General features: G+C 64.4%; 53 protein-coding genes (1 of these 53 cut by a window edge). 27 read left to right on the plus strand and 26 right to left on the minus strand.

From position 1 onward, the window contains the following. The 4 genes from AC1DYC_RS30225 to AC1DYC_RS30240 all read right to left on the minus strand — a co-directional run. A protein-coding gene (locus AC1DYC_RS30225) for a class I SAM-dependent methyltransferase (RefSeq protein WP_477411335.1) crosses the window boundary here: on the minus strand, positions 1–422 show its 5' portion. It extends 385 nt beyond the left edge of the window; the window shows 422 of its 807 coding nt (coding positions 1–422); the start codon lies at positions 420–422; the stop codon falls past the left edge of the window. Positions 423–501: 79 nt separating this feature from the next. Continuing rightward, positions 502–906, minus strand: a complete 405-nt coding sequence (locus AC1DYC_RS30230; RefSeq protein WP_477411336.1) for a GFA family protein — start codon at positions 904–906, stop codon at positions 502–504. Positions 907–1,108: 202 nt separating this feature from the next. Further along, on the minus strand, positions 1,109–2,062 hold the full coding sequence (locus AC1DYC_RS30235; protein WP_477411337.1) for a cation diffusion facilitator family transporter: 954 nt from the start codon (positions 2,060–2,062) through the stop codon (positions 1,109–1,111). A gap of 118 nt (positions 2,063–2,180) precedes the next feature. Next, the gene (locus AC1DYC_RS30240) at positions 2,181–2,990 is read right to left on the minus strand and encodes a transglutaminase-like domain-containing protein (protein WP_477411338.1); all 810 of its coding nucleotides are present in this window, start codon (positions 2,988–2,990) and stop codon (positions 2,181–2,183) included. Between the two features lie 215 nt (positions 2,991–3,205). Between AC1DYC_RS30240 and AC1DYC_RS30245 the strand changes: the two genes are divergently transcribed. Next, a complete protein-coding gene (locus tag AC1DYC_RS30245) occupies positions 3,206–3,331 on the plus strand; it encodes a hypothetical protein (protein ID WP_112559036.1) in 126 nt (41 codons plus the stop codon). A gap of 197 nt (positions 3,332–3,528) precedes the next feature. Then, entirely contained in the window at positions 3,529–3,843 is a 315-nt protein-coding gene (gene sugE / locus AC1DYC_RS30250) for a quaternary ammonium compound efflux SMR transporter SugE (protein ID WP_181059856.1), read from the plus strand. Positions 3,844–3,923: 80 nt separating this feature from the next. On the opposite strand, the gene AC1DYC_RS30255 is transcribed toward sugE, so the two are convergent. Then, complete coding sequence (locus tag AC1DYC_RS30255; RefSeq protein ID WP_112559037.1) at positions 3,924–4,352, minus strand: DUF6481 family protein; 429 nt, start codon at positions 4,350–4,352, stop codon at positions 3,924–3,926. A 243-nt stretch (positions 4,353–4,595) separates the two neighbouring features. Between AC1DYC_RS30255 and AC1DYC_RS30260 the strand changes: the two genes are divergently transcribed. From AC1DYC_RS30260 to AC1DYC_RS30290, 7 genes are all read left to right on the plus strand, one after another. Continuing rightward, entirely contained in the window at positions 4,596–5,657 is a 1,062-nt protein-coding gene (locus AC1DYC_RS30260; RefSeq protein ID WP_477411339.1) for an LLM class flavin-dependent oxidoreductase, read from the plus strand. Between the two features lie 113 nt (positions 5,658–5,770). Continuing rightward, positions 5,771–6,943 carry an AI-2E family transporter gene (locus AC1DYC_RS30265; protein WP_477411393.1) on the plus strand — a complete coding sequence of 391 codons (1,173 nt, stop codon included), beginning with the start codon at positions 5,771–5,773 and terminating at the stop codon, positions 6,941–6,943. Between the two features lie 69 nt (positions 6,944–7,012). After that, positions 7,013–7,840, plus strand: a complete 828-nt coding sequence (locus AC1DYC_RS30270; protein WP_477411340.1) for an arylamine N-acetyltransferase family protein — start codon at positions 7,013–7,015, stop codon at positions 7,838–7,840. Between the two features lie 5 nt (positions 7,841–7,845). Then, positions 7,846–8,844, plus strand: coding sequence for an LLM class flavin-dependent oxidoreductase (locus AC1DYC_RS30275; protein WP_477411341.1), 999 nt, complete (start codon positions 7,846–7,848; stop codon positions 8,842–8,844). 73 nt (positions 8,845–8,917) lie between these two features. Next, positions 8,918–9,730, plus strand: a complete 813-nt coding sequence (locus tag AC1DYC_RS30280) for an inositol monophosphatase family protein (protein WP_477411342.1) — start codon at positions 8,918–8,920, stop codon at positions 9,728–9,730. A 107-nt stretch (positions 9,731–9,837) separates the two neighbouring features. Continuing rightward, positions 9,838–10,890: a thioesterase domain-containing protein gene (locus AC1DYC_RS30285; protein WP_477411343.1), complete on the plus strand. Its 1,053-nt coding sequence runs from the start codon at positions 9,838–9,840 to the stop codon at positions 10,888–10,890. Then, a complete protein-coding gene (locus AC1DYC_RS30290) occupies positions 10,891–12,363 on the plus strand; it encodes a class I adenylate-forming enzyme family protein (RefSeq protein ID WP_477411344.1) in 1,473 nt (490 codons plus the stop codon). A 16-nt stretch (positions 12,364–12,379) separates the two neighbouring features. On the opposite strand, the gene AC1DYC_RS30295 is transcribed toward AC1DYC_RS30290, so the two are convergent. The 3 genes from AC1DYC_RS30295 to AC1DYC_RS30305 form a co-directional block, all read right to left on the minus strand. Continuing rightward, positions 12,380–13,327, minus strand: coding sequence for a Bug family tripartite tricarboxylate transporter substrate binding protein (locus tag AC1DYC_RS30295; RefSeq protein ID WP_477411345.1), 948 nt, complete (start codon positions 13,325–13,327; stop codon positions 12,380–12,382). A 168-nt stretch (positions 13,328–13,495) separates the two neighbouring features. Beyond that, entirely contained in the window at positions 13,496–15,466 is a 1,971-nt protein-coding gene (locus AC1DYC_RS30300; RefSeq protein ID WP_477411346.1) for a tripartite tricarboxylate transporter permease, read from the minus strand. A 7-nt stretch (positions 15,467–15,473) separates the two neighbouring features. Beyond that, the gene (locus AC1DYC_RS30305) at positions 15,474–16,460 is read right to left on the minus strand and encodes a Bug family tripartite tricarboxylate transporter substrate binding protein (protein ID WP_477411347.1); all 987 of its coding nucleotides are present in this window, start codon (positions 16,458–16,460) and stop codon (positions 15,474–15,476) included. Positions 16,461–16,757: 297 nt separating this feature from the next. Here AC1DYC_RS30305 and dnaK point away from each other — a divergent pair, with 297 nt between their 5' ends. The 6 genes from dnaK to AC1DYC_RS30335 all read left to right on the plus strand — a co-directional run bounded on the left by dnaK (position 16,758) and on the right by AC1DYC_RS30335 (position 22,430). Beyond that, positions 16,758–18,674, plus strand: coding sequence for a molecular chaperone DnaK (gene dnaK / locus AC1DYC_RS30310; protein WP_477411348.1), 1,917 nt, complete (start codon positions 16,758–16,760; stop codon positions 18,672–18,674). A gap of 221 nt (positions 18,675–18,895) precedes the next feature. Next, complete coding sequence (gene dnaJ, locus AC1DYC_RS30315) at positions 18,896–20,026, plus strand: molecular chaperone DnaJ (protein ID WP_477305035.1); 1,131 nt, start codon at positions 18,896–18,898, stop codon at positions 20,024–20,026. A 139-nt stretch (positions 20,027–20,165) separates the two neighbouring features. Continuing rightward, positions 20,166–20,771, plus strand: a complete 606-nt coding sequence (pmtA, locus tag AC1DYC_RS30320; protein ID WP_477411349.1) for a phospholipid N-methyltransferase PmtA — start codon at positions 20,166–20,168, stop codon at positions 20,769–20,771. A 55-nt stretch (positions 20,772–20,826) separates the two neighbouring features. Beyond that, positions 20,827–21,417 (plus strand): NADPH-dependent FMN reductase, encoded by a 591-nt coding sequence (locus AC1DYC_RS30325; protein WP_477411350.1) that lies wholly within the window; start codon positions 20,827–20,829, stop codon positions 21,415–21,417. Continuing rightward, positions 21,414–22,115: an orotidine-5'-phosphate decarboxylase gene (gene pyrF, locus AC1DYC_RS30330; RefSeq protein ID WP_477411351.1), complete on the plus strand. Its 702-nt coding sequence runs from the start codon at positions 21,414–21,416 to the stop codon at positions 22,113–22,115. Before AC1DYC_RS30325 ends, pyrF begins: the two co-directional genes overlap by 4 nt. 27 nt (positions 22,116–22,142) lie before the next feature. Next, positions 22,143–22,430, plus strand: a complete 288-nt coding sequence (locus AC1DYC_RS30335; protein ID WP_203277446.1) for a DUF1330 domain-containing protein — start codon at positions 22,143–22,145, stop codon at positions 22,428–22,430. Here AC1DYC_RS30335 and AC1DYC_RS30340 read toward each other — a convergent pair. From AC1DYC_RS30340 to AC1DYC_RS30370, 7 genes are all read right to left on the minus strand, one after another. Then, positions 22,427–23,485, minus strand: coding sequence for a D-alanine--D-alanine ligase family protein (locus AC1DYC_RS30340; protein WP_477411352.1), 1,059 nt, complete (start codon positions 23,483–23,485; stop codon positions 22,427–22,429). The two genes, AC1DYC_RS30335 and AC1DYC_RS30340, sit on opposite strands and share 4 nt — an antisense overlap. Positions 23,486–23,598: 113 nt before the next feature. After that, entirely contained in the window at positions 23,599–24,474 is an 876-nt protein-coding gene (locus AC1DYC_RS30345; protein ID WP_477411394.1) for an SMP-30/gluconolactonase/LRE family protein, read from the minus strand. Continuing rightward, positions 24,474–25,115, minus strand: a complete 642-nt coding sequence (locus AC1DYC_RS30350; RefSeq protein ID WP_477411353.1) for a 2-dehydro-3-deoxy-6-phosphogalactonate aldolase — start codon at positions 25,113–25,115, stop codon at positions 24,474–24,476. Before AC1DYC_RS30350 ends, AC1DYC_RS30345 begins: the two co-directional genes overlap by 1 nt. After that, entirely contained in the window at positions 25,112–26,080 is a 969-nt protein-coding gene (locus AC1DYC_RS30355) for a 2-dehydro-3-deoxygalactonokinase (protein WP_477411354.1), read from the minus strand. The genes AC1DYC_RS30350 and AC1DYC_RS30355 overlap by 4 nt, the downstream gene beginning before the upstream one ends. Then, on the minus strand, positions 26,077–26,844 hold the full coding sequence (locus AC1DYC_RS30360; protein WP_477411355.1) for an SDR family NAD(P)-dependent oxidoreductase: 768 nt from the start codon (positions 26,842–26,844) through the stop codon (positions 26,077–26,079). The genes AC1DYC_RS30355 and AC1DYC_RS30360 overlap by 4 nt, the downstream gene beginning before the upstream one ends. A 168-nt stretch (positions 26,845–27,012) precedes the next feature. Beyond that, entirely contained in the window at positions 27,013–28,362 is a 1,350-nt protein-coding gene (locus AC1DYC_RS30365; protein WP_477411356.1) for a putative bifunctional diguanylate cyclase/phosphodiesterase, read from the minus strand. 100 nt (positions 28,363–28,462) lie between these two features. Further along, positions 28,463–30,256, minus strand: coding sequence for a GtrA family protein (locus tag AC1DYC_RS30370; protein WP_477411357.1), 1,794 nt, complete (start codon positions 30,254–30,256; stop codon positions 28,463–28,465). Positions 30,257–30,380: 124 nt separating this feature from the next. Between AC1DYC_RS30370 and AC1DYC_RS30375 the strand changes: the two genes are divergently transcribed. The 3 genes from AC1DYC_RS30375 to gshB all read left to right on the plus strand — a co-directional run bounded on the left by AC1DYC_RS30375 (position 30,381) and on the right by gshB (position 32,942). Then, positions 30,381–31,385 carry a glycosyltransferase gene (locus AC1DYC_RS30375; RefSeq protein WP_477411358.1) on the plus strand — a complete coding sequence of 335 codons (1,005 nt, stop codon included), beginning with the start codon at positions 30,381–30,383 and terminating at the stop codon, positions 31,383–31,385. A gap of 4 nt (positions 31,386–31,389) precedes the next feature. Continuing rightward, a complete protein-coding gene (locus tag AC1DYC_RS30380) occupies positions 31,390–31,764 on the plus strand; it encodes a GtrA family protein (RefSeq protein WP_477411359.1) in 375 nt (124 codons plus the stop codon). A gap of 236 nt (positions 31,765–32,000) precedes the next feature. After that, positions 32,001–32,942: a glutathione synthase gene (gshB, locus tag AC1DYC_RS30385; protein WP_477411360.1), complete on the plus strand. Its 942-nt coding sequence runs from the start codon at positions 32,001–32,003 to the stop codon at positions 32,940–32,942. A 4-nt stretch (positions 32,943–32,946) separates the two neighbouring features. Here gshB and AC1DYC_RS30390 read toward each other — a convergent pair whose 3' ends face one another. Beyond that, entirely contained in the window at positions 32,947–34,287 is a 1,341-nt protein-coding gene (locus AC1DYC_RS30390) for an aspartate aminotransferase family protein (protein WP_477411361.1), read from the minus strand. A gap of 1 nt (position 34,288) precedes the next feature. Further along, on the minus strand, positions 34,289–35,341 hold the full coding sequence (locus AC1DYC_RS30395) for a phosphotransferase (protein WP_477411362.1): 1,053 nt from the start codon (positions 35,339–35,341) through the stop codon (positions 34,289–34,291). A 318-nt stretch (positions 35,342–35,659) separates the two neighbouring features. Between AC1DYC_RS30395 and AC1DYC_RS30400 the strand changes: the two genes are divergently transcribed. After that, on the plus strand, positions 35,660–37,192 hold the full coding sequence (locus tag AC1DYC_RS30400; protein ID WP_477411395.1) for a YifB family Mg chelatase-like AAA ATPase: 1,533 nt from the start codon (positions 35,660–35,662) through the stop codon (positions 37,190–37,192). 91 nt (positions 37,193–37,283) lie between these two features. Next, positions 37,284–37,799, plus strand: coding sequence for a GNAT family N-acetyltransferase (locus AC1DYC_RS30405; protein WP_477411363.1), 516 nt, complete (start codon positions 37,284–37,286; stop codon positions 37,797–37,799). Between the two features lie 71 nt (positions 37,800–37,870). Here the strand turns inward: AC1DYC_RS30405 and AC1DYC_RS30410 are convergent, their stop codons facing one another. Next, positions 37,871–40,042, minus strand: coding sequence for a malate synthase G (locus tag AC1DYC_RS30410; RefSeq protein ID WP_477411364.1), 2,172 nt, complete (start codon positions 40,040–40,042; stop codon positions 37,871–37,873). Positions 40,043–40,286: 244 nt separating this feature from the next. Next, positions 40,287–42,308 carry a hydantoinase/oxoprolinase N-terminal domain-containing protein gene (locus AC1DYC_RS30415; protein ID WP_477411365.1) on the minus strand — a complete coding sequence of 674 codons (2,022 nt, stop codon included), beginning with the start codon at positions 42,306–42,308 and terminating at the stop codon, positions 40,287–40,289. A gap of 200 nt (positions 42,309–42,508) precedes the next feature. Here AC1DYC_RS30415 and AC1DYC_RS30420 point away from each other — a divergent pair, with 200 nt between their 5' ends. Genes AC1DYC_RS30420 through AC1DYC_RS30430 form a run of 3 tightly spaced genes read left to right on the plus strand, consistent with a single transcriptional unit; the run spans position 42,509 to position 44,492 of the window. Next, complete coding sequence (locus AC1DYC_RS30420; protein WP_477411366.1) at positions 42,509–43,486, plus strand: threonine ammonia-lyase; 978 nt, start codon at positions 42,509–42,511, stop codon at positions 43,484–43,486. Positions 43,487–43,494: 8 nt separating this feature from the next. After that, positions 43,495–43,875 (plus strand): nuclear transport factor 2 family protein, encoded by a 381-nt coding sequence (locus AC1DYC_RS30425; protein ID WP_477411367.1) that lies wholly within the window; start codon positions 43,495–43,497, stop codon positions 43,873–43,875. A gap of 17 nt (positions 43,876–43,892) precedes the next feature. Further along, the gene (locus AC1DYC_RS30430; protein WP_477411368.1) at positions 43,893–44,492 is read left to right on the plus strand and encodes a DNA-3-methyladenine glycosylase; all 600 of its coding nucleotides are present in this window, start codon (positions 43,893–43,895) and stop codon (positions 44,490–44,492) included. Between the two features lie 3 nt (positions 44,493–44,495). On the opposite strand, the gene AC1DYC_RS30435 is transcribed toward AC1DYC_RS30430, so the two are convergent. The 4 genes from AC1DYC_RS30435 to AC1DYC_RS30450 are packed head-to-tail and all read right to left on the minus strand — an operon-like array spanning position 44,496 to position 48,200. After that, positions 44,496–45,632, minus strand: a complete 1,137-nt coding sequence (locus AC1DYC_RS30435; protein WP_477411369.1) for an ABC transporter permease — start codon at positions 45,630–45,632, stop codon at positions 44,496–44,498. Then, entirely contained in the window at positions 45,629–46,549 is a 921-nt protein-coding gene (locus AC1DYC_RS30440; RefSeq protein ID WP_477411370.1) for an ABC transporter ATP-binding protein, read from the minus strand. Before AC1DYC_RS30440 ends, AC1DYC_RS30435 begins: the two co-directional genes overlap by 4 nt. After that, positions 46,546–47,499, minus strand: a complete 954-nt coding sequence (locus tag AC1DYC_RS30445; RefSeq protein WP_477411371.1) for an HlyD family secretion protein — start codon at positions 47,497–47,499, stop codon at positions 46,546–46,548. Before AC1DYC_RS30445 ends, AC1DYC_RS30440 begins: the two co-directional genes overlap by 4 nt. After that, complete coding sequence (locus AC1DYC_RS30450) at positions 47,496–48,200, minus strand: CerR family C-terminal domain-containing protein (protein ID WP_477411372.1); 705 nt, start codon at positions 48,198–48,200, stop codon at positions 47,496–47,498. Before AC1DYC_RS30450 ends, AC1DYC_RS30445 begins: the two co-directional genes overlap by 4 nt. 91 nt (positions 48,201–48,291) lie before the next feature. Between AC1DYC_RS30450 and AC1DYC_RS30455 the strand changes: the two genes are divergently transcribed. Genes AC1DYC_RS30455 through AC1DYC_RS30465 form a run of 3 tightly spaced genes read left to right on the plus strand, consistent with a single transcriptional unit; the run spans position 48,292 to position 50,581 of the window. Then, the gene (locus AC1DYC_RS30455) at positions 48,292–48,765 is read left to right on the plus strand and encodes a CYTH domain-containing protein (protein ID WP_477411373.1); all 474 of its coding nucleotides are present in this window, start codon (positions 48,292–48,294) and stop codon (positions 48,763–48,765) included. After that, positions 48,762–49,706 (plus strand): CHAD domain-containing protein, encoded by a 945-nt coding sequence (locus tag AC1DYC_RS30460; RefSeq protein ID WP_477411374.1) that lies wholly within the window; start codon positions 48,762–48,764, stop codon positions 49,704–49,706. The genes AC1DYC_RS30455 and AC1DYC_RS30460 overlap by 4 nt, the downstream gene beginning before the upstream one ends. Positions 49,707–49,753: 47 nt before the next feature. After that, positions 49,754–50,581, plus strand: coding sequence for a C40 family peptidase (locus AC1DYC_RS30465; RefSeq protein WP_477411375.1), 828 nt, complete (start codon positions 49,754–49,756; stop codon positions 50,579–50,581). 63 nt (positions 50,582–50,644) lie between these two features. Here the strand turns inward: AC1DYC_RS30465 and AC1DYC_RS30470 are convergent, their stop codons facing one another. Next, positions 50,645–51,940: an adenylate/guanylate cyclase domain-containing protein gene (locus AC1DYC_RS30470; protein WP_477411376.1), complete on the minus strand. Its 1,296-nt coding sequence runs from the start codon at positions 51,938–51,940 to the stop codon at positions 50,645–50,647. 252 nt (positions 51,941–52,192) lie between these two features. Then, entirely contained in the window at positions 52,193–52,993 is an 801-nt protein-coding gene (locus tag AC1DYC_RS30475; RefSeq protein ID WP_477411377.1) for a helix-turn-helix domain-containing protein, read from the minus strand. A 115-nt stretch (positions 52,994–53,108) separates the two neighbouring features. Between AC1DYC_RS30475 and AC1DYC_RS30480 the strand changes: the two genes are divergently transcribed. Beyond that, a complete protein-coding gene (locus tag AC1DYC_RS30480) occupies positions 53,109–53,978 on the plus strand; it encodes an NHL repeat-containing protein (RefSeq protein WP_477411378.1) in 870 nt (289 codons plus the stop codon). A 29-nt stretch (positions 53,979–54,007) separates the two neighbouring features. Here the strand turns inward: AC1DYC_RS30480 and AC1DYC_RS30485 are convergent, their stop codons facing one another. Next, positions 54,008–55,735 carry a SulP family inorganic anion transporter gene (locus tag AC1DYC_RS30485; RefSeq protein ID WP_477411379.1) on the minus strand — a complete coding sequence of 576 codons (1,728 nt, stop codon included), beginning with the start codon at positions 55,733–55,735 and terminating at the stop codon, positions 54,008–54,010. Positions 55,736–55,763: the final 28 nt, after the last annotated feature.

Raw genomic sequence — 55,763 nt, forward strand, 5'->3', positions numbered from 1 at the left:
AGGAAATGGCCTCCGGGTTTCAGGACCCGCCTTGCTTCACGATAGCCGGCGGCGCGGTCGGGAAAGAACATCGCGCCGAACTGACAGCAAACGAGATCGAAGGTCGCGTCCTCAAACGGCAGCGCCAGGGCATCCGCCTGGCGCCACTGGATGCGGCTGTCGGGAGCTTGCTGCGAAGCCGCAAAGTCGATCATCGGCTGGTTGAGATCGGTCACGACATAGCTTGCGCCAGGCGACAGTTTTGGCGCCAATGCGCGGGTGACGACCCCGGTGCCTGCGGCGACTTCCAGGACGGCGCCGGGCGACAAGGACGCTGCCCGTCGTGCCATATCCGCGGCGAACGGCTCGAAAATCAACGGCACCATGTAGCGGTCGTAGTTTTCCGGAATCGAGCCGGCAAACACCTTGTCCGTTTCCGACATTGCTATCCCCGCCATTCGTTTGATGGTGAGCCTAGCACATCATCGTCGGGTTTGGGCCCGTTAAACCGGCAGGCAGGAGCTACTGCGCCTCCACGATGCTTACGCCCTCGAATTCCGGAAGCCAGTGGAGGGCCGAGCGGTGCCATTTCTGCTGGGTCGGAACCAGATCCTCGCGTTGCCGCGCGGTCCCCGCCCTGATCCCATAGACCTTCGGGCCGTCGCCAACCGACGTCGCGTAAAGATGCGAACCGCAGTCGCCGCAAAAGGCCTGGGCGCGCTTGGCGCCGCTCGATCCTGTCTTGATATAGACCTTCGGCATGCCCTTGGTGATCCGGTAGTGATCCTCAGGCGCGGGAACGGTGACCCGAAAGGCCGTGCCGGTCAGTTGCTGGCAGTCGGTGCAATGACAGATCGAGGTCTTTTCCGGGTCGACCTCTGCTTCATAAGTGATGGCGCCGCAATGGCACCCGCCGTCGATTTTCATGGTTGCTCCTCCGAAATCCGTCGCCTGATCTTAGCGGGACAAGGTGACCGGGCCAACGGCGGACTTCTGGTCCAGCGCTAGAGCGTTTCACCGTTTCACGGAAACGGCAAACCGCTCTATCCATTTGTTTTGACGCAATTCCCAAGGGAAAGCGCTACGCGCTTTTCCCGGGAAAACCGCTCACACTTTTCCTGGAATTGCTCTAATCCGACGCCGCTTCGACCGCCTTGCGCCGCCGTTCCCAGGTTCCCGTCGTCTGCGGTTTGACGAACAGCCTGGTGATCTCCGGCATTTCTATCTTGAAGAGCGTCTCCAGGCGTTCGACGCAGGCTTCGATCTCGGGCGCCGTCAGATGGTCCTCGAACTCGATGCTGAGGCCGGCGACGATCTCTTCTGGTCCCATGTGTACGGTGAGGACGCCGTTGGCCCGCTGCACCGCTGGGTCCTGCTGGGCAATGGCCAGCACCTTGGTTTGGACCTCCGGCGAGGCCGGCTCGCCGATGAGCAGGCCTTTGCTTTCGCGGGCGAGGAAAATGGCGGTGGCGCCGAGGATGATGGCGATACCGATGGAGGCGGCGCCATCGAGCTCGGGCATGTCGAGGACCTCGGCCGCCAGTATGCCGGCGAAGGCGACGACGAGGCCGAGAAGGGCGGCGCTGTCCTCGAACAGCACGGTGTAGACGCTCGGATCCTTGCTCGATTGCACGGCTTGCAGCCAGCCTTGCTTGCCCTTCTCACGGCGGAACTCCTTCAGCGCCACATACCAGGAGCTGCCCTCGAACAGCATCGAGAGGCCGAGAACGATGTAGTTGATCTTGGGATTGGCGACCGGCTCGGGCGCCATGATGTGGACGACGCCTTCATAGAACGACACGCCGGCGCCGAGCGCGAAGACCAGCAGCGCGACGATGAAACTCCAGAAATACAGCTCGCGGCCATGGCCCAGCGGATGCGTGCGGTCCGGCGGGCGGGCGGCGCGGTGCATGCCGTAGAGCAGCAGGCCGCCATTGCCGGTGTCGACCAGCGAGTGCACGCCTTCCGACAGCATGGCCGAACTGCCGGTGAAGAAGGCGGCGACGAATTTGGTCAGCGCAATGGCGAGATTGCCGGCGAGCGCCGCGTAGATGACCGTCTTCGACCCGCCATGCGCTGCCATGCTGTCCCTCCAAGGCACCCAATGTAACGGCCCTGCGACCGAAGCTCCACGGGCATCACAACGCGCCAGACGCCCGGTCGTTCAGGTTTTTGAAGGCAAGCTGGCGGAAAAGACGCCCTTATTCGATGATCTCGTCGGTCCATACCTTGAAGCCGGCCAGCGTGCCCGGTCCGAAAATATGGGTCAACGGCACGTCGGCGGCATCGCGGCCGGAGGCGATCAGAATGCGGCCGATGCGCGGGGAATTGTTGCGCGGATCGAAGACATGCCAGCGGCCGCCGAGATAGACCTCCATCCAGGCGGCAAAATCCATGCTCGCCCAGGGTTTGGGCAGGCCGATGTCGCTGATGTAGCCGGTGCAGTAGCGCGTTGGGATGTTGAGTGCACGGCAGAAGGTGACGGCGAGGTGGGCAAAGTCGCGGCAGACGCCGCTTTGCTCGCGATAGGCTTCGGCCGCCGTGCGCGTCGGCCGCGCGTTGCCGTAGCTGAAGACGATGTGGTTGTGGACGAAGTCGCAGACTGCCTGGACGCGGGCAATGCCGAGCGGTGTGTTGCCGAACAGCCGCCAGGCTTCGCTGGCCAGGAGATCGCTCTCGCAAAAGCGGCTGGGCAAGAGGAACAGCAGCGTGTCCGAAGGCAGGTCACGCACTTCGTGCTGCCAGGCCATCAGGTCGCCCATCTCGAAGGTGCCGGGGTCGCGGATCACGGAATCGGTGCCGAAGGTGAAGCGGCCGGGCGGGGCATTGAACCGGTTGCACCAATTGCCGAAACTGTCGCGGTAGCTCTGGATCGGCACGGCCGGATTGGAGGTCAGGAAATCCGGCCGCTCGAGATCGGATGCCCTGGAGTAGTGGACGTTGAGCATCGCGATCAGCGGCGTTTCCTGCGGAAAGTCGAAGCTCATCTCGCAGCCGATGTGGATTCGCATCTGTGTCCTGACCGGCCTGCCTGATCATCGCCCGGCAGGAAGCGCGGCCTGATGCTGCAGTGCGAAGGCAACCATGGCACGGACCGGCATGGTTTACGAGCAAATTAGAAAGCGGTTGAAAGCGGCCTGCTGGCGCCGGCGACAGGCGCCAGCCCCCTTGCAGTCCGGCGTTTCTCTTGTTTCACTTGGCGTCCCAGCAATTGGAGGACCGAATCATGGCTAAAGGTGCGATGAAGGCGGGCAAGGAAGCCCGCAAGCCGAAGAAGGACGCTAAGAAGCCTGCCGCGGCTCCGGCGCTCAAGGCGCCGCCCGTCAAGGCTATAAGGCTCAAGGACAAGTAAGCCTGCCCCGGGGCCGTTGATATCCGGCAATCCGTTTCGGCGCAGATCCAGACACCGGCGGCATGGACAATGCTGCCGGTGTTTTGTTGATCGGGCAAGCGAAGCCGCTTATATCGAGGCGGCGAGGACGACCTCGCGCCTTCCCCGAAAAACCGGCCGGGACGACCCGCCATCCTCATGGAATGGAGTGCATCCCGATGTCGTGGATTTTTCTGTTTTTCGCCGGCCTGTTCGAGATCGGCTGGGCGATCGGCCTCAAATACACCGATGGCTTCTCAAAGCCACTGCCGACGGTGCTCACCGTCGCCTCGATGATCGTCAGCCTCGGCCTGCTCGGTCTGGCGCTGAAGACGCTGCCGGTCGGCACCGCCTACGCTGTGTGGACCGGCATCGGCACGGTTGGTACCGCACTGCTCGGAATCTGGCTGCTGGGCGAGCCGGCGACCGCGATCCGGCTCGGCTGCATCGCGCTCATCGTCTGCGGCATTATGGGGCTGAAGCTCGCCGCCTAAGCAAAGCAAGCAAATCGGCGCACAAATACGTTCAGGGCCGCTGGAAGGCGACCCTGATGTCCGACCGTTCGATCGAAGCGTTAGCGGGCGGAGAAGCCCGGAGGCGTCCGGCCGGTGCGCTGCTTGCGCGCCGCATAGCGTGCGTCGCGCTTGGCCTTGCGTTCGGCTTCGTCGGCCAGCAAACGGGCAATGCGCTCGTTCTCTTCGGCTTCCTTGATCTTCGCTTCAGCCTGCGCTGCCTCTTCGGCCGCAATACGCGCCGCTTCGGCTGCTGCCTCGCGCTCGGCCTTCTCGACCGCTTCGCGTGCCAGCTTTTCCTGCTTCAGCCTGGCCTTTTCGGCCTCGCGCTTCTCACGCGCCTCAAGGATCGCCTTGCGTTCGGCCTGTCTGGCCAGCACTGCAGGATCATCTGCCGCCGGCTTTGACTTGAAGCGCTCCAGAAGCGCCTTCTTTGCCTCGTTCGCGGCATTGCGCCGCTCGAAAATGTCTTTTTCCCTGTAGATAGCCAAGTCCACTTCCCTGAAGTCAATTCGCGACGCTTACATACGCGCGAAAACCGAGAGTTCAAGCGCCAAAACGGTATGCCAGCCATGAAATTCTATGCTGTTGCAGCCGGGAGACGCGCTTTTGCCGACCAAAGCCGACAGAAGCTGGCCGAAACCGACATGCACTGTTCACCATCCGCCCCTCTGGCGGCGAGGCGGTTCGGTCGCTACCTCTAGCCGCAAAACCCAACCATTGGATGACAGATCATGGAACTCGGTCTCTATACTTTTGCCGATGTCAGCCCGGAGCCTGGCCCAGGTGCTGTCGGCCCGCACGAGCGGCTGCGCAACCTGATCGAAGAGATAGAGCTGGCCGACCAGGTCGGCCTCGATGTCTTTGGTCTCGGCGAACATCACCGCCCCGACTATGCCGCATCCGCACCGGTGGTCGCGCTGGCCGCCGCCGCCGAACGCACCAAGCGCATCAAGCTGACCAGCGCGGTCACCGTTTTGTCCTCGGACGATCCGGTGCGCGTCTTCCAGCAGTTCGCAACGCTCGATCTGTTGTCGAGCGGCCGCGCCGAGATCATGGCCGGGCGCGGCTCGTTCATCGAGTCCTTCCCGCTGTTCGGCTACAATCTCGAAGACTATGACGAGCTGTTCGCCGAAAAGCTCGACCTGCTGCTGGCCATTCGCGACAGCGTGAAAGTCACATGGTCCGGCAATCTGCGCGCGGCGATCAACGACCGCGGCGTCTACCCCCGCCCCTTTCAGGAGAAGCTGCCGATCTGGATCGCCATTGGCGGAACGCCGCAGTCGGCTGCGCGCGCCGGCGTGCTCGGCCTGCCGCTGGCGCTGGCCATCATCGGCGGCGAGCCGGCGCGCTTCGCGCCGCTGTTCGACATTTATCGCGAGGCTGCCAAGCGGGCCGGCACCGACCCCACGGGGCTTGCCACCAGCATCAATGTGCACGGCTTCATCGCCGAGACCACCGAACAGGCCGCTGACGATTTCTACGGACCGCAAGCCGAAGTGATGAACCGCATCGGCCGCGAGCGCGGCTGGGGGCCGACCTCGCGGGCGCATTTCGACCAGTCGCGCGGTCCGAACGGCGCGCTGTTCGTCGGCAATCCTGAAGCTGTGGCGGAAAAGATCGTCGCCCAGCACAAGATCTTCAACAACGACCGCTTCCTGCTGCAGATGGCGATCGGCACCATGCCGCACGCCAAGATCATGAAGGCGATCGAACTCTACGGCACCAAGGTGGCACCGATCGTGCGCAAGGAAACGGCGAAGGCCGTACCGGCGGTGACGGCCCCCGCCGCCTGAAACCTCGCAGGCACGCATTTGGCGGCCTGCGGGCTAGCTGGAACCTTGAAGCCGACTGGACGTTTCCGTCGACGGGCAGCCCCAATTGCTTTGCTGCCCGTGAGGGGAGCATGATGAAAGCCGAACAAACAGCTTCGGGCGCAGGCGCTGCCGAAAGCCCCGATCCGCGCCTGGCTGCCCGTGCGGACACGCATCTGATGCGTTCGCTGCTTATCGGCATTTTTATCCTGATGGCCATCTACGCGCTCTATTTCGCCCGCGCCTTCTTCATGCCGGTCATCCTCGCCTTCCTGCTTACGCTGACCCTGACGCCGATCGTGCGCTTCCTGCGCAAGCGCGGCGTGCCCGAGGTGGTGTCGGCAACGCTGCTGGTGGTGCTGTCTGTCTGTATCTTTGCCACTGCCGGCTATCTGCTCAGCGGTCCGGTCATCGACCTCATCAACAACACCTCCTCGATCGGCCAGCAGTTGAGCGAGCGGATGGCGCAGTTCCGCCGTCCCTTCGAAAGGATGATGCAGATCGCGCATCAGCTGGAAGGGCTGACCGAAACCTCGCAGGAACCCGACGTCCAGAAGGTTACGGTGGCGCAGTCCGGCATGCTGTCGTCGGCCGCGGACAACATCCTTTCGGCCGGCACCTCGATCACCATCATCTTCGTTTTGTCGCTGTTCCTGCTGGCATCCGGCACGATGTTTTACGAAAAGATCATCCAGTCCTTCACCAGGCTCAGCGAAAAGAAGCGGGCGCTGCGTGTCGTCTACGACGTCGAGCGCGAAATCTCGCACTATCTGCTCACCGTCGCCGTCATCAATGCCGGCCTCGGCACGGTGATCGGCCTCGGCCTGTGGGGGCTTGGCATGCCCAACCCACTGGTCTGGGGAGCGATGGCGGCGCTGCTCAATTTCCTGCCCTATGTCGGCGCGCTGATGACCATCGTGTTGGTCAGCATCATAGCGCTGATCAGCTTCGATTCGATCTCCTACGCGCTGCTGGCGCCGGCCTTCGTGCTTTTGTGCGACATCGTCGAGGGCCAGTTCGTGACGCCGATGGTGGTCGGCCGGCGCCTCGAGATCAACGCCGTGGCGATCTTCATCGCCATCGCCTTCTGGTCCTGGCTGTGGGGTTTCGTCGGCGCGCTGATGGCGGTGCCGCTGTTGGTCGTCGTCAAGGTGTTCTGCGATCACTTCGAGGGCCTCAGCCATGTCGGCAACTTCCTCGCCGCGCAGCAGACGGCAATCGTGGTGGAAGACGAAGCTGCCGAGGAAGGCGACAAGGCCGCGGCATAACCGGCGGGCCTATTTGCGGCCCCCGCATCGGATGCCTATATCCGGCCGGTCAATGCCCGGTGCCTTCCCATGAACGATGCTTCCTTCGATCTCGACGCCTATTTCGCCCGCATCGGTTATGCCGGCTCGCGGGACGCGTCGCTGGATACGTTGAAGGCATTGCACCGGCAGCATCCGCAGGCGATCCCCTTCGAAAACATGGATCCCTTGCTGGGCATTGCGGTGAAGCTCGATCTCGCTTCGCTGCAAGACAAGATCTTTACTCGCCGCCGCGGCGGCTACTGCTTCGAACACAATCTGATCCTCATGCATGCGCTGAAGACGCTGGGATTTGAGGTCAGCGGCCTCGCGGCGCGGGTTCTGAGGGGTCAGCCGGAGGACGCCATCACCGCGCGCAGCCACATGCTGTTGCGGATCGAACTCGACGGCCGAACCTACATAGCCGATGTCGGCTTCGGTGGCCTCACGATGACAGCACCCTTGTTGCTCGAGCCAGGTCTCGAGCAACAGACCCCGCACGAAACGTTCCGCATCATCGAGACTTCAGATCATTTCCGGGTGCAGGCCAATGTCGGCGGCGACTGGCCGACACTCTATCGCTTCGACATGCAGCCGGCCTATGAAGTCGATTATGCGGTCGCCAATTACTTCGTCTCGACCCATCCGACCTCGCATTTCCTGTCGTCCGTCGTTGCGGCGCGCGCCTTGCCAGACCGGCGCTATGCGCTGCGCAACGCCAGGCTTTCGACCTATCATGTCGGCGGCCGCAGCGAGCAGCGCGAGATCGCGACAGCGGCGGAATTCGCCGACATTCTGGAAAGCCAGCTCGACATCATCATCCCCGACCGTGCCGCCTTCGAAACCAAGGTCCGGCAGCTGAACATCGTAAAGGCTTGAGGCCCATGACCGCTCTTTCCGTACTTGACCTGTCGCCGATCGTCGAAGGCAGCAACGCCTCGCAATCGCTGGCCAATTCGCTCGACCTTGCCCGCCATGCCGAGCGGCTGGGCTACAAGCGCTACTGGCTGGCCGAGCACCACAACATGCCCGGCATCGCCAGTGCGGCGACCGCCGTCGTCATCGCCCATGTCGCCGGCGGCACCAAGACGATCCGCGTCGGCGCCGGCGGCATCATGCTGCCCAACCATGCACCGCTGGTGATCGCCGAGCAGTTCGGCACGCTGGCGGCACTGCACCCCGGCCGCATCGATCTCGGCCTTGGCCGGGCGCCCGGCACCGACATGGGCACGGCGCGTGCGCTGCGCCGCAACCTCGAAGCGTCAGACAATTTCCCCCAGGATGTCGTCGAGCTTATGGGTTATTTCCAGCCGGCCGAAGAGGGCCAGCGCATCCATGCTGTGCCCGGCGAAGGCCAGAAAGTGCCGGTCTGGATTCTCGGCTCAAGCCTGTACGGCGCGCAGCTCGCCGCCATGCTTGGCCTGCCCTATGCCTTCGCTTCGCATTTCGCGCCGGCCGAGCTCGACCATGCGCTGGAGATCTACCGCTCGCGCTTCCAGCCGTCCGAACAGCTGGACAAACCCTACGTCATGCTCGGTCTCAACGTCTTTGCCGCACCGACCGACGCCGAGGCAAAACTGCTGTTCACCTCGCTGCAGCAGGCCTTCGTCAATCTGCGCACCGGGCGGCCGGGCCGCTTGCCGCCGCCGGTCGAGGGCTATGACCAGACGTTGGAGCCTATGGCGAAGACGATGCTTGGCCAGGCGCTGTCCTGCGCCGTCGTCGGTTCGCCCGAAACCGTCCGGCAAGGGATCGACGCCTTCGTGCGCCGCACCGGCGCCGACGAGCTGATGGTGACGGCGCAGATTTTCGACCATGCAGCACGCGTGCGCTCGTTCGAGATCCTGGCCGAGGCGCATAAATCGCTGTCGCAAGCCGCCTGAGGAGTTCGTCAGGCTTTTGCCTGACATAGGCGTCTGCTAAAGGCAGACGCCTTCCTCAGCCGAGAGCCGTGCCGTGACCCATGATCTCAACCAGCGCATGCATTTCGCCATCGACCTGGCGCGCCGCGCCGGCGAACTCGGGCTGAAATATTTTCGCGATCTCGAAAACCTGACCATCGAGTGCAAGGGCCATCAGGACCTGGTTTCCGATGGCGACCGCGAGGTGGAACTGTTCATTCGCGCGGCAATCGCCGCCGCCTATCCGCAGGATGGCATTGTCGGCGAGGAACATGAAGCGGTTGCCGGATCGACGGGCCATGTCTGGGTGATCGATCCGATCGACGGTACGGCGAATTTCGTGCGCGGTATTCCCGCCTGGTGCGTGGTCATCGCCTGCGCCAAAGATGGCGAGGCGGTCGTCGGCGTCATCCACGAGCCCTCGACCGGCGAGACTTTTCACGGCCGTCGCGGCGGAGGCGCCTTCGTCAATGGCAGGCCGATCAAGGCCAGCATCGGTGCCGGTCTCGGCGAAGGATCTGTCGGGACCGGGCTGTCGAACCGTGCCGAGACCAGGCATGTCGCGGTGCTCGTCGGCCTGATCATGGCAGAAGGCGGCGTCTTCTTCCGCAATGCATCGGGCGCGCTGATGCTGGCCTATGCGGCCTCCGGCCGGCTGCTCGGCTATGTCGAGGAACACATGAACGCCTGGGATTGCCTGGCCGGCATGCTGCTGGTGGAAGAGGCCGGCGGCACGGTGCTGAAGCCGGACCCCAGGACGGTGCTTGCCCACGGCACGCAGGTGATTGCCGGCGGTATCAATGTCTTTCCCAAGCTGCAGGCGCTATGCGCGAAGGCCTTCGGACCGGCGCCTGCCGGTACTGCGTAGGGCCAGGCTACTTGTTCAACGCATAGGCTGTGGGTTAAAAGCGGACAGGCATTCAGGGGATGCTTTGTTGCCGACAACGGCAATTCCATCGGTTCAAGGGCTTGCCGATGAACATGCATAACACCATCCGGCCAGGCCAAACCGCACTGGGCAGCGGGCCTGCACAGGCGATTGCCGGCATCTTTGCGCAAGAATTGCAGCTGGCCTCGGTCGGCCTCGACGACAATTTCTTCGATCTGGGCGGCGATTCGCTGGCCGCAGAAACCCTCGTCCTGGCGGTGCAGAGCCGGTTCGGCGTGAAACTGCAGACCTCGGTGCTGCTGGAAGCGCCGACACCGCGCGAATTCGGCAGACTGATCGCATTGCAATTGCCCGAGCACCCGGCGCGGCGGCTGGCGGTGCAGGTTTCCGGCAGCCACGGCCAGGAGCCGATCGCCATGATCCATGGCATTTCCGGTTCGGCGCTGTTCGCCAACCGTTTCGGCAAGGCGCTGAAGCAGCGCTATTCCATCATTGCCGTGCGCGGCATGGGCCTCGAGCCCGGCGAGACGCTGTATGAAAGCGTCGAGGAAATCAGCGCCAACTATTTCGACGGCCTAAGCTCGGCCACCGGCCAGCACCCGCGCGTTGTCGGCGGCATCTGCCTCGGCGGGCTGCTGGCGATCGAAGTCGGGCGGCTGACCTTCGAGGCAACCGGCGAGCGGCCAGCTTTGCTTCTGATCGATCCGCCACCGCTGGGTTCGGCCTGGCTGAAGCCGATGGCCGACAACCGCATGACCGCGCAAAGGCGGCGCCAGATCACCCGCAAGGTCGCCTACTGGCGGGCGCTGCGCGGTGGTCTTGCGGCGATCGGGCTTGGGCAATCCAGGCTCGGGCGCCATACCAGGCAGAAAGCCTTCAAGAGCATGCTGGTGCGCGCTGCCGCGGGTTTTTCACCGTCTTCCTACCCTTGCGACATACTGGTCGTCGCCAGCTCGGAATGGAGCGCCACCACGGTCGAGCAGTATAAGAGCTGGGCGAGCGAGAACACGCGGGTCGAAACGATCGTCATGCCGGGAACGCATGACAAGTTCCGCGCCGCGAACATGGACGCGATCGACGCCGCCATCATCGCTTTCCTCGACGCCAGGCGCGCGCCGGCCGGAATGCCGGTCCGCTAGATGGGTTTTGGCCGCGACGTACTGGCTGCCTTCGCCGGCCATGGCGACCGCGTGGCAATGGTCAGCGGCCGCGACCAGATCACCTATGCGCAAGCCCTGACCCAGATCGACCACCTCGCTGGCAATTTCAGCGCGCTCGGCATTCGCTCCGGCGATCGCGTCGGCCTGGCCATGATCGGCAACATCGACGTGGTGCTGTCGATCCTCGCCTGCTGGAAGCTCGGCGCCACGGTTTCGATTGCCGACTTTCGTGCGCCGCGCAGCCAACGAGCGCAGTTTGCGCGCGACTTCGTGCTGACGCTGATCCTCGAAAGCCGCAGCCCACCCGGGGACGATGTCTATCCGGGCGTGCTTTTCCAGGACGACTGGAAGCACACCGCGCCGGCGCCCTATGCCGGCGAGGTCGGCGGCGACAGCAATCCGTCGTTCCTGATGTTCTCGTCCGGCACCACCGGCGATCCAAAAGGCTATCTGCAGTCGCATGAGGCGCTTGCCGGACGCGTGACGTCGCACCGGCGTGGGTTGAATGGGACGGTGATGCGCCTGCTGACGCCGATGATGATGTCCTATTCGGCGACGCGCCATCAGGTGTTCAGCTATCTGCGCTATGGCGGGACGATCAACTTCTTTCCGCCGCTGTTCACGCCCTCGGAGCTGATCGAGGGTCTGCTGTCGTTCCAGGCCAGCGGATCAGCATTGCCGCCGCCGGTGATTACGCGGCTGGTGCGCGAAGTGGGCGAGCGCTCGACCCGGCTGCTGCCGGACCTGGCGGTGCTTTTCAGCATCGGCGGCCCGGCGACCGTCGAGGACAAGCTGGCGGCCTACCGCAATCTTTCGCCGGGCTATCGCATCAACTATGCGTCGAGCCTGACGGGAGGCATCACCACGCTGTCGGGTGCCGACGTGCTGGCCAAGCCTAGCACCGCCGGGCGTCCGTTTGCCGATGTGCGTGTCGAAATTCTCGATGCGGATGGGCGCGTGCTTGGCAAGGGCGAGAGCGGCCTGATCAAGGCCTGGACGTCGACCATGGTTTCGGCGGTGGTGTCGGCCGGCAACAAGCCGTTCGTCGACCCCAAAGTGATGGGCGCCGGCTGGGGCATTCCCGGCGACATCGGCTTCCTCGACGACGACGGCTTCCTGACCATTGTCGACCGCGAGGCCGACATGATCGTGCGCGGCGGTGTCAATGTCGCGCCGCAGGAACTGGAGAAGCTCATCCGCGCCCATCCCAAGGTCAGGGATGTCGCGGTCGCCGGCTTCCCCGATGCGATGATGGGCCAGGAGATCGCTGCGTTCATCGTCGCCGACCAAGGCAGCGTGGCCGAGTTCGAGGCCTTTCTGCGCGCCAACATCTCGCCCGACCGGCGGCCGCGCGAGGTCAGGCTGGTGAGCTCTCTGCCCTACAGCGACAATGGCAAGCTGCTGCGCCGCAGCCTTGTCGAAACGCTGTCGCCGGCTGCCGCCAAACCGTAGGCTTTACGTCAAAAGCTTACTTCAGGAGATTTCTGGCAGCCTCGAAGACCGCCGGATCCGCCTTGAGCTCCTGCGCCACCTGCGCCGCTATCTCCTCGCCCGGCGTGATGTCGACGGTGATGCCACCCATTTTGACGGCATCAGCCAGGAAATCCGGATCCTTGCTCATGTCGACATAGGCTTTGCGCAGCGCGTCGAGCGTGTCGTGCGGAATGCCGGGCGGCGCCATCAACGGCAAATAGAAGCCGCGCGAGAATTCGATGAACTGGGCCGCCTGGCGCGTCAGCGGATCCTTTATCTGGTCGGAGAAACGCGGAAGCGTCGGCGCGGCCGCGACGGTGCCTGGACCGATCGTGCCGAGGATGGTGAACTGGTCGAGCTTGTCGGCGATGCCGTAGTAGGGCAGCGCGCAGAGGCCGGCGACCTCGCCGCGCTGGCTGGCGACGAGGATATCGGCCGATCCCTCAAAGCCGGTCACGATGCCGAATTTGGCGTTGAGGCCGTTCTTCACCAGTGCCGCGGCGATGTAGCTCAGGCTGTTCTTGCCGGATGCGCCGAGCAGGAACTCCTGGGCCAGGAATTTTTCCACCGTGTCGATGCCGGACGCCTTGCTGGTGACGCACAGGCAAGGTTCGGACGACAGCGCCCCGATCCATTGCATGGTGAGCGGATCGAAATTGGCGTTGGCCGGATCGAATGTCGGCGCGAACGGCATGGCTTCGCTGACCGAGGCGATGACGCTGCCGTCGGCGGGCTCACTGCCCAGCATCATCTTGGTCAGCTTGAGACTGCCGCCGCCGGGGACGTTCTGGACGACGATATCAGGATGGCCAGGCAGGAAGCGGCCAAGATGCCTGGCGATGAGACGCGACGACAGGTCGTAGTTGCCGCCCGCGCCATAGCCGACCTTGATGGTGATCGTCTTGAACTCTACGGCGTGCGCTGCCGTCAAGGCAGCGAGCATCAAGACCAAGCCAACCAGAAAAACGCGCGGCAGCCGCGCAACCGTCGGACAGTTCATGTCGTACCCCAAGCGATCCCGCCAATATCATAGCGGCGGTGAAAGCGATGGGAAGCGCTGCCGCGAAATAAGGCTCGCAGCTTCGCCACCTGTATGAGCGGCGGCTGTTCCTCAGAAAGCCTTGACTAGACCGGCCAGCCACGGCGTCGGCCAGGGCTGCGACGCCAGGAGATCGAACACCGCATAGATGCAAAGCGTCGTGCCCGCGGCGACAGCCAGCGCCATCTTCGGCGACCGCGATCCGAGCATCCAGATGCCGCCGGCGACAAAGACGAAGCTGGCGGTGAGGTGACCGGCCAGCAGGACCAGGAAGGCGAGCGCCAGGCAAAGGCCAAGCACGGTGAGATTGCCGTTTATCGCCGGCCCATCGGAAGGCTGCCATTCGCCGGCCGGCGTCATATCGGCTCCGTCGGCAGGGGCTGGCTTTCGCCAGCGCAGCACGGTCTGGACGGTGGTCAGCAAGGAAAACAGTGCCAGAAGGCCGGCGGTGATGGCCGGGAAGATGGCGGCTTCGAAGGGAAAGTCGAGCAGAGCGGTGACCAGAGCCGCCAAACCGAGCAGCGTCAAGGCACCGCCGGCGGCGATATCGGGCAGCGCCGGTGGCAGGGCGCCCGCATTGCCGCGGGCCTTGATCCAGGACACGGTCTGCCTGACCACGCCGGCAATGGCCAGTCCAAGCAGGATCAGCACCAGTGGCTGTTTCAGCCAGGCCCAGCCGGAAATCTGGTAGGCGAGGAAGAAATAGTTTTCGAGGCTGGGGCCGAGCACGAAGCCGAGCGAAAAGGCCGAGCGCGGCCAGTTGAGTTCCTTCATTCCCATGCCGACCGCGCCGACCAGCATCACCAGCAGGAAATCGAAGGCGCTCATATTGGTCTGGTAGGCACCGACGACGATAAAGGTGACCACCAGCGGCACCAGGATCGCCGCCGACACTTGCGCGATACGGGCCAGCTGCCTGGTCAACAGCAGGCAGGTGACGGCGCCGACGATGTTGGCGACGGCGATCGACAGCACCATCGAAACGGTGATCGCCGCGTTCTTGCCGAGCATGTCGGGGCCGGGGACAAGGCCGTGGATGACAAAGGCGCCGAGCAGGATGCTCATCGAAGCCGAGCCCGGCACGCCGAAGGCGATGGTGGGGATGAGCGAGCCGCCCTCCTTGGCGTTGTTGGCGCTTTCCGGCGCGATGACGCCGCGCACATTGCCCTGGCCGAATTTCGGCCCCGGACCCGGCCGGCGCGAGGCATGGCCATAGGCGATCCAGTCCAGCACGGCGATGCCGATGCCGGGCACGGCGCCGAGCAGCGAGCCGATGGCGCTGCAGCGCAGCACCAGCGGCCATTCGCGCAGCGTGTCCCTGATGCCTTGCCACATGCCGGCATAGGTCGGCCGCTCGGCGTTGCCCTGGATGGAGCCGCGCAACAGCAGCGAGGCGAGTTCGGGCAGGCCGAAGAGGCCGAGGAAGACCAGCGAGATCGGCAAGCCATCCCAGAGGTAAATCTGGCCAAAACTCCAGCGCTCGATGCCGGCAATGCTGTCGATGCCTATGAAAGAGGCGAGCATGCCGAGCATCGCCGCCGCCAGACCCTTCAAGGGCTGGCTGCCGGCGAGGATAGCGACGATGGAGAGGCCGAAGGCGCAGATGGCGAAGAAATCCGGCGTCTTGAGGTAGAGCACCAGCGGCCGCATGACCGGAATTGCCGCCGCCAGCACCAGCGCGCCGAACACGCCGCCGATCATCGAGGCCGAATAGGAGGCGCCGAAAGCACGCGCCGCTTCGCCCTTCTTGGCCATGGCATGGCCGTCAAGCACGGTCGCCGCGGCACCGACCGAGCCCGGAACGCCAAACAGGATCGCCGGAATGGTGTCCGATGTGGTGGTGACCGAACCCATGCCGAGCAGCAGCGCGAAGGCGGCGTAGGGGTCCATATTGTAGGTCATCGGGATCAGCAGGGCCATCGCGAACAGGCCGCCAATGCCCGGCACGACGCCGACGACGAGGCCGGCGAACACGCCGGTGACCAGCATGAGCATGCGAAATGGCTGCGCCATCTCGGCGATGGCGGTAAGGATCAAATCCACTGGAGGCCTATTTCACGAGTTCCCGGGCGGCCGCGAAGACCGCAGGTGTGGCTTTCAACTGTCGGGCGACCAGCTCGCTGATCGCCTCGCCGGACGTCGGCTTGATGGCCAGGTCGCCAAGCTTGGTGGCGTCGGCGAGAAAATCCGGGTCCGCGGCCATCTCCGCATAGGCCTTGCGGAGCGCGTCGACGGTCTCTTTCGGCGTTCCCGGCGGGGCAACCAGCGGATGGTGGATGTGCAAAGCCGATTCGATCAGGTCGGCGGCCTGGCGTGCCGTCGGATCGACGATGCTTTCGGTGAGGCGCGGCACGCTGCCGCCCTGTCCGAACATGCCGATGATGTTGATCGCAGCGCGATCGCTCCTGAGCAGCGAGCTCGAGACCCCGCACATGCCGGCGATTTCGCCGCGCTGCATGGCCAGCTCGATATCGGCGGTCCCCTCAAAGCCGGTGACGATCTTGTAGCTGGCCTTCATGCCGTTTTTGGCAAGGGCGGCGAAAATGTAGGTCGTGCTGTTCTTGCCCGTCGATCCGATCAGGAAATCCGACTGCAGGAACTTTTCCATCGTGTCGATGCCGGAGCGCTTGGTGGTCAGGCAATAGGCCGGATCGTCGACCAGCGAACCGATCCACTGCAAGGCGAGCGGGTCGAAGGTTGCGTTTTCGGGATCGAGGATCGGGGCGTAGAACATCGCTTCGCTGATCGAGGCGATGACGCTTCCGTCGGCCGGTTCGCTGCCGACAAGCATCTTGGTGAGCTTGAGGCTGCCGCCACCCGGCACATTCTGCACGATGATGTTGGGCTGTCCGGGCAGGAACCGGCCGAGATGACGGGCAATCAGCCTCGAAGTCTGGTCATAGCCGCCGCCCGCGCCATAGCCGACCTTGATGGTGATTGTCTGGAATTCGACCGCCTGGGCCGGCGGGCAAGTGACCCATGAGAGGCTGGCAACGGCAAAAAGGGCGAGCAATCGCCCAAAAATCCAACGCATCATCAATTCCCCAAACGTTATGGCACTATAGCTGCGGCAAAAACGATGAGAAGCGGCCTTTTCGTCCACAATGCTGTCCACTTGACCGCTTCCGCCCCGACGGAGGGGCGATTTGGCGCCAGAAGACGCATAGTGGACGCCATGCGCAGAATGCTTGCGCCCGATGCCGCCTGTTCTTATATACGCGCCAGCCCTGCGGCGGCGGAACACCGGTCGCCAAACGGGATTTCTTGTGAACAGGGGCTTTCGTCGGAACGCCTTACGGGTCCTGAGAGCCTGCTTAGCGGAGAGACTAGAAAAATGGCAAAAGTAATCGGTATCGATCTCGGCACCACCAACTCCTGTATCGCCATCATGGATGGCAAGGAACCCAAGGTGATCGAGAATGCGGAAGGCGCGCGCACGACGCCTTCCATCGTCGCCATCAGCGGCGACGGCGAACGTCTCGTCGGCCAGCCGGCCAAGCGCCAGGCGGTCACCAATCCTGAAAACACCATCTTCGCGGTCAAGCGCCTGATCGGCCGCCGCTATGACGACCCGGTGACGGAGAAGGACAAGAAGCTTGTCCCCTACAAGATCGTCAAGGGCGACAATGGCGATGCCTGGGTCGAGGCCGGCGGCAAGAAGCAGTCGCCCTCGCAGATCTCGGCCATGATCCTGCAGAAGATGAAGGAAACGGCGGAAGCCTATCTCGGCGAGAAGGTCGAGAAGGCGGTCATCACCGTTCCGGCCTATTTCAACGACGCCCAGCGCCAGGCCACCAAGGACGCCGGCAAGATCGCCGGCCTCGAAGTGCTGCGCATCATCAACGAGCCGACGGCAGCCGCGCTCGCCTACGGCCTCGACAAGAAGGATGGCAAGACCATTGCCGTCTATGACCTTGGCGGCGGCACGTTCGACATTTCGGTGCTCGAGATCGGCGACGGCGTGTTCGAGGTGAAGTCGACCAATGGCGACACCTTCCTCGGCGGCGAAGACTTCGACATGCGCTTGGTCGAGTATCTGGCGGCCGAGTTCAAGAAGGAACAGGGCATCGACCTGAAGAACGACAAGCTGGCCCTGCAGCGCCTCAAGGAGGCTGCGGAAAAGGCCAAGATCGAGCTGTCGTCGACGACGCAGACCGAAATCAACCTGCCCTTCATCACCGCCGACGCGACCGGCCCGAAGCACCTGACGCTGAAGCTGACTCGCGCCAAGTTCGAGCAGCTGGTCGACGACCTCGTCCAGCGCACGATCGAGCCCTGCAAGGCGGCGCTCAAGGATGCCGGGCTGAAGGCCGGCGAGATCGACGAAGTGGTTCTGGTCGGCGGCATGACCCGCATGCCCAAGATCCAGGAGATCGTGAAGCAGTTCTTCGGCAAGGAGCCGCACAAGGGTGTCAACCCGGATGAGGTCGTCGCACTCGGCGCCGCCATCCAGGCCGGCGTGCTGCAGGGCGACGTCAAGGACGTGCTGCTGCTCGACGTGACGCCGCTGTCGCTCGGCATCGAGACGCTGGGTGGCGTGTTCACCCGCCTGATCGAACGCAACACGACCATCCCGACCAAGAAGAGCCAGGTGTTCTCGACCGCTGAGGATTCGCAGTCGGCCGTGACCATCAGGGTCTTCCAGGGCGAGCGTGAAATGGCGGCCGACAACAAGGCGCTCGGCCAGTTCGACCTGGTCGGCATCCCGCCGGCGCCGCGCGGCGTGCCGCAGATCGAGGTCACTTTCGACATCGACGCCAACGGCATCGTTAACGTGTCGGCCAAGGACAAGGGCACCGGCAAGGAGCACCAGATCCGCATCCAGGCCTCGGGTGGTCTTTCGGACGCCGACATCGAAAAGATGGTCAAGGACGCCGAAGCCAATGCCGAGACCGACAAGCAGCGGCGTGCGCTGGTCGAGGCCCGCAACCAGGCCGAGGCGCTGGTGCATTCGTCCGAGAAGTCGCTGAAGGAATATGGCGACAAGGTCTCGGAAACCGAGCGCACGGCGATATCGGATGCGATCGCGGCGCTGAAGACTGCGGCCGAGGGCGACGACGCTGCCGATATCGAGGTCAAGTCGCAGACCCTTGCAGAAGCTTCGATGAAGCTCGGCCAGGCGATGTACGAGGCCTCGCAGAAGGAAGCGGCGGAAGCCGACGCCAAGGCGGACGCCGCCAAGGATAGCGACGTGGTCGACGCCGATTTCGAAGAAATCGACGAAGACGACGACAAGAAGAAGTCGGCCTGAACCGGTTGACGGCAAGATAATGCAGAAAGCCCGGCGCAAAGCCGGGCTTTTTTGCAACCCTCGCTGAAAAAGTGCGGGTACTGCCGAAAAAGTCGCCGAAAAACACAAACAAGTCCGAGCCAGCCCTAGCATCCGGGCAGCACCGCTCCTAAATCGAGACGACGTGCCGGCAAACGACGCAACATGCATCAAGACGTTGAGCATCCGGACTGCGGGAAAAAATGAAAGCTGATTTCTACGAAACGCTGGGCGTGCAAAAGGGCGCCGACGACAAGGAGCTCAAGAGCGCTTTCCGCAAGCTCGCCATGCAGTTCCATCCCGACCGCAACCCCGGCGATCACTCCTGCGAGCACAAGTTCAAGGAAATCAACGAAGCCTACGAGACGCTGAAGGACCCGCAGAAGCGCGCGGCCTACGATCGTTTCGGTCATGCCGCCTTCGAGCAGGGCGGCATGAATGGCGGCGCGCAAGGCTTTGGCGCCGGCGGCTTCGCCGATATCTTCGAAGACATTTTCGGCGACATGATGGGCGGGCGCCAGCGCCGCTCTTCCGGCGGCCGCGAGCGCGGCGCCGACCTGCGCTACAATATGGAAATCACGCTGGAAGAGGCGTTTGCCGGAAAAACCGCGCAGATCCGCGTGCCGGCCTCGATCTCATGCACGGAATGCTCAGGCAGCGGCGCCAAGCCCGGCACCCAGCCGGTGACCTGCTCGATGTGCCACGGCCATGGCAAGGTGCGGGCGACACAGGGCTTCTTCTCGATCGAGCGCACCTGCCCGCAATGCCAGGGCCGCGGCCAGACGATCAAGGACCCGTGCCCGAAATGCGCCGGCCAGGGCCGCGTCACCGAAGAACGCTCGCTGTCGGTCAACATCCCGGCCGGCATCGAGGACGGAACCCGCATCCGGCTTGCCAATGAGGGCGAGGCCGGCTTGCGCGGCGGCCCGTCGGGCGACCTCTATATTTTCCTGGCGGTCAAACCGCACGAATTCTTCCAGCGCGACGGCGCCGACCTCTACTGCAAGGTGCCGATCTCGATGACGACGGCTGCCCTTGGCGGCTCCTTCGAGGTGACGACGCTGGACGGCAGCCAGACCAAGGTGAAAGTGACCGAAGGCACGCAGAACGGCCGCCAGTTCCGCCTCAAGGGCAAGGGCATGCCCGTGCTGCGCCAGCCCAATGTCGGCGACCTCTACATCCAGACCGCGGTCGAAACACCGCAGAACCTGACGCGGCGCCAGAGGGAGTTGTTGGAAGAGTTCGAGCAGCTGTCGTCAAAAGACAATTCGCCCCAGTCGAGCGGCTTTTTCGCCCGCATGAAGGACTTTTTCGAGTCATTCGGCGAGCATTGATTGTCTCGTATGCAGCCGGCGCAGGTGAACGCGCCCAGGCGCTTCCCGAACGTCATCAACATCTTATGCCAGATCGCGCCTTGCCTTGGACCTGTTAGCTGCTAAGTAGCGTGCAGGGGGGCGGTTGAGGAGAACTTGCATGGCACGTGGTCCGGGATTGAGGAAGGCGCTGGCGGAAAAGTTCGACGACGAGCTCAAATTCTTCAAAGGCTGGATCGACAAGCCGAAGGCCGTCGGCTCGATCGTGCCGACAAGTTCCATCACCGCGCGCAAGATGGCCTCCATCGTCAATCCGAAGTCCGGCCTGCCGGTGCTCGAGGTCGGCCCCGGCACAGGCGTCATCACCCGCGCCATCCTCGCCCAGGGCGTTCGGCCTGAAAACCTCTACGCGGTCGAATACAACACCGATTTCGTGCGGCATCTCCGCCAGCTCTATCCCGGCGTCAACGTCATCGAGGGCGATGCCTTCAATCTCAACGCCACGCTTGGCGAGAAGAGCGGGATGGTCTTCGATTCCGTCGTCTCCGGCGTGCCGCTGCTCAATTTCCCTGTGGCACAGCGCATCGCCTATATCGAAAGCCTGCTCGACCGCATCCCGGTGGGACGGCCGATCGTGCAGCTGACCTACGGGCCGCTGTCGCCGATCCCGCCCGGCCGCGGCGACTACACGGTCAAGCATTTCGACTTCATCTTCCGCAACATCCCGCCGACGCAGCTGTGGATTTATCGCCGCGAAGCGCACTAGGGCGCGTTGATTTGACTGGCCCTTGGCTGTACCTGTCCCGGAACAAGGGTGGCCAATGGCAGTGATCCCGAAAATCCTCGTCTTTGCCGGGTCGCTGCGCAGCGGCGCCTTCAGCGGCAGGACCGCCGATGTTGCGCAGAAGGAGCTGGCCATGCAGGGCGCCGAGGTGACCCGCATTTCGCTGGCCGACTATCCGCTGCCGATCCTGGACGAAGATCTCGAAAAGGAAAAAGGCGTTCCCGACAATGCCGTGAAGCTCGGCCGGCTGATCGCCGCCCATGACGGGCTGTTGATTGCGACGCCCGAATACAACGGCTCGATCCCGCCGCTGCTCAAGAACACGATCGACTGGGTAAGCCGGGTGCGCACGGATAGCGGCCGCACGTTCAGGCCGTTTGCCGGCAAGGTCGCTGGCCTGTGCTCGTCTTCCAACGGACATTTCGCCGGGATACGCTGCATCAACCATCTGCGCGCCGTGCTGGTACGCTGCCAGGCGGAAGTGGTGACGCCGGAATGCTCGGTAGCCGATGGCGCCAGCGCCTTCGACGCCGACGGCAATTTCAGGGATGAGAGACTGAACAAATCGATGGAGCACCTATGCCGCACGCTGATCGAAACCTCGCATATGCTGTCGACCCGGGCATGATCCACGCGACCACAATGCGGGACCGGCTGATCGTCGGCCTCGACGTGCCGACTGTCAGGGAAGCCGAGCAGGCGGTGCGCGAACTGGAGGGCGTCGTCTCCTTCTACAAGATCGGCTATCAGCTGGCCTTCGCCGGCGGGCTCGACTTCGCCAGGGAGCTGGCCAGCGGCGGGACCAAGATCTTCCTCGACATGAAGCTGCTCGACATCGACCACACGGTGGCCAAGGGCGTCGAGAACATCGTGCGCATGGGCATGACCATGCTCACCATCCACGCCTATCCCAAGGCGATGAGGGCAGCGGTTGAGGCGGCCGAGGGCAGCGATCTCTGCCTGCTGGCGGTCAGCGTGCTGACCTCGATGGACGAACAGGACGTGATCGACGCCGGCTATGAGTACGATCCGCATACGCTGGTACTGAGGCGCGCCGAACAGGCGCTGCATGCCGGCATGGGCGGCATCGTCTGCTCGGCCGAAGAGGCGGAAGCGGTGCGCCGCATCGTCGGGCCTGATCTGGCGGTGGTGACGCCCGGCATCCGGCCCAAGGGCAGCGACCATGGTGACCAGAAGCGCGTGGTGACGCCCGGCCAGGCGATCCGCAATGGCGCCAGCCACCTTGTTGTGGGCCGCCCTATCGTCGCTGCAAGCGACAGGCGTGCAGCGGCGGAGGCCATACTGGAAGAGATGCGCGCCGCCTGACATTTTTCGAACCAGGAGAAGAGAACAATGCCAAAGGGATACTGGATCGCCCGCGTCGATGTGCGCGATGCTGAAGGCTACAAGGACTATGTCGCGGCGTCGAAGCTCGCCTTCGAGCGCTTCGGCGCCAAATTCCTGGCGCGCGGCGGCGAGCACGAAAAGGCCGAGGGCCAAGGCCGCGCCCGCAACGTCATCATCGAATTCGAATCGCTCAGCGTGGCGCATGATTGCTATCACTCGCCGGAATACCAGCGCGCCGTCGCCATCCGCCAGAAGGTGGCCGACGGCGAGATCGTGCTGGTCGAGGGGGTCTAGCGCTTGAACCGGTTAGTGGCGGTCTCGGCCATCGCATCGGTTAGTGTCATGCCCCATTGCTGCCGGCAATAGGCGCGGAAATCGAAGCAGGGCAGGCCGGGGCAGACCTCGAATTCGATGAGGTGGACGTGATCGTCGGCCTCGACCCTGAAATCGATGGAAAACACGTCGCGCAGTCCAAGCCCGCTGACCAGCCGTTCGGCCATGCGGCGGATGGTTGCCGCGGCTGCCGGCTGGGCGTCGGCGACCGCCTCCAGCACCGGCTCGCTGTAGAGCCCGGCCGCCTTGGCGGCCTCGCCGGTGTCGCCGTAAAGCGCCATCGAGTCGGCCATAGTCTGGAAATCGCCACCGGAGTCGACGAAAACGATGCCGAGCGCTTCCGCGCCGGTGTCCGGCTCGAGGCCTAGAAAACTGGCGCGCACATTGCGGCCGGCGACATAGGGCTGGACGACGACATCGTCGCGGTAGGCGGCGTAGACGCGCCGGCTAAGTTCCAGCGCGTGCTGCAGCTCGTGGCAGCGCGAATCCGGCCAGATGCCGACCTTGGAGCCGAGCCGGTTCGGCTTGACGAACCAGCCGGCGGCTGATGGCGGCGGCTCGGCCAGCCAGCGGCCGTCGCGGGCGAGGCCGGCCTGCGGCACTGGCAGGCCGAGCGCGCCGAGCACGGCGCCGGAACGGAACTTGTCCTGGCAGAGCGCGAACAGCGCATCGTCGGCGCCGATGGTTTTGAGCCCACTCAGCCTGGCGAGCGCCGGTGCCGCCGCACCACGGAAATAGGCGATGCCGTCGGTCAGCGTCCAGACCAAGGTCGTTTCAGGATCGGCTTTCGCCAGCGTTGCTGCCGCATCGTCGAGTTCGACCGGCAGGAAGGCGAGGCTGCGTCGCTCGCAAGCGGCGGCAAGTCCATCGAATTCGGGGGCAAGATCGGTCGATTGCGCCAAATAGGACGAGATTTCGAGCGCACGTTCGGCCGGAAACCCGTCGGCGACCAGCCGGTCGAAACAGGCCTTTTCCGGCTCATGGACGAGGATCAGGGTCGGCGTTTTTTGCGGCATCGGATGGACGGCTCTCGGCAATAGAAGCGGTTACCATCGCATGGTTGGCGCGATCGGCTTGCGTGAAACCGACCGAGCCGGGCGGTTGCGTGACAGCCTGGGGCAGACGATCGTCAGGCGATCAGCACACGCGGCTCGAAGCGGCCGTTGACGGGGATGTCGAGCAGGAAGGTCATCCCGGCCTGCCGGTCGAGCTTGCGTTGCTTGTCGTCCTTGCCCTTCCAAGCCGAGGTCACCGCCAACCGGTCGGCCTTGAAACCGACAAAGGCCGGGCAGGAGGACTGCGTCGCCGGCATCGGGATTTCGCGCAGCAGCGTGCCGTCGGGCGCATAAGCCTTGACCGCCTTGCCGCCCCAGACGGCGTTCCACAACACGCCGTCGCGGTCGACGACCGAGCCGTCGACATAGCCCTTCGAGGAGCGGTGGTCGACGAACACTTTCGATTCGCCAACCGGCAGGCCGGTCGCGGGGTCGCAGGCGACGCGCATCAAAAGGCCGGTCGCGGTGTCGGTGTAGTAGGCGATCGTCCCATCCTGCGAGAAACAAATCGAGTTCGACACGGTGATGCCGGTGTAAAGCGTGCGCAACTCGCCTTTGAAGAACCAGTAGATCGAGCCGGCGCCCTTGCCCTCATCCTTGGCCATGGTGCCGACCCAGAAGGCGCCGCAAGGATGGACGCGCGAATCGTTGGAGCGCGTCAGCGCATTGTTGGCCTCGATCGGCGTGTGCAACGTCAGCTTGCCGGTCGCGACATCGCGGACCTGCAGGCCGGTCTCGGTGGCGATCAGCTGGCGCTTGTCGTCGATGATGGCGATGGCGCTGGCCATCTGGCCGAGCTTATGGACCTTTAATGCGCCTGACGTGACGCCCTGCTCCAGCAACAGCCCGTTGACGATGTCGAACCAGAACAGCGCATCTGTGGCGGGATCATAGCTCGGACCCTCGCCCAACTCACAGACATGATCCGAAAAAACCGAAACGTTTTCCATCATGCCGCTCCGCCGAATGCCGCATCCCAAGCCGTCACCGCGGCTTTGGCGCGCGTCGCCACCTCGTCGACGCTCATGCCTGGCTTGAAGAGGCTGGAGCCAAGACCGAAAGCGCTCACCCCAGCAGCTTTGTAGCCGGCAAAGTCTTTCTCCGAAACGCCGCCGACGGCGCCCACCACGGTGTCGGCCGGCAACACGGCGCGCATCGCCGAAATGCCGCCGGGACCGAGCACGCTTGCCGGGAAGAATTTCAGCGCCGAAGCGCCAAGCCGGATCGCCAGGAACGCTTCCGTGGGCGTGAACACGCCGGGCATCGTCACCATGCCATGATGCATGGCGCGGGCCATGACATCGGCGTCGATGTTGGGGCTGACCAGCAGCCAGCCGCCGGCCTTGGCCAAGGCATCGACATCGGTCGGCGTCAGCACCGTGCCGGCTCCGACCAGCGCCGTCTTGGGCAATGCCGCGACAATGCTGGCGATCGAGACGAACGGCTCGGGCGAATTGAGCGGCACTTCGATGGCTTCGATGCCGGCATCAAACAATGCCTGGCCGATGGCAACAGCCTCGGAAGGCTTCAGCCCGCGCAGGATGGCGACGAGGCCGCGCTTGAGCTTCGGAAAAGGTGCGGTCTGGGTCACGCGGTCACTCCATTTCTGGCAATCATGCCATTTTCCCGCGCGGCCTCGATCAGGCCGGCACGCACCGCCTCATCGGCGTCGACCGTCCTGACGGCAAGTCCGGCGAGGTCGAGCGCCTGCCGGTAAAGCGCCGCAAGCGCGCCAGAGGCGACCAGCACGATTGCGGTGGCGCTTTCGCCGTAACGGCGGCCCGCTGAAGCGATCTCGCCGCCGATCAGCAGGCCGGACAGGCAGGCGGCGGCATCGTCGGCCTTGAGGTCCTGCAACAGACCTGCGGCGCGGATCGAAAACAGCCGCGAAGTGACGTCGCCACCTTCGGCCAGCGCCTTCCGGCACCAGTCCTGGAAGAATGGATTGTCTGGCGTGACCGGATTCGGGTTGTCGCCCAGCGAATGGCGCAGGATCGAATGCTGGGCGAGCACCGAGAACAGCTCGCCGGTCGGCCAGGTGCAGAAGCCATCGACCGCGCCATCCTCGACCAGAACCCATTTCGAATGGGTGCCGGGCATGCAGACAAGATGGCGACCGTCAGCCGGCAAACCGGCACCGGCCAGCTGGGTTTCCTCACCACGCATCACATCAGGCGCATCGGCCAGCCGCTGCGCCAGGCCAGGCACGATGCGGATGTCACGGCTGAGGCCAGGAATGCGGGCGGCGCCCGCGAGGATCGCGCCGATCGGCGCCGGCACGGTGACATAGGGCGCCTCCAGCCACCCTTGGCGGGAGCCTGCCATGCCGCAAATGATGACCGGCAACGAAGCCGGCGCGCCGAGCGCCGCCAGATGGCCCTCAAGGATGGTGGCAAACCCCTTTTGCTGGGCGGTGATCAGCCCGTCATCGCCGCGGCGTTCGGCCAGCACCCCACCCGCCTCGTCGATCAGCCAGACCCGCATGCGGGTCGTGCCCCAGTCGACGGCGGCGACGGCCGGCGCTTTGCTTGTTGAATTTTGACTTGCTGGGCTCACAGGAACCCCCCGTCGACGATCAGCATTTGCGCCGTCAGCATACGCGAGGCGTCCGAAGCCAGGAACAGCACGGTGCCGACCATGTCGTCTGGCTGCATGACCTCTTTGATACACTGCTTGGCGACATGGGCGGCAAGCCTGTCCTCGGTGACCCAGAGTTCCCGCTGACGATCGGTGATCACCCAGCCCGGCGCAACAGCGTTGACGCGGATGCCGTCGACACCGAGCTTGCCGGCAAGACCCTTGGTCAGACCGAGAATGCCGGCCTTGGCGGCGGTGTAGGCCGGCATGTCGGGGTGGTTGATGAGATAGGAGGTCGAGGTAAAATTGATGATTGAGCCGCCGCCGGCCCGCTTCATGCCCGGCGCCACTGCTTGTGCGGTGAAGAAGTGCGGGCGCAGATTGATGGCAAGGTTGTTGTCCCAGAACTCGACGGTGACGTCGGCGACATCATGGCGTTCGTCCCAGGCGGCATTGTTGATCAGCACGGTAACGTCGCCATGCGCCTCAGCCGCTTTGGTGGCCGAAGCGCGCAGCGCCTCGACGTCGCGCAGATCGGTCTTGAGGTAGAGCGGCCGCCGGCCGAGTTCCTTTTCGACGCGATCGGCGAGCAGCGTGCTTGGACCATCGGCGATGTCGATGAAGGCGACATGGGCGCCCTGGCGAACAAAACCCTCGGTCAATGCCGCGCCAATGCCGGAACCGCCGCCGGTGATCAGCACCGAGGCGCCCCTGAGGTCGGCAAAGTCCGCCGATGGCATCATGTTTTTCACTCCCGGTCCCGATCGGCGCGCATCCTAGCCAGCCAAGTCCGGGGAGCAAGGGCGAAAACGGTGATTTCTTCGCCTTATGTCAGACAAAAGGACGCAAGACATCGGACCAGGCCTGCCCAGGCAGGAACCTCTACCCACTCGATGCGGCGGGGCGCCCGGTCAGATCGCCTTGGCGTAAAGCGCCCCGCGATAGGAATCGCGGAGGTAGCCGAGCGTGGCGTCGGCATCGACCGGCTTGCCAAACAGATAGCCCTGCCCGCCGGCGCAGCCGAACTGAACAAGACGGTCGGCCTGCGCTTCCTCCTCGATGCCTTCGGCGACGACGTCCATGCCGAGCCCTTCGCACATGGCGAGAATGGCACGGATGATGTGCTCCGACGGACGGTCGTCGAGGATGGAGGAGACGAAGGCGCGGTCGATCTTGAGCTTGTCGAAGTGAAATTCGCGCAAACGGCCGAGCGAGGACTGGCCGGTGCCGAAATCGTCGAGCGAGACGCGGATGCCGACGCGGCGCAGATCCTCGACGATCTTCTCGGCCGAGGCCGGATCGTTCATCAGGCCGGTTTCGGTGATCTCGATCTCCAGCCGGCGCGGATCGAAGCCGGTGCGATCGAGGATAGACAGTATGTGCAGGCCGGTGTTCTGGTCGACGAGCTGCGAGGGCGACAGGTTGAAGGACAGGAACAGGTCCTTCGGCCAGCTGCGCGCCGCTTCGGCCGCCTTGCGCAGCACCAGCTGCGACAGCGGGCCGATGATGCCGCGCTCCTCGGCGATGGGAATGAACACGGTCGGCGGGACGACGCCGAGGTCGCGATCGGTCCAGCGCGCCAGCGTCTCGAAGCCGATGGTGCGGCGGGTGTTGAGATCGACGATGGGCTGGAAATGCGGTTCCACCTCGCCGGCCGAGACGGCGCGGCGCAGCGCCTGTTCGATACGGGTGACGCGCTTGGCCGCCTCTTCCATCTCTCTGGTATAGACGACGACGCGGCCACGGCCCGACCGCTTGGCGTGGTAGAGCGCCGTTTCAGCCTTGTGGACGAGGATTTCGGTGGTTTCGTCGCCGGAATAGAACAGCGAGCAGCCGACCGAGGCCGAGAGCCTGGCGGTGCGTTCGCCGACATCATAGGGCGCCGACAGGATTTCGATCATCATGCGCGACTTCTCGGCCGCGGCTTCCTCCGAGAACACCATCGGATAGAGAAAGGCGAATTCGTCGGCGCCGATGCGGCAGACGGTGGAATGGCTGTCCATCGAGGCGCGCAGCCGCATCGCCACCTGGATCAGTATGTCGTCGCCGGCCTTGTGGCCGAACAGATCGTTGATCGGCTTGAAACCGTCGAGGTCGAGAATGCCGACGGTGAAGGGCGCGGGATCGTCGGCGCGGTCGCTGATCAGGCGATCGACCTTGTCGAAGAACCGGCGATGGTTGCCAAGCCCGGTCAGCGTGTCGGTGAACGCCAGATCCGTGTTTTCCCTGCTTGCCTGCCCGGTGCCAAACGTCGTTTGCATCGGTATCCCTGTTTTTGACGTCCGAAATTTACGCTGAGACTGGCAGCAAAGCGTTTAGGAACCGTATCGCGAAATCGATTTTTCGCTGGCGAATGATGCTTTAACGGACGCGGTAGAGTTCGACCGGGTTTCCGCGCGTTTCGGCCACCGGTTCGAGCCAATCGGGGACGCTTCCCTGCATCAGCCCGGCCAGGAAGCCTTCCGGCGCCTTGGCGGCGAGCACTTTGGTTTCGGCGCTGCCGCGGCAGAGCGCCACCAGGCCGACATGGTGCTGCGCCACGATCGCCTTGGCCTGCTCAGCCGACCCGAGTAAGGCATCGAGCGCAAGCAGGTCGCCAGCGATGTTGCGATGGTAGGGGCCGGCAAAGACACGGTGGCCGGAATAGGCCAGGATGGGCGAGCCGAGATTGGAAATCGCAAGCACCGTGGTGTCCGGCAGCCCGGCCAGTGCCGTGAAGGAGGCCTTGCGCGTGCAGGCCGGATCGGCGCCCTTGGCCGCTGCGGAGACCTTGTCGGCCTCGAATGCGCTCGAGGTGGCGGCGGCAGCGCCGGCCCAGACAGCATTCACAGACACCAGCCAGACTGCCGCCATGCGCAGCGACACGCTGCGCGAAGGGCTGATGCTGGCCCGTTCGCGCCAGTTTGCGATCCAGGCCGACAGCGGGATGACGGCCAGGGCGATCGAGAATGTCGAGCCACGGACCTGCCAGACGCTGACGAGGAAGGCGGCGACCAGCAAGGCGCCAACGAGGCTGTCCTGGCGGCGCCAGGGTCCGCGCAGGCGAAGCGCCATCAGCAGGATCGCCACCAGCGGCGTAACATAGCGCGCCGCCAGCGAGGCCGGTTCGTTGACGGCGATATGGAACAGCGACTGTGCCTCATCGATGTGGTCGAGCCACAATTCCTTGAGGCGCGGATCGAGGTTTGCGTAGGGCGCCGCAAGGCATTGCGGGAACAGCGCCACGACGACGGCGCCCAGCACAAGCGCGAGCAGGCCGAGCGAGATCAGGCGGCGGCTGGCCGTGCCATTGGACACCTTGAGCGACGTCACGACGGCAAGGCCCAGTCCGGCGACTGCCGCCACCACGAATTGCACGGCCGAGAAGGCATCGCACTGCGCCTGGCCCCAGGCCGATGGCGGGATAGTGGTGACGAAGACGAGTGCCGAGACCCCGGCGAAACCGAGACCGAAGTCCCTTGCGATCCGATGCTCGCCACCGGGATCGACGACAAACAGCAAGGCGACGCAGGCGCCGATGGTGGCGACATAGGGCGCGGTTTCCATGCCGACGGCCAGCGTCAGTGCAGCGCACAGGCCCGAAATCAGCGCCGCCCAGCGGTGCGTGGGCGCCTCGAGCAGCAGGCTGAGGCTGGCCATGGTCAGCGTCAGCTGGACATTGTGATGATCGAGCGCACCTGGCAAGAAGATGCCGATGAAATGCAGCGCCGCCGCGCCGATGACGATGGCGGGCAGTACGGCGCCGGCGCCGGCAAAGCTGCGCGCCGCGCGGGCGAGGCAGAACACCGCCAGGCAAAACAGCAGCGCCGGCCACAGCACCTGTGCGATCGCCTCGGCCATGGCCATGCTGCCGGTCAGCGCCGAGGCGGCGAGGATGATGGCGGCGAGCGGCGCATCGACCAGCCGCGACCAGTGCATGACGAAGCCGCCTTCCGGCCCCATCCGGTACTGATGCAGGTCGAACCAGCCCTGGCCGGCCAGCATGTCGCGAACCTCGACCAGCCGCAGCAAGCTGTCATTGTCGCCGCCGGCATTGCTCAATTCGCGAAAGCCGGTGGTGGCATTGACGGCCAGCGCCACCAGCATGGCAAGCAACGCCAGCGTCATATCGGACTTCCAGGAGGAAGCACCCGCCTTGGCTGCGTTCATCGTCATGGCCTTTGTCGGAAAGAAGCTCGGCTTAAACCTAGCCTTAACAGCTTCAATAAATAGTAAAGTCGCCTGAGCGAGGCCGCATTTGAGCGCGGCCGGAGGCTCCGCCGGGCATCGGGAGACGGAAATGCCGCACGAAGTCCGCCACGAGCCGGCCATTGCCGTGCTCCTGCCCTGCTACAATGAGGAACTGACCATCGCCGAGGTGGTGCGGGGGTTTCGCGAGACGCTGCCGTCGGCCACGATCTATGTCTATGACAACAATTCGCGCGACCTGACGGCACTGAAGGCCCGCGCGGCCGGCGCCATCGTCATCCGCGAGCCGCGCCAGGGCAAGGGCAATGTCGTGCGGCGTATGTTCGCCGACATCGATGCCGATATCTATCTGATGGCCGACGGCGACGGCACCTATGCGCCGGAAGACGCGCCGCAGCTGATCAACATCCTGCAGACCGAGCGCTGCGACATGGTGGTGGGCACCAGGCGCGGCGTCACCGACGATGCCGGCCGCTCCGGCCATGCCTTCGGCAACCGCATCTTCAACAGCCTCTACAAGCGCCTGTTCGGCACCGACTTCACCGACATCTTCTCCGGCTACCGCGTCTTCTCGAGGCGCTTCGTCAAGAGCTTTCCCGCCGTTTCCGGCGGCTTCGAGATCGAGACCGAAATGTCTGTGCATGCCTCGCAGCTCAAGCTGCCGGTGAGCGAGATCGCGCTCGACTATGGCCGCCGGCCGGAGGGATCGTCGTCGAAACTGTCGACCTATCGCGACGGCGCCAGGATCCTGTGGATGTTCGCCATGCTGATGAAGGAGACGCAGCCGCTGCGCTTCTTCGGCGCCTTTGCGATTTTCTTCCTGGCATCGAGCCTGACCCTGATGACGCCGGTGCTGATCGAATTCGCCCAGACCGGCCTCGTGCCGCGCATGCCGACCTGGGTGCTGTCGGTCGGCCTGCTGCTGTTGTCGATGCTTGCGATGGTGACCGGACTGATCCTCGATTCGGTCTCGCGCGGACGCGCCGAGCAGAAACGCATCTTCTATCTCTCGGTGCCGTCGGGCCGGGTCGAACGGCGCGAGCGTACCGGTGAAACCGCGAAGGCCGAACCGGGCAAGACGCCCCGGGCAGCCTGAGGCCGTGAGCCGGATCGCCCGCTTTGTCTTGGCCGGCGGCGTCGGCTTCGTCGCCGATGCCGCCGCACTCTGGCTTGTTTTGGCGGTGACGCCGCTCGGGCCCCTCGTCGCGCGCGTGCTGTCGATCGGCTTTGCGCTCTGCGTCACCTGGCAGATCAACCGGCACCTGACCTTTTCGCCGTCGGGCCGCGGCATGGCGAAGGAGGGCGCGCGCTATGGCGGCGTCGGCATCGCCACCAGCATCGTCAACTATCTCATCTATTGCGCCATCCTGTTCGCGCTGCCGGCAATGCCGCCGCTGGCGGCACTTGCGATTGCCTCGCTGGTGGCCATGGCGCTGTCCTTCCTCGGTTACTCGCGGCTGGTCTTCGACCGCTGAGACTGTTTCGAAATTCGCTCTGGCGGCCATCTGAAGGCTTCCGGTGCTCACGGACCCAAACGTCCGCTGCGCTCCGGTTCTCGAAAACACCCCCATCTGACTCGCCAGAGCGAATTTCGAAACAGTCTCCCCAGCGCTTGCACCAAGCGACGCGCCGCAGAGCTGAAGGCTCTGGCCGATTGGCAGAAGCCCCCGAGTTCCGTATATCGGCGGCATAGCCCGCTGGAGACCATAAGATGCCCCTGAAGATCGCCGTCCAGATGGACCATGTCTCCACCGTCTCGATCGCCGGCGACACGTCGTTTGCGCTGTCGCTGGAGGCGCAGCGGCGCGGCCACCAGCTGTTCCACTACACGCCCGACCGGCTGTCGATGCTGGGCGGCAAGGTGTTTGCCCGCATCGAGGAGATGAAGCTTCGCGACGAGAAGGGCAATCATTTTTCGCTGGGCGACAAGGTGCGCACCGATCTGTCGGAGATGGACGTGATCCTGCTGCGCCAGGATCCGCCCTTCGACATGAACTACATCACCACTACGCACATTCTCGAGCGCATCCACCCGAAGACACTGGTGGTCAACGACCCGGCCTGGGTGCGCAACAGCCCGGAAAAGATCTTCGTCACCGAATTTCCGGACCTGATGCCGGAAACGCTGATCACCAAGGACCCCCAGGAAGTCGCGGCCTTCAGAAAAGAGTTCGGCGACATCATCGTCAAGCCGCTCTACGGCAATGGCGGCGCCGGCATCTTCCATCTCAAGGAAGACGACCGCAACCTCGCCTCGCTGCTCGAGATGTTTGCCCAGCTGTCGCGCGAGCCCTATATCGTGCAGCGCTATCTCAAGGATGTACGCAAGGGCGACAAGCGCATCATCCTGATCGACGGCGAGGCAGTCGGCGCCATCAACCGTGTCCCGGCCGACCACGATTCACGCTCCAACATGCATGTCGGCGGCCGCGCCGAAAAGACCGAGCTGACGGAGCGCGAACGCGAGATCTGCGCCCGCATAGGGCCATCGCTGAAGGAACGCGGCTTCATCCTCGTCGGCATCGACGTCATCGGCGACTACATGACCGAGATCAACGTGACCTCGCCGACCGGCGTGCGCGAAGTGCAACGTTTCGGCGGCGCCGACATCGCCAGCCTGTTCTGGGATGCGGTGGAAGCAAAGCGGAAATAGTTTCTCAAAGCGGTCCGGCGGTCTCGGATCGGCTGAGAATGGCCTCGAATGCCGCCACAAAAATATCGACATGCTCCGGCTGGAATATCAGCGGCGGGCGGATCTTCAACACATTGTGGCCGGCGCCGCATGAGCTGATCAAGACGCCGCGCTTGCGCATGCCGTTTACCAGTCGCGTCGTCTCCGTTTTGTCGGGCGCGCGATCGGCAGCGACGATTTCGACGCCGATCATCAGGCCGGCGCCGCGCACGTCGCCGATTTGAGGATAGCGGGCGCTGAGTGCCGCCAGCCGCAACCGAAGCGCATCACCCATCTGGCGGGCATTATCCATCAGCCTTTCGGATTGGATCGTCTCCAGAACCGCCATGGCGGCCGCGCAGGCGACGGCGTTGCCGCCGAAAGTGTTGAAGTAACGTGCGTTAAGGCCGAACTCGCGAATGATTTGGGATTGCGCGGCAATGCCGGCGACCGGGAAGCCATTGCCCATCGGCTTGCCCATGGTGACCAGATCGGGGAGCACATTGTGGCGCTCGAAGCCCCACATGTGCGTGCCGGTCCGGCCAAAGCCCGACTGGACCTCATCGGCGATGTAGAGACCGCCGGCCGCGCGTATCTTTTGCGCCGCCGCGGCGAGGAAATTGCGCGGCTCGGCGAATATGCCGTCGCTGGTGAATATGGAATCGACGATGAGCGCCGCCGGCTTGATGCCGCGCGCGGCCATCGCATCCAGCGCCACATCGACGCCGTTCAGGAAGATAGCGGCGGCTTCCGCGCCAAGGCGATAATTGTCGGGCGCCGGAACCTTGAAGACATGCGCGCCGAGCGGCACGTTCGGACCCAGCGACGGCGAGAACTGCGACACTGCGTCGGTTATCCCGTGATAGGCCGTCTCGGTGACGATCACCCCGGTGCCGCCGGTCTGGTATTTCGCGACCCTGTAGGCCAGGTCGTTGGCTTCGCTGCCGGAGCAGGTGAACATGACATTGTCGATGGCCGGCGGAAACGTCGCCAAGAGCCGCTCGGAATAGTCGAGGATCTCATCCTGGAGGTAGCGCGTGTGGGTGGCGAGAACCGAGGCTTGCCGGGCTATAGCCTGCGCCACGGCAGGATGCGAATGGCCGAGCGAAGATACGTTGTTATAGGCATCGAGATATTTCTCGCCTTCGGGCGAAAACAGCCAGACGCCCTCGCCGCGCGAAACATGGATCGGCTCCTGGTACATCAGCCGGTAGGCGGTGCCGAGGACGCGTTCACGCCTTTCGACCAGCGCGTGCATGGTCTGCGGGAGCGGCGAGTTTCCGGGAATGAAGGCATTGGCCATGCTGGTATCGCGCGCGCTGCTCATTTCATGCCTTTCCACAGACGCCGTTGATCCAGGCGCGCTTCTCATCCCTCGACTGGCCGAGCAGCGCCGACAGCCCCGCCTGGGCGTTGGGCCTGTTGCGCAGGATATAGTCCTTGTTGTCGGGATGCGAACTCGCCCGCCACGACGCGACCAGCACGGTCGTGGCCATGCGCGAGGCGATGAGAAAGGGCACCAGCGCGATCTCGGCATCGGTGAGCTTCAGCCGCCGGTGATAGCTCGCAATGAACTCCTCCAGCGGAAGCAGCGAGCCTCTGGCGTCGGAGAAATGGTAACTGGCGGCGACCGCGACGTCATTGACGAGCGGCGCGTGGATGATGTCGCCGAAATCGATGAGGCCGGCCACCGCCTCATTGTTGGTCTGGTCCATCAGCACATTGTAGAAATTGAGGTCGTTGTAGATGATTTGCGCTCGCAGGCTGGGAATTTCCGGCGCAACGACATCGGCGAAGTCGCGGATGGCGCGCTCGGCCAAGCCGCGCAGGGCCTCATCCTCGACAGTGCCGAGCAGCGGCTCCAGCCTTGGCAGATCCATGCTGTTCCACGGCAGGCTGTGGCGCTGCGCGGGATGGGAGAAGTTCTGAAGCCCGATATCGAGCTCGGCGAGCAGTGTTCCCAGATTTTGCCGCACGCCACGCGTTCTGGGTAGCGCATGGAGCGGCACGCCCGAGAGGTAGCTCAGCAGCCGAACCACGCTGGTGCGGCCTTCCCGCAGCGCGATCGGTGGCTCGACGCTGCCGTCCAGCGCCGGCACGATGCGTGGAACGCGAAGGCGTGGCCGCGTTGCCTCGAGATGAAGCAGCGCGCTCGTCTGGAGATTGGTGACGGCGGGCTCTTCCGCGGGATTTGATATCTTCAAGACATATTTCGCACCGTCCGGCGTGGTCAGCAGGAAATTCATGTCGCGCTCGGCAGTCAGGACCTGGGCTTGCGCGCTGACGCCGAAGACATCAAGACCGATCTGCTCGGCCTCGTCGGCAAGCGTCGCTGGCGCTTTCGAGGAAAGCGGGCCCTCAAGGTCGGGGATGGAAATCATTCTTGGATCGAACCTGGACATTGCAAAGCGCCAAGACGCGCGGTGGCGAGAGGTATATCCGTTTCCGATTCCCTGGTCGCTATGCCTACAGGCGAATATCGTTTGGCAGCATCATCGCCGCTGTTTCCACGAGCGATGCCAAGCGCCGCGGCGGGTGAACACTGCGAGATCCCCGCGCGAAGCGATACCGCGTGCCGCCAACACATGTTCCTGTAATGTTCTTGCCTAAGCCTGAAATCTGTGGTTGTCTTGTGCCAGCATCGCTCGCGGCCTGAACATAAGGCCAGGGTGAGCCGTCATGAGGGGCTCAAGACAAACATGGTGGCGCGGGTTCGCACGGTTGCTTTCCAGGGCATCGAGGCCGTGCCGGTCGATGTCCAGGTGATGATCGCGCCAGGCAAGGTCGGCATGCAGATCGTCGGCCTGGCCGACAAGGCGGTGGCCGAAAGCCGCGAGCGGGTGCAGGCGGCGCTGCATGCGTCAGGCCTGTCGATGCCGTCCAAGAAGGTGACGGTCAACCTCGCTCCGGCCGATTTGCCCAAGGAAGGCAGTCATTACGACCTGCCGATCGCGCTCGGCCTGATGGCGGCGCTGGGCGCCATTCCGGGCGACATGCTCGCCTCCTATGTCGTGCTCGGCGAATTGTCGCTCGACGGCACCATTGCCGCGGTTGCCGGTGCGCTTCCGGCGGCGATCGGCGCCAACGCAGAGGGAAAGGGCCTGATCTGCCCATTCGGCTGCGGGCCGGAAGCGGCCTGGGCGGGCAAGGATTTCGACATATTGGCGCCGCGCAGCCTGATTGCGATTGCCAATCATTTTCGCGGCACGCAAGTCCTGTCACGGCCCGAGCCCGGCATCCATGTCTCGGCGCGCGACCTGCCCGACCTCTGCGACATCAAGGGCCAGGAGAGCGCCAAGCGAGCGCTGGAAGTGGCGGCAGCCGGCGGCCACAACCTGCTGATGGTCGGCCCGCCAGGCTCGGGAAAATCGATGCTGGCACAAAGGCTGCCGTCGATCCTGCCGCCGCTGGCGCCGAAGGAGCTTCTGGAAGTCTCGATGATCGCTTCGGTGGCGGGCGAGCTCGGCGAAGGCAAGCTGACCGACCGGCGGCCGTTCCGCGCGCCACATCATTCGGCCTCGATGGCGGCGATGGTCGGCGGCGGCTTGCGGGTGCGGCCGGGCGAGGTCTCGCTCGCCCATCACGGCGTGCTGTTCCTCGACGAGTTTCCGGAATTTTCGCCGCAGACTCTGGACGCGCTGCGCCAGCCGCTGGAGACCGGCGACTGCATGATCGCGCGCGCCAACCACCGCGTTACCTATCCGGCGCGCATCCAGCTGGTGGCGGCGATGAACCCGTGCCGCTGCGGCATGGCGGGCGAACCGGGCTATCGCTGCCTGCGCGGCGAGCGCTGCCGCACCGACTACCAGGCGCGCATCTCGGGCCCACTGCTCGACCGCATCGATCTCAGGATCGAAGTGCCGGCGGTCTCAGCCGCCGACCTGATCCGGCCGGACCGGGCGGAGAAAAGTGCCGCCGTCGCGCAGCGCGTGGCGCGCGCCCGCACCATCCAGCGGGAGCGCTTCGAACGCCTCGGCGTGACCAGCGCCACTACCAACGCGCATTGCTCGCCTTCTGTTATTGAGGACATCGCGATGCCGGATGCCGCCGGCCTGTCGCTGTTGAAGGACGCCAGCGAAAAGCTCGGCTTTTCCGCGCGCGCCTATCACCGCGTGCTGAAAGTGGCGCGCACACTGGCCGACCTCGACGCCAGCGAAACCGTCGGCCGCATCCACCTGGCCGAGGCGATTTCCTACCGCATGATGTCGGAGCGCGTGGCACAGGCGGCGTAGGCGCCGCCCCGCCTTAACCGAGCCGGGCGATGTGCATTTCGCGTCGGGGGGGCGTGCGTGCTATGATCGCGTAGATCCGCGGGGGCGAGGGATGATCTCAGTTTCACCGGCGCGTGGCGCCGAAGACTTCGAGACCTTGGCAGGGCTCTGTCGCAAGCTTGCGCAATGGGATGTCGACGCTTCGGCGCCCCACGGCGTTTCGGAGGAGGATATCAGGACCCTCTTCCAGCCGGAAACAAGCGGCCCGGAGCTGGCAGTGCAATTCGGCGTGCCTGATGCCATGGCGTTCATTGCGCGATCGGAGAGCCGGCCGGCAGGCTGCCTCGCCTTTGACCAGTTCGACGACAACACAGTGGAGCTTCACAGGTTCTTCGTCGACGCATCTTTCCGCGGACTAGGGATAGGTCGCGAACTGATGAGCGCTGCATTGGCGGAGATCGAGAAAGGGCCCGCCCGCACGGTGCTGATCCACACGACCTTCTATATGAGCAACGCCATTGCCGTGTACGAGGCGTTCGGCTTCAGGCCTTGCGCGCCTTTTCGCGAAACTCCGGCGCATGTCAGGCATACCGACATCTTCTTGTCGCGCTCGACCCAACGCGTGTGAGGCCACCGCAACCGGCGACCACATACGGATCCCACCCCACATGCGGAGCGGCCAGTAACAAGCAATTACCTTCAGGCCCGCTCTTTCGCCTTCAGCTCCAGCCGCCGCGCGTGCAGCACCGGCTCGGTATAGCCATTCGGCTGTTCGCGACCCTTGAACACCAGGTCGCAGGCGGCCTGGAAGGCGATGGAATTGTCGAAGTCGGCGGCCATTGGCCGGTAGAGCGGGTCGCCGACATTCTGCAGGTCGACAATGGCCGCCATGCGCCGCAGCGAGTCCATCACCTGGATCTGCGAGCAGACCTTGTGGTGCAGCCAGTTGGCGATGTGCTGCGAGGAGATGCGTAGCGTTGCGCGATCTTCCATCAGGCCGACATCGTTGATGTCTGGCACTTTCGAGCAGCCGACGCCCTGGTCGATCCAGCGTACGACATAGCCCAGAATGCCTTGCGCATTGTTGTCGAGCTCGCGCTGGATTTCGTCCGGCGTCCAGTTCGGGCGCACCGCCACCGGCACCGACAATATGTCGTCGAGCTTGGCCTTCGGCCGGCTCCTCAGTGCCGCCTGGACGGCATGGACATCGACCTTGTGGTAATGGGTGGCGTGCAGCGTTGCCGCCGTCGGCGACGGCACCCAGGCGGTGTTGGCGCCGGCCTTGGGATGGGCGATCTTCTGTTCCAGCATCGCCGCCATCAGGTCGGGCATCGCCCACATGCCCTTGCCGATCTGGGCGTAGCCGGCCAGCCCGCATTCGAGCCCGGTGTCGACATTCCACGCCTCATAGGCGGAAATCCAGGCGGCCTGCTTCATGTCGCCCTTGCGGATCATCGGGCCGGCCTCCATCGAGGTGTGGATCTCGTCGCCGGTGCGGTCGAGGAAGCCGGTGTTGATGAACACGACGCGCTCCTTCGCCGCGCGGATTGCCTCCTTGAGGTTGACGGTGGTGCGCCGCTCCTCGTCCATGATGCCCATCTTGATGGTGTTTCTGGCCATGCCGAGCAGCGCTTCGACGCGGTCGAAAATCTCGACGGCGAAAGCGACCTCTTCCGGCCCATGCATCTTCGGCTTGACCACATACATCGAGCCGGCGCGGGAATTCATCCGCCGCCCCTTAGGCCCGACATCGTGCAGGGCAATCAGCGCCGTCAGCGCCGCATCCATGATGCCTTCCGGAACCTCATGGCCGTCCCGGTCCAAAATTGCCGGATTGGTCATCAGGTGGCCGACATTGCGCACCAGCATCAGCGAGCGGCCGGGCAGGCTGAGCGCGCCGCCATTCGGCGCCGTCCAGGCGCGGTCCGGGTTGAGCTTGCGCACGAAGCTCTTGCCGCCCTTGCTGATCTCCTCCGCCAGGTCGCCCTTCATCAGGCCGAGCCAATTGCGGTAGACCACGACCTTGTCTTCAGCATCCACTGCAGCGACCGAATCCTCGCAGTCCTGGATGGTGGTCAGCGCCGATTCCAGGATGACATCGGCAATGCCGGCCGGATCTGTACGGCCGATCTGGTTGGCGCGGTCGATGAGAATTTCGATGTGCAGGCCGTTCTGGGTGAGCAGGATGGCTTCAGGGTTGGCGCCATCGCCGCGATAGCCGGCAAACTGTTTCGGATTGGCCAGCGTGGTGCCGCCGGCGCCGGCGCTAAGCCGCAAGATGCTGCCCTGGACTGTAAGCCCGTTGACGCCAGCCCATTTGCCGGAGGTGAGCGGCACGGAGTCGTCGAGAAAGCTCTTCGCCCAGGCAACCACTTTGGCGCCACGCACGGGGTTGAAGCTTTTGCCCTTTTCGGCGCCGCCGGTTTCGGGGATGGCATCGGTGCCGTAAAGCGCATCGTAGAGCGAACCCCAGCGCGCATTGGCGGCGTTGAGCGCATAGCGCGCATTCATCACCGGCACCACCAGCTGCGGCCCGGCGACGATGGCGATCTCGGGGTCGACATTATCGGTCGAGACAGAGAAGGCCGGGCCTTCCGGCACGAGATAGCCGATCTCCTTGAGGAAGCTCTTGTAAGCCTCCATGTCGATCGGCGCGCCATTGGCACGGTACCAGGCGTCGATCTTTTCCTGCATGGCGTCGCGTTTGGCCAGCAGCGCCCGGTTTTTCGGGGCGAGATCGTGGACAATAGCCGAAAAACCGTTCCAGAAAGCGTCGGCCGCAATGCCGGTGCCCGGCAGCGCTTCGTTGACTACGAAGTCGTGCAGTTCGCGGGCAATCCGCAATCCGGCGATCTCGACGCGATCGGTCATCAGGGCTTCTCCAGATGAAAGGCTTTGCGGCCTTTGGCATGTCAGGGGTGAAGGGTCAATTCAGCTTAGGGTGAAGGATGGCGCGACCTTCCTTCTCCCCTTGTGGGAGAAGGTGTCGCCGAAGGCGACGGATGAGGGGTGTTCCAGATACCACCAGCGCCTCATTCCTTCCAGCACCCCTCAACCGTCTCGGCGCTGCGCGCCGATCCACCTTGTCCCACAAGGGGAGAAGGAAAAGGGCGCTCTACACCGCAATCCTTGGCCGTCCCGACGCCACCGCCACCACATGCGCCTCGATGAACATGCGCTGGCTCTCAACCGTAGAAACCTTGAACTCCGTCGCGACCTCGATCTCGGCATTGTCAGTGCCGGCATCTCTCGCCCGCTCCGCAACAATCGCCCGCACATCCGCTTCCGCCGCCGCAATCGCCTTGGCCTCGTCGGTGAAGTCCCGCACGGTTTGCCCCGACGCCAGGCGAAACAAGCCTTCCTTGGGCTGGCTGATGCGGGCTTCGGCGGAGACGCGGACCTGGCCGACGACGGCGCCGAGCGCGTTGGCGACGTCGGTGTCTTCCGGCACCACGCAGTCATTGCCGACCAGCTCGGCCAGGCCGGCATAATGCAGCGGCGCCGAGGCGCCGAGGCCGATGACCGGGCGGTCGAGCGCGACGCTGAGGCGTGCGATGCCGGGATGGGCGTCGACGGCGCGCTGCACCAGCGCGTGCGCGACGGTGGCGGCGCCATCCAGCCCGTCTTCGGCGAAGGCGGTTTCCAAGATATATTCGGCCGACCAGCGGGTCAGCGTCAGCAGCACGCGTTCGGAAATCACTTCCGGCGAGGCGGCGATGTTCTGGCCGCGGCCGTCGCGCTTGCGGGCAAACAGCTCCGCGCCGAGCCGGGCAGTCGCCGCATCCCAATTGGCCTGCTTGCCCAGCACATGGGCGGCGTCCGAAGGCGTAAAGCCCGAGATATGCACCAGCCCGCGCGACACCAGCCGGTTCAACGTGGCGTTCTGGGCGTTCGACGCCAGCAGCCTGTCGATGGCGAGCGGCACGGCGCCGATCTGCTCGTAGAGCTTTGCTTCAGGCGCGGTGAGGCCGGCGGCGAGCCTGTCCGGCACGCCGGTGCGCAGCGCGAAGCGGCCATCCATGCGGCCCGGGTTTGGCGCGCGCAGCTGGCGTTCAAGCTCCGAGGTCACGGAAACACCATGCATCATACCGGCCAGCGCCAGCGGCACCAGGCGGCGCGGCCCAAGCAGGATTTTTGGGTTGAGCGCGCCGTCTTCCAGCGCCACTTCGGAATCGCCGCCAAGACCAAAGGTGCGCATCGCCACCGCCTCGACCATGGTGCGGAAGCCGCCGACGGTGGCGCCTTCGGGATCGAGCCTGGGACGGCCGCCATCGAGCACGGCAACGTCGGTGGTCGTGCCGCCAATGTCGGAGACCATCGCGTTGTCCAGGCCCGTCATGTGGCGCGCGCCGACCAGGCTGGCGGCCGGGCCGGACAGAATGGTCTCGATCGGCCGCTGGCGGGCAAAGGCCGCCGAGACCAGCGCGCCGTCGCCGCGCACCACCATCAGAGGCGCCGCGATGTTGCGGGCTTCCAGAAACCCTTCGGTCGCCGCCACCAGCCGGTCGATCATCGAGATCAGCCGGGCGTTGAGCAAAGTGGTGAGCGCGCGGCGCGGGCCGCCGAGTTTGGCTGACAATTCGTGGCTGGCGGTGACCGGCAGGCCGGTCTTTTCGCGGATCAGGTCGCGCGCGGCAAGCTCATGCGCCGGGTTGCGGGTGGCAAAATAGGCGCAGACGGCAAAGCCCGACACCGAGGCGCCGAGTTCGGGGAGTGCCGCTTCCAATCCCGACAGGTCGAGCTTGGCCGCATTGCCGTGGACATCGTGGCCGCCGGAGCAAAACACCACCGGGTCGGTGCCGAGTGCGGTCTTCAGCCCGTCGCGGGCAAGGTCGGCCTCGGTAAACCCGATCATGATCAGCGCCACACGGCCACCCTGGCCCTCGACCAGCGCATTGGTGGCAAGCGTCGTCGACATCGACACCAGTTTAATCGAAGCCGGATCGGTGGCGGATTTCTCCAGCACCGCATCGACCGCGCCGGAAATGCCGACGGCAAGATCGTGCCGCGTGGTCAGCGCCTTGGCCTTTGCGAGCACCTTGCCTTTTGGCCCACCTTGTTCCGACCACAGCACGGCATCGGTATAGGTGCCGCCGGTGTCGATGCCGAGGAACAGGGGTTTTGGTTTGGCGGTCATTTCTGGCGGTCCGGAATTCTGCTTCCCCCGCCCCTTAGCCGATACGGCTCCGCGGATAAAGGCGGGAGCGGTGGGCCAGTTTGACCCTCCTCCACGCGGGTCATCCCCGCCAAACTTTGTAACGGTCACATTTTTTCATTGGTGCGCGTCCTGCCTTTGCGTGCACCATGCGCCGATCTCATCCCTCTCAGGACTTCGCCATGACCACGCTTCCCGGCATTGCCGACATCCACGCCGCCGCCGCGCGGCTCTCCGGCTTGATCGTCGAAACGCCGTTGATCGAATCGCTGGAACTCAACAAGCGCTTCGGCGGCCGCATCCTGTTCAAGCCGGAGACGCTGCAGCGCACCGGCTCGTTCAAGTTCCGCGGCGCCTACAACAAATTGTCGACGCTGAGCGAGGAAGAGCGCGGCCGCGGCGTCGTCGCCTTTTCTTCCGGAAACCATGCGCAAGGCGTCGCAGCATCGGCCGCCATGTTCGGCGTCAAGGCGGTCATCGCCATGCCGGCCGATGCGCCGGCGATGAAGATCGCCAATGTCCGGAAGATGGGCGCCGAGGTGGTGCCGTTCGATCGCTTTCGCGACGACCGCATGACCGTGGTGCGCCCCTATATGGACAAGGGCATGGTGCTGGTGCCGCCCTTCGACGATCCGGCCATCATCGCGGGGCAGGGCACGATCGGCCTTGAACTGATGCGCCAGGTCAAGGCGCTGGGCATCAGCCTCGACGCTGTCCTCATTCCCTGTGGCGGCGGCGGCCTGTCGAGCGGCGTGTCAATCGCCGTCAAGGATGCTTCGCCGGGCACTGCCGTGTGGGCGGTGGAGCCCGAGCATTTCGACGACACCCGCCGCTCGCTGATCGAGGGAAAAAGGGTTTCGAACGAACCCGGCCACAGCTCGATCTGCGATGCCATCCTCACCGCCGAGCCCGGCGCGATCACCTTCGAGATCAACCGCAAGAATCTCGCCGGCGCCATCGCCGTCTCCGACAAGGCGGCCGCACAGGCGATGCGCGACGCCATGGCCCACCTTAAGCTGGTGGTCGAGCCCGGCGGCTGCGTAGCTCTGGCAGCACTTTCGTCGGGCGAGATCGAGCTGTCAGGCAAATGCGTTGCCGTCGTGCTGTCGGGCGGCAATGTCGATTTCAGCACCTATGCCGAGATCATGGCCGCGGCCTGAGAACCGGTATGGCAGACGCTGAGATAAGAGCGGCGCTGGATCGCCATTGGGCGGCCTCCGATGCCAATGATTTCGAGGCGGAGCATCAGATCTATCGCTACGACGCGGTGCTCGACTATCCGCAATCGGGCGAGCGCATTGTCGGGCGGCACAACATCCAGTCCTCGCGGGCGGCGCAGCCGAACCAGAAACGCTTTTCCGTGCGCCGTATCATCGGCGCCGGAAACCTCTGGATCACCGAGTATGTCCTGACCTATGACGGGGTTCCGTCCTATACGGTGAGCATCATGGAGTTCCTCGATGGCAAGGTGGCCCGCGAGACCCAGTACTTTGGCGATCCATTCGAGCCGGGCCCTTCGCGCGCACAATGGGTCGAGCGGATACCTTGAAGCCAGGCGGCGGTAGCATGACCGGCCGCCGCCCACTCGACCGCGCCGACCTGCCGGAAGATACGGCTGCTCTCGCCCGCTATCTCATCGGCAGGCTGGTGATGCGGGAGCTGCCGGAAGGTATCGTCAGCGGCCGCATCGTCGAGACCGAAGCCTATATCGTCGGCGACGCCGCCGGCCATGGCTATCGCGGTATGACGCCGCGCAACCGTTCGCTGTTTCTCGAGGCCGGCCACGCTTACATCTATCTCGCCTATGGCGTCTCCTGGATGCTCAACGTTTCCAGCGAGGGGGCCGGCACCGGCACCGGCGTGCTGATCCGGGCGCTCGAACCGATCGAAGGCATTCCGCTTATGCAGCAGAACCGGGGCGTTCAGCGCTTGCGTGACCTGGCGCGAGGTCCGGGACGGCTCGCCCAGGCCTTGCGGATCGACCGTTCGCTCGACGGTCTCGATCTGTGCCGGCAAGGCCCGCTATGGCTGGCCGAAGATGAGCATCAAGCCGGCGACATCGGCCAAGGCATCCGCATCGGCATTTCCAAGGATGCGGACCGCCCGCTGCGGTTCTATGTCAGGGGCAGCCCCTTCGTCAGCGGTCCGAGATCGCTCAATCCTTGAGAGCTAATCGAGTGTCCGCCTGAATCGCACCAGTGCAACGCCGGCAAACAAGGCCACGAACGCAACCAGCCAGGTGATCTCGCCCGCCACCGCCGGCAGCTCGGCGCCCTTCAGCATCACCGCGCGGGTGATGCGCAGAAAATGCGTCAGCGGGAAAATCTCGCCAAAGATCTGCGCCCAGCCCGGCATGCCGCGATAGGGGAACATGAAGCCCGACAGCAGAATCGACGGCAGGAAGAAGAAGAAGGTCAGCTGCAGCGCCTGCATTTGTGTGCGGGCAATGGTCGAGATGGTGTAGCCGAGCAGCACCAGCGCCAGCACGAACACCAGCACTGCCGTGAGCAGCAGCGACATCGAGCCGGTGAAGGGGATGGCGAACAAAAGCTTCGACGCCGCCAGCACCACCACCACCTGCACCGCGCCGACCGCCAGATAGGGCAGCACCTTGCCCATCATGATCTCGAGCGGGCTGGACGGCATCGCCAGAAGGTTCTCCATCGTGCCGCGCTCGGTCTCGCGCGTCAGCGCGATCGAGGTCATCATCACCATGGTCATCTGCAGGATGACGCCGAGCAGGCCGGGAACGATGTTGTATTGCGAGATTCCTTCCGGGTTGTAGCGCCGGTGCACCACCACGTCGAGCTGGCCCCTGGCGTTCTCGGTCGCCGCCTCCTGCATGCCTTGCGCCCGAAGCAGCGCCTGGCTGGCGACCGTGCTTAGCGTCGAGATGGCGCCGCTGGCGGCGGCCGGGTCAGTGGCGTCGGCCTCGATCAGAATCTCAGGATTGTCGCCGCGTTCGACCCGGCGGCCGAAATCGGCGGGGATGGTGACGACGAAGGTGACGTCGCCGTGTGCCATCAGGAACTCGGCCTCCTCGACGCTTTGCGCGACGTGGTCGAAACGGTAATAGCCGGTCGTCTGAAGCGCCGCGACAATGGCGCGGGTGTAAGGGTCGTTGCTGGTCGCCACGAGTGCGGCAGGCAGGCTTTTGGGGTCGTTGTTGATGGCGTAGCCGAACAGCACCAGCTGAACCAGCGGCACGCCAAGCATCATGGCGAAGGTGATGCGGTCGCGCCGCATCTGGATGAATTCCTTGATCAGCAGCGCGCCAAGCCTGGCGAAGGAAAAGATGCCGTTCATGCCATATTGTCCTTCGAGCCGGACATGAACTGGATGAACACATCCTCGAGGCTGGTTTCGCCGGGCTTTACCGTGACGCCCTTGTGCTCCTTCTCGACGTCGGCCAGCGCCTTCTCGAGCTTTGCCTTGTCGGAGCCAACGACGTGCAGCGTGGCGCCGAACGGCGCAACCTGGTCGACGCCCGGCCGTTCCTTCAGGGCATCGGCAACCTGGTCGAGGCGCGGCCCCTGCAGCACGAAGGTGGTCAGCCCGGCATTCCTCACCACTTCGTCCACCGTGCCGGTGGCCAGCATCTTGCCATAGGAGATATAGCTGATGCGGTGGCAGCGCTCGGCCTCGTCCATATAATGGGTGGAGACCAGCACGGTCAGGCCGCGGCTGGCGAGGCGATGGATCTCGTCCCAGAATTCGCGCCGCGCCTTGGGGTCGACGCCGGCGGTCGGCTCGTCGAGCAGCAGCAGCTTCGGCTTGTGCATGATGCAGGCGGCCAGCGCCAGCCGCTGCTTCCAGCCGCCCGACAGCGTGCCGGCGAGTTGGTTGCGCCGCGTCGTCAGGCCGAGCTCTTCCAGCGTGCGCGCGACATGCTCCTCGACCGGCTTCAGCCGGTAGAGCCGCGCCACGAATTCGAGGTTTTCGCCGATCGTCAGATCCTCGTAGAACGAGAATTTCTGCGTCATGTAGCCGACTTCGCGCTTGATGCGGAGCGACTCGGTGCGGATGTTGAATCCCAGCACCGTGCCTTCGCCCTCGTCGGGCGTCAGCAGGCCGCACATGATGCGAATGGTCGTCGTCTTGCCCGAGCCGTTCGGCCCGAGAAAGCCGACGATCTCGCCTTCGGCCACCGACATCGTCACATGGTCGACGACGGTCTTGTCGCCAAAACGCTTGACCAGGCCATGGACGTCAATGGCGTTCATTTTGCTGAGGCCGCCAGCTCGACATCGACGATCTGACCCGGCTGCAGCGGGCCCGTATTGCCCTCGGGCCGGGCTTCGACGAGGTAGACCAGCTTCTGCCGGTTCTCGAGCGAATAGATCACCGGCGGGGTGAATTCCGGATCGGGCGAGACATAGCTGACGCGCGCCTTCACGCCCTCGCCACAGCCGTCGCAGTGGACGGCAAGCAGCGTGCCGACCTTGATCGAGGAGAAGGCGCTTTCCGGGATATAGACGCTGAGTTTCACGGCGCCATCGGGCAGTATAGAAATGACGGGCGCGGTCGGGCCGGCAGTGTCGCCGGGGTTGCGGATGACGTCGTTGACGCGGCCGGGCGACGGCGCGGCCAGCACCCGCTTCGACAGCCGCCACTGAGCCTGTTCCAGGGCCGACTGCGCCTGCTTGACCTGGTTGTCGGCCGCCTTGATCGTTTCAGCTCGTGCCGGCAGGCCGCCGACGGCGAGATTTGCCTCCGCCTGGCCGACCTGCGCATTGGCCGTCTCCAGCGTCGCCGACGCGGTGTCGTAGTCGGCCTGCGTGCCGGTGCCGCGCTTGAACAGGTCGGCGGCGCGGTCATAGCGGCGCCTGGCGTCGGTGGCTTGCGCGCGGGCCATGTCGACCTCGGCCTTCAGCACGGCGATCTCTTCCGGCCTTTTGCCGACCTGCAGATCGGCCAGCTGCGCCTGCGCCTGCGCCAGCGCCGCTTCGGCTTGCGCCACGGCAATCTTGGCATCGGCGCTTTCCAGCGTCACCACCGGCGTGTTGGGCTCGACACGGTCGCCGCGCTTGACCGTGACGGTCTCGACCTGCGCCACCTCGATCGGCGCCAGCAAGACATAGTCGCCCTCGACATAGCCGACGGCGAGAGGCGCTGCCGGCGCGCAGGCGCCGAACAGCTGGGCCGCGAGCGGCAGGGAACAGAAAAAGCTCATCGCTTGCCCTCCTTGCGGGCGGCCGGTTTGCGCGCGCCCAGCATGGCCTCGAGATTGTTCGTGGCGACCGCCACCACCTTGGCGGCTTCCGCCGCGCCGATCTCGCGCCAGCCCATCCGGCGCAGCACTGCCTCACGGCCGATGCGGAAATAGATGACCTGGCCGATCATGGTGAAAACGGTGAGCTTGGTGGCCTCGCTCTCGGCTGGCTCGCCGGTAGCCTGTTCCCAGACCTGGCAGAGCCGGCGATGCGTCGGCTCGAACACGCCGGCATAGATACGGTCGAGCGCCGCCGTGGGATGCGAGAGCTCGCGGAGTACGAATTGTACGATCTCGCCGGCCTCGGGGCTAGCAACGATAAATCCCACCATCGCCTCCAGCGCGGTGAACAATTGCGCCCTGGCAGCCTCCGGGGTGGACGGAGTCGACGCCTGCGCCGGTCCGATCGCCTGTCCGGCAATGGCCTGGATGGTTTCGACGATGTGGTCGGCGGCGGCGGCGCGTAAGCCTTCCTTGCCGCCGAAATGATAGGCGATCGAGCCGATATTGGCCTTGGCCTCAGCCGCAATCTCGCGTGTCGAGGTGCCGTCGAAGCCCTGCCGTCCGAACAGTTTGAGCGCGGCCAGCACGAGTGCGGCGCGCGTTTGCTCGGCGGGCGATATTTCCTGGCGGGGCATTTTTTCGGGTGCGGCTTTGATCATGCAGACTATTTAATCAATCGATTGATTAAAGTCAAATTGATTCTCTGTGCCGGCTTGCCATGTCGAGCCGCAGACGCTTTAGTGCGCGGCCATGGGCAAGGAAGTCGAACGCAAATTCCTGGTCTCCAGCGCCGAATGGCGCAATCTGGCCGAGGCGAATATCCGCATTCGCCAGTTTTACCTTGCCGCAGCGCCTGGCCGCACCGTGCGGGTGCGCATCAGCGACGGCACCTCGGCGAAGCTGACGCTCAAATTCGGCAGCCGCGCCCGCGAGCGCGACGAATACGAATATCCGATCCCGCTGGCCGATGCCGAGGAGATGCTGGCCTTCGCCATCGGACATGTCATCGAGAAGACACGCCACCATGTTAGGCATCGCGGCTATCTCTATGAAGTCGATGTTTTCGGCGGGATTCTTGCCGGCCTGGTGGTGGCCGAGCTCGAGACGCCGGAGAATGTACCAGACGAAATGCTGCCCGACTGGCTCGGCCGCGAAGTGACCGGCGAGCAAAGGTTTTACAACGCGTCGCTCGCCCTTGGGGGGATTCCGGAGATCGCCGCATGAGTTTTCGCATCGATCCGCGCCTGCCGCTGACCGGCGAGGTCAGGCGTATCCTTGGCGAGGAAATCGGCAAGGCGCTTGCCCATCTGGCCGCGGCGCGCGACCGGCCGGAGCAGGCATTGCACAAATGCCGCAAGCGGCTGAAGAGCGCGCGCGCCTTGTTGCGCCTCGTCCATTCCGGAAACGAAACGTTTTGCCAGACCGAAAACCAGTGCTACCGCCAGGTGGCCGCCCTGCTGGCGGGCCCACGCGAGGCGACCGCTCTGGTCGAAACCGTCGACCGGCTGGCGGCCGCCTTTCCAGAGCAGGTTGCCGGCGGCGGCCTCGACAGCGTGCGCGACCTGTTTATCACCCGCCAACATGAAATCCATGCCGGCGCCGGCCTCGACGCGGCCATAGGTGCTGCCACCGCCGCCTGCGAGGAAGGCCTGGTGCGGATAGAGCGGCTGCTGCTCCCGGATTTGCCCGAGCATGCCGCTGACGTGCTCGCCGACGGCGCCCGCGCCACCTTGCGCCGGGCCAGGAAGGCGCTGGACAGAGCGGGATCGCGCGGCGGGGCCGAGGATTTCCACGATCTGCGCAAGGCGGCCAAGACCCACTCAATGCATTTGTCGCTGCTCGGCCGGTTGTGGCCGACGCCGATCAAGGTGCGGCGCAAGGCGGTCGACGAACTGGGCGAAAGGCTGGGCGAGCTGCACGATGTCTTCGTCATGCGCGCGCTGCTCGAAGCCGACGGCGAGCCGCTCGGCGATGCGCACGACACCAAACTCCTGGGCAAGCTGTTGAAGCGCTCGGAAAAAAGCCTGAAGAAGGCCTGTCTCGCCGGGGCCGCCGAACTGTTCGGCGACAGCCCCAAGCACTCGACCAGGAAGCTCGCCCGCAATGCGCGCGACGACCTGGCCGGCCCAGCGCCGCAGGAAGAGACGGGCGTTCCGGTCGGTTGACGGCGCGCTGGCCCTTGCCGGTCGGCCCGTGCTAGTCACGCTCTACGATGACCGCGCCCGCCGAAACGCTTCTCGACCGACTTGGCCGCTGGCTTGCCGGCCGGCTGCAGGACGAATCCTCCGGCTATGAGCCCTACACGCCGTCCGACGCCGAGACGCTGCGTCGCGCGCTCGAACCCGGCGACATCCTGCTCATCGAGGGCAACCAGAAGATCTCCGCGGTCATCAAATATCTGACCCAGTCGACGTGGTCGCACGCCGCCTTCTATGTTGGCGATGCCTTGTCCGAACCCGCTGATGGGTCGGAGCGGCCGCGCCTGATCGAGGTTACGCTCGGCGAAGGCTGTGTCGCCGTGCCGCTGTCGCGCTACCGCACCTACAACACGCGCATCTGTCGCGCGAGCGGCCTGACGCCGGAAGACCGCGACAAGGTCGTCGCCTTCATGATCGGCAAGCTCGGCCTGAAATACGACCTCAAGAACATCTTCGACATGCTGCGCTTTTTCCTGCCGGCACCGCCGGTGCCGGTGCGCTGGCGCCGCCGCATGCTGGCTTTCGGCTCGGGCGATCCGACGCGCGCCATCTGCTCGACGCTGATTGCCGAGGCCTATGGCGAGATCCGCTATCCGATCCTGCCCGAGATCACCCGCGCACCCGGCCGCGCCTCGGCGCAGTCGACCTATATGCGCAAGGAAATCCTGCACATCCGCCATCACTCGCTCTACACGCCGCGCGATTTCGACCTGTCGCCCTTTTTCCGCATCGTCAAGCCGACGCTGGAATATGGTTTCGACTACCGAACGGTGACCTGGGACGACAAGGCAAGCACAGACGCCGCAGCCACGAAAGCTGGAGCAATCGCCTCAGACACGTGACGGCTTTCGGGCTGCGTTACCCCTATCTGACCGAGGCGCAGGCGTTTCACATGGCGGCCTACATCACGCCGAAACCGCGATAGCGCTCTGGTTTTCGGCTCTGTGTTCGACCCAGACATGGACCGGTTCGTCCCGGCCGCGGATATTCACCGGCCCATGATCGCGCGCATTCAACTGTGCCGTTGGCGATTCCGCCTTCGCGGCCTCAATCAGTCGTGACCCAAAGCAAATACTCGCCCGAAGCTCACGGCAGAGCGACTGCAAACGGCTGGCGACGTTGACGGTGTCGCCCACCACCGCGAAGGACAGATTGCGCTCGCTGCCGACCGCACCGATGACGACTGCGCCATATTGTGCACCGATCCGAACGTCCAGCTGCGGGTATCCCCTGGACACACGCTGTACATTCCAGTCTTCGAGAGCAGCGATCATCGCTTCGGCGCACCGGATGGCCCGAGTCGCGTCGTCATGGCTGGCTTGCGGAACCCCGAATGTCGCCATGATGCAATCGCCGATATAGTTGTCGACGGTGCCATGGTGGTCGAAAACGACCTGCTCCATGCGACGGTGGAACTGACGCAGAAGTTCGAACACTGCTTCGGCCGGATGATCCTCGGAATAGTGTGTGAAGCCGACGATGTCGGCGAACAGCACCGCGATATCCTGCCGGCGGACCGGGCCGAAGGGCTCGTCATCGGTGGCGAGCTGGTCGACGACATTGGGCGAAAAATGCCGGGCGAGATTGGCGCGGGCGCGCTCTGCCTTGACATAGTCATCCGACAGATGTCGGGAACGAGAGACGACCAGTGCCATGATTGCGCCGATAATCAGCACAATCAACACGTTGGTCGCCTGCGCGAATGTGTCGACGAAATTGGGGTTGAGATAGAGGTTCAGTCGCTCTGCCATCGGCATCGAATAGAGGTTCGTCGCCGGAATGACGGTTCCCGGACGAAGAATCACCCATCCCACGCCGATCGTCCACGTCAAGGCCGCTAGCGCGCCGAGATAGAGCGCCAATCGTGTCGAAAGGGTCAGCGCGCCAAGGCATACGAAAATCAGCAGGAATTTGAAGCTACCCTCGCGCAGTTGCATCGCGGCCGGCGCGACCTCCTGGGAAAACGGGTTGGGCGTTATCAGCAGAACGGTCAGCAGAATGATGTCCAGCGTACCGACGAGGTAACCGATCCACCATCGCGCCGTGCTGCGACGACGCGCAAAGAGAAACTGGATCAGGCCGACGAGCTGGAACAGCACGAGGCCCGCCAGCACGAAGAGCAACGCGGCATCCCAGCGGCTGATCAATGAAAAGAAGCAGGAGATCACAGCAAGCGATGCGGTACGCGCCCAGAACTGCAATGCAGCACCCTGGCGTTCCGCGCGCTCCCGCAAATTCTTCAGGCGCGAATAGCGGCGAAGCTCAAGTGTTGGCGCTGTCGGCATGGGATCACTTCGATTCATGGGGGCGTGTCATGCGGTCTGGCAAATCAATGCGCGAACTCTATCACGAATGTGGGTTTCATTTTTGAAACGCGGCTGCAAAGAGCAAAAACGTCCAGACAAAAGATCTGGGTGAAAACCGAAGCAGGACAAGGCAGAGGCTTGGCCGTGTCAGGCCGGCAAAGGACGGCGTCCCTTTGCCGGAGCGGCGGGCCGGTCGGACGCACCGGCATCCCTGGGGTGCGGGCCGATCGGCATGATCGCCGGAAACGGCGTTGCACCGAAAGCAAACGTCCATTTGTAGCCGGTCAGCCCGTCCTCGGGCGTCGTGTGCTGGTCGTGATGGGCGAGCAGCTTGACGCGATCGGCCAGTTCCTCGGCCTCGCGCTTCACCATCTCCGCGGTCTCCGGCCGCATCCGCCGCGAGAACGAGACGAAGGTCGCTTCCCGCTCCAGATGGGTGATCGCCCAGCCGATGAAATTCTTGTTGGTCATCTCGAACAGCGGCCTGAGCGGCCCTTCGAAATTCCACTGGATCGGCGTGTCGACCAGCAGCCGTGCCGACAGCCCGCTGCCGAGCGCAATCAGCCCGAGCGCTTCGAGATCGCGCAGATAGAGGAACATCGAGGCTTCGCTCAAGCCTTGCGAGCGCATGACGCCTTCGGGCGTGAATTTCTCCGACAGCATCACGAAGATGAACAGCAGCGCCGGCCGCCCGGCGAGCTTGCGCTCGATCTCCGGCGCGATGCGGTTGACTGGTCCCGGCCCCCTGTTCATCGATCCCAGCACGTTTTCCAGCTCGACGCCGGCGGCGGCGCAGATTTCCACCAACCGGTCGAGCTTGCAATTGCGCTCGTGAAAAATGCGCTTCACCGTCGGCTCGGAAACGCCCATCCGTTCGGCAAGGTCGCGATAGGTGACGCCCTTGGCCTTCAGCGTCCGCTTCAGCGCCTCGAAGATCAGGCCGTTCATGGGATGCACCTCTTTTGCGCGATTTGGTATCGGTTTTCGATACTAGCTGTAATCGATCTTCCCGAAAAGTATCGAAATCTCTAGCTCTCCGCTCGTCATCACAGGAGACCTGGCCATGAAACCCCTCATCACCTCTATTTGTTTCGCCGCCCTCGGTATCGTGCTTGCACCGGCCGCCCAGGCCAGCGAGATCTGGCGCGCCTCCGGCTTCCAGCAGCCGGAATCGGCGCTGTTCGATGCCGCCAACAACCGCATCATCGTCTCCAACATCGTCGGCAATCCCGGCGAAGCCGACGGCAACGGTTATCTCTCGGTACTGTCGTTGGACGGCAAGGTCGTTAGCCAGCACTGGACCGACGGCATGGATGCGCCGAAAGGCTCGGCAATCTCCGGCGGCAAGCTCTACGTCGCCGACATCACCAAGGTGCGCGTCGTCGATCTCGCCAGCGGCAAGCTCGTCTCGACTATCGATGTGCCTGGCGCCGTCTTCCTCAACGACGTGACGTCGGACAGGTCGGGCAAGGTCTATGTCACCGACATGCTGGCCGATGCCATCTACCGCATCGACGGCGACAAGCCCGAGCTGTTCATAAAGGACGCGATGCTGGCCTCGCCCAATGGAGTCTTCGCCGATGGCGGCCGGCTGATCGTGGCGTCCTGGGGCAAGGGCATCAAGCCCGACTTCAGCACCGCCGAGCCCGGCGGCCTGCTGTCGGTGGATATCGCCAGCAAAGCCGTCACGCCAATGCCCGGCGCGCAAAATTTCGCCGACCTCGACGGCGTCGTCGCCATCGGCGACAGCATCTACGCCACCGCCTACATGACCGGCACGCTCTATCGCTACAAGGATGGCGGCGCTCCGCAGGTTGTGGCGCAGTTCAAGCCGGGCAGCGCCGATATCGGCACCGATGGCACGCGAATCTTCGTGCCGCTGATGAACGAAGGCGATATCGCCGCGGAGACCTTCGACGGAACATCGCAATGATCGACCGCCGGCCGGTCCCCGGCCGGCGGCTACGCCTTCTCCGGGGCCAACTGCGCCCGCGCATCCCCGATCGAGGCAGCATAGGTCACCAGCGGGCGCTTGACGCCGTGGTTGATCAGCGTGCGCCGTATCTGCGGCGAGGCGCCTGAGATGATGAAGCGCACGCCGGCGCGCCTGGCCTTGTGGGCCGCGCCCTCGATGACATTGGCCGCGGTGGAATCGAAGAAAGGCACCGCCGAGCAATCGAGGATGAAGTTCTTGCGCTGGTCGGCGATACGGTCGAGCACGGTGCCGACCGTGGAGGCGGCGCCGAAGAAGAACGCGCCCGAGATGCGATAGACGACGGTCTCGGCGTCGGTCGCCTCGCTGGAATCATAGACGCTGGCGCTGTCAGCGACGTCGTCCTGCGCCAGCGACTGGTCCGCTTCGACCGCGATCGACTTGGCCATACGGTCGATGAACAGGATCGACCCCAGCGCGAAGCCGACGACAATGCCTTCGGTCAGGTCGCGGAAGACGACGATCAGGAAGGTCGCCATCAGCACCAGCGCATCGCCGCGCGAGGCGCGCAGCAGCGTGGCGAAGGCCTGCTTCTCGAACATGTTCCAGCACACCACCGCCAGCACGCCGGCAAGGGCGGCAAGCGGGATGTAGCTGGCCAGTGGTGCGGCCACCAGCATGAAGACCAGCAGGAACAGCGAGTGCAGCATGCCCGAAACCGGCCCATGCGCGCCGGCCCTCACATTGGTGGCAGTGCGGGCGATGGTGCCGGTGGTGCAGATGCCGCCGAACAGGGCAGACGCGATGTTGGCAAAGCCTTGCGCCACCAGCTCGCAATTGGAGCGGTGCCGCCGCCCCGTCATGCCGTCGGCGACCACTGCCGAGAGCAGCGATTCAATGGCGCCGAGCAGCGCAAAAGCCACCGCATCCGGCAGCACAGCGATAGCCTTGTCGAGGCTGAGCGCCGGCAGCGCCGGAAACGGCAGGCTGCGCGGAATGCCGCCATAGCGGGTGCCGATCGTTTCCGCCGGAAGCGAAAGCATCGCCACGACAAGCGAGGCCAGCCCGACGGCGATCAGCATGCCCGGCCAGCCGGGTCGCCAACGCTTCACGCCGACGATGGTGGCGATGGTCAGCACCGCCACCATCGTCGCCGAGATGTTGACCGTGCCGGCCGCCTGCCCGATCGCCATCAGTTTCGGCAGCAGCGGCCCGGGCTCGGGCCCGGCAAGCGTCAGCCCGAACAGTTCGACGATCTGGCCGGAGAAGATGATGATGGCGATGCCGGCGGTGAAGCCGACCGTCACCGGATAGGGGATGAATTTGATGTAGGTGCCGAGCCGGAGATAGCCGATGGCGAGCAGGAAGACGCCCGACATCATCGTTGCCAGCAGCAGCCCGTCGATGCCTTCGCGCTGCACCGTCGCTGCCACCAGCACGATGAAGGCGCCGGCCGGCCCACCGATCTGGAAGCGGCTGCCGCCGAGCGCCGAGACGATGAAGCCGCCGACAATGGCCGTGAACAGGCCGCGCTCCGGCGTTACGCCCGAAGCAATCGCGATCGCCATCGACAACGGCAACGCGACAATCGCGACAGTCAGCCCGGCCATGAAGTCGGCCTTGAATTGCGGCAGGCGGTAACCTTCGCGCCAGACCGTCACCAGTTTTGGTGTGAACAGCTCGGAAAATGTCGGCATTGCCGACTTCTGGGCCGACTTCTGGGCCGGTTGATGCACTGCTCGTCGGATCTGGTCCATGGACTGCCTTCCGCTTGCGTGAAGGCGG

This window comes from Mesorhizobium sp. P2_E7 (assembly GCF_056403855.1).

Bases quoted from the DNA above. Each gene is read 5' to 3' on its own strand.
- gshB (WP_477411360.1), top strand. From the start codon at position 32,001: ATGCCCCTGAAGATCGCCGTCCAGATGGACCATGTCTCCACCGTCTCG.
- AC1DYC_RS30395 (WP_477411362.1), bottom strand. From the start codon at position 35,341: ATGATTTCCATCCCCGACCTTGAGGGCCCGCTTTCCTCGAAAGCGCCA.
- sugE (WP_181059856.1), top strand. From the start codon at position 3,529: ATGTCGTGGATTTTTCTGTTTTTCGCCGGCCTGTTCGAGATCGGCTGG.
- AC1DYC_RS30370 (WP_477411357.1), bottom strand. From the start codon at position 30,256: ATGACGATGAACGCAGCCAAGGCGGGTGCTTCCTCCTGGAAGTCCGAT.
- dnaK (WP_477411348.1), top strand. From the start codon at position 16,758: ATGGCAAAAGTAATCGGTATCGATCTCGGCACCACCAACTCCTGTATC.
- AC1DYC_RS30445 (WP_477411371.1), bottom strand. From the start codon at position 47,499: ATGAGCTTTTTCTGTTCCCTGCCGCTCGCGGCCCAGCTGTTCGGCGCC.
- AC1DYC_RS30405 (WP_477411363.1), top strand. From the start codon at position 37,284: ATGATCTCAGTTTCACCGGCGCGTGGCGCCGAAGACTTCGAGACCTTG.
- AC1DYC_RS30375 (WP_477411358.1), top strand. From the start codon at position 30,381: ATGCCGCACGAAGTCCGCCACGAGCCGGCCATTGCCGTGCTCCTGCCC.
- AC1DYC_RS30400 (WP_477411395.1), top strand. From the start codon at position 35,660: ATGGTGGCGCGGGTTCGCACGGTTGCTTTCCAGGGCATCGAGGCCGTG.
- AC1DYC_RS30485 (WP_477411379.1), bottom strand. From the start codon at position 55,735: ATGGACCAGATCCGACGAGCAGTGCATCAACCGGCCCAGAAGTCGGCC.
- AC1DYC_RS30305 (WP_477411347.1), bottom strand. From the start codon at position 16,460: ATGATGCGTTGGATTTTTGGGCGATTGCTCGCCCTTTTTGCCGTTGCC.
- AC1DYC_RS30475 (WP_477411377.1), bottom strand. From the start codon at position 52,993: ATGAACGGCCTGATCTTCGAGGCGCTGAAGCGGACGCTGAAGGCCAAG.
- AC1DYC_RS30440 (WP_477411370.1), bottom strand. From the start codon at position 46,549: ATGAACGCCATTGACGTCCATGGCCTGGTCAAGCGTTTTGGCGACAAG.
- AC1DYC_RS30260 (WP_477411339.1), top strand. From the start codon at position 4,596: ATGGAACTCGGTCTCTATACTTTTGCCGATGTCAGCCCGGAGCCTGGC.
- AC1DYC_RS30245 (WP_112559036.1), top strand. From the start codon at position 3,206: ATGGCTAAAGGTGCGATGAAGGCGGGCAAGGAAGCCCGCAAGCCGAAG.
- AC1DYC_RS30325 (WP_477411350.1), top strand. From the start codon at position 20,827: ATGGCAGTGATCCCGAAAATCCTCGTCTTTGCCGGGTCGCTGCGCAGC.
- AC1DYC_RS30435 (WP_477411369.1), bottom strand. From the start codon at position 45,632: ATGAACGGCATCTTTTCCTTCGCCAGGCTTGGCGCGCTGCTGATCAAG.
- AC1DYC_RS30465 (WP_477411375.1), top strand. From the start codon at position 49,754: ATGACCGCGCCCGCCGAAACGCTTCTCGACCGACTTGGCCGCTGGCTT.
- AC1DYC_RS30295 (WP_477411345.1), bottom strand. From the start codon at position 13,327: ATGCTCGCTGCCTTGACGGCAGCGCACGCCGTAGAGTTCAAGACGATC.
- AC1DYC_RS30425 (WP_477411367.1), top strand. From the start codon at position 43,495: ATGGCAGACGCTGAGATAAGAGCGGCGCTGGATCGCCATTGGGCGGCC.
- AC1DYC_RS30480 (WP_477411378.1), top strand. From the start codon at position 53,109: ATGAAACCCCTCATCACCTCTATTTGTTTCGCCGCCCTCGGTATCGTG.
- AC1DYC_RS30390 (WP_477411361.1), bottom strand. From the start codon at position 34,287: ATGAGCAGCGCGCGCGATACCAGCATGGCCAATGCCTTCATTCCCGGA.
- AC1DYC_RS30430 (WP_477411368.1), top strand. From the start codon at position 43,893: ATGACCGGCCGCCGCCCACTCGACCGCGCCGACCTGCCGGAAGATACG.
- AC1DYC_RS30290 (WP_477411344.1), top strand. From the start codon at position 10,891: ATGGGTTTTGGCCGCGACGTACTGGCTGCCTTCGCCGGCCATGGCGAC.
- pmtA (WP_477411349.1), top strand. From the start codon at position 20,166: ATGGCACGTGGTCCGGGATTGAGGAAGGCGCTGGCGGAAAAGTTCGAC.
- AC1DYC_RS30360 (WP_477411355.1), bottom strand. From the start codon at position 26,844: ATGATGCCATCGGCGGACTTTGCCGACCTCAGGGGCGCCTCGGTGCTG.
- AC1DYC_RS30240 (WP_477411338.1), bottom strand. From the start codon at position 2,990: ATGCGAATCCACATCGGCTGCGAGATGAGCTTCGACTTTCCGCAGGAA.
- AC1DYC_RS30285 (WP_477411343.1), top strand. From the start codon at position 9,838: ATGAACATGCATAACACCATCCGGCCAGGCCAAACCGCACTGGGCAGC.
- AC1DYC_RS30460 (WP_477411374.1), top strand. From the start codon at position 48,762: ATGAGTTTTCGCATCGATCCGCGCCTGCCGCTGACCGGCGAGGTCAGG.
- AC1DYC_RS30235 (WP_477411337.1), bottom strand. From the start codon at position 2,062: ATGGCAGCGCATGGCGGGTCGAAGACGGTCATCTACGCGGCGCTCGCC.
- AC1DYC_RS30410 (WP_477411364.1), bottom strand. From the start codon at position 40,042: ATGACCGATCGCGTCGAGATCGCCGGATTGCGGATTGCCCGCGAACTG.
- AC1DYC_RS30275 (WP_477411341.1), top strand. From the start codon at position 7,846: ATGACCGCTCTTTCCGTACTTGACCTGTCGCCGATCGTCGAAGGCAGC.
- AC1DYC_RS30365 (WP_477411356.1), bottom strand. From the start codon at position 28,362: ATGCAAACGACGTTTGGCACCGGGCAGGCAAGCAGGGAAAACACGGAT.
- AC1DYC_RS30265 (WP_477411393.1), top strand. From the start codon at position 5,771: ATGAAAGCCGAACAAACAGCTTCGGGCGCAGGCGCTGCCGAAAGCCCC.
- AC1DYC_RS30270 (WP_477411340.1), top strand. From the start codon at position 7,013: ATGAACGATGCTTCCTTCGATCTCGACGCCTATTTCGCCCGCATCGGT.
- AC1DYC_RS30420 (WP_477411366.1), top strand. From the start codon at position 42,509: ATGACCACGCTTCCCGGCATTGCCGACATCCACGCCGCCGCCGCGCGG.
- AC1DYC_RS30450 (WP_477411372.1), bottom strand. From the start codon at position 48,200: ATGATCAAAGCCGCACCCGAAAAAATGCCCCGCCAGGAAATATCGCCC.
- AC1DYC_RS30340 (WP_477411352.1), bottom strand. From the start codon at position 23,485: ATGCCGCAAAAAACGCCGACCCTGATCCTCGTCCATGAGCCGGAAAAG.
- AC1DYC_RS30335 (WP_203277446.1), top strand. From the start codon at position 22,143: ATGCCAAAGGGATACTGGATCGCCCGCGTCGATGTGCGCGATGCTGAA.
- AC1DYC_RS30455 (WP_477411373.1), top strand. From the start codon at position 48,292: ATGGGCAAGGAAGTCGAACGCAAATTCCTGGTCTCCAGCGCCGAATGG.
- AC1DYC_RS30345 (WP_477411394.1), bottom strand. From the start codon at position 24,474: ATGGAAAACGTTTCGGTTTTTTCGGATCATGTCTGTGAGTTGGGCGAG.
- pyrF (WP_477411351.1), top strand. From the start codon at position 21,414: ATGATCCACGCGACCACAATGCGGGACCGGCTGATCGTCGGCCTCGAC.
- dnaJ (WP_477305035.1), top strand. From the start codon at position 18,896: ATGAAAGCTGATTTCTACGAAACGCTGGGCGTGCAAAAGGGCGCCGAC.
- AC1DYC_RS30415 (WP_477411365.1), bottom strand. From the start codon at position 42,308: ATGACCGCCAAACCAAAACCCCTGTTCCTCGGCATCGACACCGGCGGC.
- AC1DYC_RS30230 (WP_477411336.1), bottom strand. From the start codon at position 906: ATGAAAATCGACGGCGGGTGCCATTGCGGCGCCATCACTTATGAAGCA.